We start from the raw sequence: 57,671 nt of genomic DNA on the forward strand, positions 1-57,671 counted from the left end.
GGATCAAGTGGAATTCTTGGGGGGAAATTTAAATAATTCTTAGTTTAGCGTTATTAAAGAATATATACCTTGCAAGACGCCGAACGTAAACTTTTGACTTTATTAATGCCCGAGGGGCTATTAGATTATTTCGATATCATGGAAGTAGTCCAGAAGGACAAAGGGCTCCAGATCCACCTTGATGAAAAGAATATCGCCCCATCTGGATATGAAAGTGTCCAATTGGAATCAAAAGGCTTTATGCCACCTTCGGAGATCAAAGACTTTCCTATTCGCGGTCAGAAAGTTACCCTTCATATTAGACGAAGACGCTGGCTGGTTCTGGAAAGCGGGAAAATCATTACCAGAGACTGGAACCTGGTTCGCCAGGGCGCTCGAATGACTACGGAATTCGGGCTTTTTTTAAAGGGGATATTTGGATAACTATCCCATCAGTGCCCATCTTTTAGGGCTTTTCTTCCAGTTGGATGGCAAACAGCTTCAGGAACAATATAAGAACCATCTTAGCGACTTTCATGACTGGGACCAGAAACCCCATGCTGAACACTGGACCGTGTTCCCGGGGAATATATCAGAAAAGCTGAGTATCGATGAGACCAGTTTCAGCAATGGCGAACTCTATACCATTGTAAGCAGCAAAGCCGCCAAAGGAAGAAAAGGAACCGTGCTGGCGACCATTAGGGGAACAAAGGCGGAAGATATCATCCATGCCCTGGAACGTATCCCTTTGAGAATGAGGAACAGGGTCAGGGAGGTTACTATGGATATGGCTCCCAATATGGCAAAGGCAATCCGTCGATGTTTCAGGAACGCCAGACGGGTGATAGACAGGTTTCATGTACAGAAACTTGCTTATGATGCCGTTCAGGAATTGCGCATCAGATACCGTTGGGAAGTGTTGGATGATGAAAGCAGGAAGATCGCAAAGGCACGTAAGGAGGGTGTTCCCTACGATCCTGAGCTGCTACCCAACGGGGATACGCTCAAACAGCTCCTGGCCAGGTCGAGACATCTGCTGTTCAGGCATCCTACAAGATGGACAGAAAGCCAGAAACATCGTGCAGAGCTGCTTTTCTTACGCTTTCCCCTACTTAAAAAGGCATATGATCTGGGGATAGCATTGGGAGATATCTTCAATAAATGCAAGAGTAAAGAGGGCGCTTTTACCAAACTCGGCCTATGGCACAATCAGGTGGAAAATTCCGGAATAGCATCTTTCCAAAGCGTGGCCAGATCTATTGCGGCACATCATCCCAATATCCTGCATTACTTTGATAACAAGAGTACCAATGCCTCTGCCGAATCTTTCAATGCTAAATTGAAAGCTTTCAGAAGCGTATTCCGAGGTGTCAGAGATACTAAATTCTTCCTATATCGGGTAATGAAATTGTATGCTTAAAGTATCCCCCCAAGAATTCGGTATGATCCTTGTTTCCCACCTTTGTTGAAGTAAAACTTCGCAAAGTCTTAAAACAACAAAACCCGGCTAATGCCGGGCTTCTTTTAGCTTGGTGGAGTCGGAGGGATTCGAACCCTCGTCCAAACATGGTACTGTATATGCTTTCTACATGCTTAGCTTCCGTTTGATTGTCGGGAAGTAGAAGGTCGGACGCTTACCTATACTAGTTTCCGTAGGCACTGAATTTCGCTGATTTATCATGCCTCTAAATCAACTAGCTTCGTAAATCGATGCTCCTGATGTTGCGTTACAAAGCAGACCACAACGGAACAAAAGCTATTCTAATTCTAAATTAGGCAGCTAAGGCGTAGTTATTTTCGCCATTTATAAAGTTGAAAGTTCAGATTAAAGTGCTAGACTAACAACGCACTGCATGCTTACATAACCGTCTCCATCCTGTCAATTCCGGTCGACCCCAATTATAAAAAGCTTACAAAAGTACATAATATTACTCTTTTTAGCAAGACAATTTTCCAACGGTCTTGTATATACCGCAGTTTAACAATGAATATTCCTTAACCTATTTGAGTTACGGTTTTAAATTTTTGCTTGCTGAATAATTTGGCAGAACAAATGTTTTTTGAAACCTTAACTTCTCTGTTTTGTTATTTATTATTATATTAGTTAGTTTTTTAAACTAAGATGCATATGTCAACATTTGCTGAATTAATAAAAGGTGATAAGCCTGTGTTAGTCGATTTCTATGCGGAGTGGTGCGGCCCCTGTAAAATAATGGCACCGATATTGAATGAAGTCAAATCCTCTATTGGAACGAAAACAACCATTATTAAGGTTGACGTCGATAAGAATCCGCAGGCTGCAGCGAGCTATCATATCCAAGGGGTTCCCACATTAATTCTTTTTAAAAATGGAGAAATTAAATGGAGGCAAAGCGGTGTAGTACAAAAGAACGTATTGGAACAGATAATTACAACACATTTATGATGACCAATCTTTCCTAAACAAAAATTAACACAGCTGAAAAAAAACCTATTTTTCCTCTAATTAAAAAAGTATTTTTGCAAAAGTACTTAACAGGTAGAGATAAAGCAATCAACAAAAAATATGCGTAATAAAATACTTATTCTGGATGATGACGAAGACATCCTCTATTTCTGTTCGGTAGTTTTCGAAAATCTCGGCTTTGACGTAATATCATCACCTCATAGTAAAGATATTATTGATCAGGTAGAACAGGCTGGTCCGGATATTATTTTGATTGATAACTGGATTCCTGGTTTAGGAGGCATCAAAGCCACTCAAACGTTAAAGGAATCCCAGCACTTAAAGGAAATACCTGTCATTTTATTTTCGGCAAACAGCAATTTACCTGCTTTAGCTGAAGAAGCTGGTGCAGATAGCTATTTAAAAAAGCCATTCGACCTGGATGAATTGGAAAGTCTGGCTTTATCGTTGTTAAACAAATAATTAATATGGGGGTGAAATGACCTTCCGAAAGATTATTCATGTCGACATGGATGCCTTTTATGCATCAATTGAACAGCGGGATAATCCACAATATAGAAATAGACCTATTGTAGTGGGTGGTCTGCCCGATCAAAGAGGAGTAGTTGCCGCTGCAAGTTATGAAGCGCGGGCATTTGGAATACATTCCGCCATGTCTTCCAGAAGGGCCCTTGAACTATGTCCGGAAATTATCTTTGTGAGACCTCGATTTGAGATTTATAAACAAGTTTCTAATGCTATCAGATCTATTTTTAGCAGGTATACCGATCTAATTGAACCGCTATCGCTGGATGAAGCCTATTTAGACGTTACGCAGGATAAATTAGCGATAGGTTCTGCGATAGATATTGCAATGGAAATAAAAAAAAGCATTCATTCAGAACTTAATTTAACCGCATCTGCTGGGATATCCACAAATAAATTTGTTGCAAAAATTGCTTCCGACATAAATAAACCGGATGGTTTAACCTTTATTGGTCCTTCTAAAATTGAGTCTTTTATTGAACATTTAGCTATTGAAAAATTCCATGGCGTAGGCAAGGTAACGGCTAGCAAGATGAAAGGGTTAAACATCTTTAATGGTGCGGATTTAAAAAGGTTATCAAGACAACAGCTTATTCAATATTTCGGTAAGGTTGGTAATTTTTACTATGACATTGTTAGAGGAATAGACAACAGACCTGTAGAACCTTATAGAGAATTAAAATCTATTGGGGCTGAAGACACATTTAAGGAGGACCTCTATGATGTTTCACTCATGCTTCACGAGCTCAATATAATTGTTTCAAAAGTGCAGAGACGGCTTGCATCAAAGCAAGTAAAGGGGCATACTGTCACATTGAAAATTAAGTTTTCAGACTTTAAGCAGATTACCCGAAATTATACGCATGTCGCGCCAATTCAATTAGAGGAAATTGAACAGTTTGCAATAGATCTCTTAAAACAAGCTCCTATTGACGGTAAAGGGATTAGATTGCTGGGTGTTACTATATCCAATTTCAATCCATATAAAAACAACTTATATCAATTATCTTTGTTCTAAAGAACATCATTTGTTCACATTTTCCCTCATAGTGTCTTAAAATGAGTACACTTATTAGCCTCCTGAATCAACCCGAAACATACTGACAATAAGAAAGTTATGGTTTTGGCTTATCTATTGCAATTTGTCAGACAATTAATTAACGAAAATTAAAATCATGAAAAAAGTATTATTATCGATTACAGCTTTACTATTTGCAACAGGGGTTTTTGCCCAACAAGAGATGGGTTTTGGTTTAAAAGCAGGTGTTAACTTTCCAAAATACAGTCTTTCGGAAGGTGATCTAAGTACAGGTTCAACAACCAATTTCCACATCACCGCGTTTCTGGATGCTCCTATTGCCACTGATAGGTTTTATGTACAACCGGGAGTATCTTTGCAGGGCAAAGGGGCAAAATTGTCTCAGAGCTCAGCAGGAACTGTTAAACAAAACACTATGTGGATTGAAGTTCCAGTAAACTTTGTCGCCAAATTTCCAGCGGCTGATGCAGGAAAATTTTTCATAGGTGCTGGACCGTATGTAGCTTTCGGTATTTCCGGTAAGAATAAATACGAGTCAGACTGGGCATCCGCTGAAGAAGATTTTGATTTTGGTAAGGATGGTAGCTTGAAAGGTACTGATTTCGGTCTGAATTTTATTGGTGGATTTGAGTTTAATAGCGGTTTAATGATCCATGGAGGTTATGGTCTTGGACTAAGTAATCTTGCACCTGACGGAAATAACGGAGATATTAAACAACGACTTTGGACTGTAGGATTAGGATTTAGAATATAATATCCTTAAACCATGTTGGAAAAGGGTGCAATTAGGCACCCTTTTTTTATTAATAATCTAATGCCATACGGAACATAAGTGCTCCAACGGTTAAGTTCGTTCTACTATCAATTAAGATCCCGGCACCGTTAGCCCTATTATCATCATATAAATCAAAAGGTAAAGTTTCAGCTGTTTTCAATCTTACCCGGCCTATATCATTTAGTTTAAAATCATGAACACTATGTTTTTCCAATGTATTTATATCGACATTATATACAATCTCTTGTATTTTACAGCGAGTTAATTTACTATTATGTTGCAGGAGATAGGTAATAGATAAATCCAACGGACGTGCATCCATCCAGCATAAATCTGCTTCAATTACTTGGCACTCATAAGGTAAATTTGAACTGTTTACGACAACATCTCCCCTACTGATATCAATATTGTCCTTTAAATGGATCGTAACAGATTGTCCTGCAATGGCCTCAGCTGGATGTTTATCGAACTGTTCAATTTTGGTAATAGTAGTTTTTTGACCGGAAGGAAGTACCGTCACTTCATCATTCAATCTAAATGTTCCACTTGCTACCTTACCTGCATAGCCTCTGTAATCATGTAAATCGTCCGTTTGTGGGCGTATTACCCACTGAACAGGAAATCTTGCATAAGCAACACTTGTTTCTGCGGAAATCTCTACACTTTCTAAATAAGTCAGTAAGCTTTCGCCTTGATACCAAAACATGCGCTCTGATTTCTGAACAACATTATCGCCTTTTAAGGCGCTTACGGGGATATAAGTAATTTCATCTAAATTTAATTGATGAGCTAAAGCCTTATATTTTTGAATAATTGCATTAAATACGGTTTCACTATAATCCACCATATCCATTTTATTGATGCATACAATGAGATGTTTGATTCCTAACAAAGAAGCTAAATAAGAGTGTCTTATTGTTTGCTCTACAACCCCGTTACGGGCATCAATCAAGATAATTGCTAGATCTGCGGTAGAAGCGCCCGTAACCATATTCCGGGTATATTGAATGTGCCCAGGTGTGTCTGCAATAATAAATTTTCGTTTTGCTGTTTGAAAGTACTTATAAGCTACATCAATGGTAATTCCCTGCTCCCTTTCTGCCCTCAATCCGTCAGTAAGTATGGCTAAGTCGACTGTTCCGTCATCATTTTTACGATTAGAATTCTGCAATGCTTCCAACTGATCGGCTAAAATGGAATCTGTATCGTAAAGCATTCTGCCAATCAATGTGCTCTTCCCATCATCTACACTACCCGCCGTAAAAAATTTTAATATGTTCATTCCCTTATTATGTATTAAAAATTAGGTTATTCCAGCAATTTCCAAAAATGGCAATTACCTTCATTTTATTATTCATGCTTATCGGCTAAACTAAAAATAACCGCCCTTTTTACGATCTTCCATAGCAGCTTCAGAAACCTTATCATCCATTCTTGCACCACGCTCACTGATCTTTGACAAACTTATTTCTGAAATAATGTCGTCTAGCAAAACAGCATCTGATTCTACCGCAGCAGTACAAGTCATGTCGCCAACAGTACGAAATCGAACTTTCTTACGAAAAACAACATCTTCTTCATCCATGTTTAAAAAAGGAGAAGCAGCCATTAACTGACCATTGCGAGTAATACAGTCACGCTCGTGAGCAAAATAAATAGACGGTAATGTGATATTCTCCCGTTTTATATAATTCCAAACATCGAGTTCCGTCCAGTTACTTATCGGAAAAACACGAACATTCTCTCCTTTATGTATTTTACCATTATAAATGTTCCATAGTTCAGGTCGCTGTCTCTTGGGATCCCATTGTCCAAACTCATCACGCACTGAAAAAATACGTTCTTTAGCCCGTGCCTTTTCTTCATCTCTACGCGCTCCGCCAATACATGCATCAAAACCATATTTGGAAATTGTATCGAGCAAAGTAACGGTTTGCAGTGTATTGCGACTTGCGTTCTTGCCTTTTTGTTCAATTACCTTACCTCCATCAATCGATTCCTGAACATATCCAACAATCAGTTTCTCGCCAATGCGGTCTATCATCTCATCACGGTAGCTAATTGTTTCATCGAAATTATGTCCTGTATCAATGTGGACAAGAGGAAAGGGGAATTTACCTGGCCGAAATGCTTTTTCCGCTAAACGTACCAAGGTAATTGAATCCTTGCCACCAGAAAACAATAATGCAGGTTTTTCAAATTGACCAGCAACCTCTCTTAATATATGGATGGCCTCTGCTTCTAGCTGATCTAAATAGTCCAAATTATTTTTGTTCATTTTTTTAATATTAAGACTTTACCGCGTGTAAACCGCACTCTTTCTTTGATTGATCTTCCCACCACCAACGTCCAGCCCGAAAGTCTTCACCTTCTCGAACCGCTCTGGTACATGGGGCACAACCAATACTAGGGAAGCCTTTATCATGTAAAGTGTTATATACTATATGGTTTTCTTTTATAAATGCTTTAACTTGATCCAATGTCCAATCAAAGATAGGATGATATTTGACAATATGATGTCCTTCATCCCATTCAAGATTTTCCATATCTTGCCTATTTAACGATTGTTCTGCTCTAATGCCCGTAATCCAACATTCATTACCGCTCAACGCTCTATTTAGCGGTTCTATTTTACGAATGTAGCAACATTCTTTTCTATTCTCCACCGATTCATAAAAACTACTGGGTCCTTTTTTTTCAACCATCTCTTCTAACAACACGTTGTTAGGATAGTATGCGTGAATCGGTTTTCCATAGTTTTCGAGCGTTCTATTCCAAACATAGTAAGTTTCTGGAAATAATCTCCCTGTTTCGAGTGTAAAAACTTTTATTGGGATATTATTACTGAATATTATGTGAGTCAATGCTTGATCTTCCCATCCAAAGCTGGTGGAAAAAACAATCTTACCGTCAAATTTTTGAGCTAAAAAGCGTAACGATTCGACGATCCCCTTACCTATTAAATCTTCTTTCAACGTCGCTAAATCCATTTCTTAATCTTGTTCGTTTATGTTAATATTTCTATACGGGATATTGATCGCTATGTAAGCTTAATAACAAACATTGCTACATTTCTAATGCTTACAATAAGTACAATAATCCCTACCAATACCATAATAGTTTTGGCGGATATTCTATTAGAAACTTTTGCAGCGATCGGAGCGGCTAAAGCACTTCCTAATATCAATCCCAAAACAGCTTCCCAGTGGGCACCGCCCAGCATTGAAAGAAAGGTCAATGAGCTTAGGATTGCAATAAAAAATCTAGTGATTTTTACTGTCCCCAATGAAAATAGTGGATGCCTCCCCCCTGCAATTAAATTTGACAATACAATAGAGCCCCAACCGCCCCCAAATGCAGCGTCAATAAACCCACCAAAAAAACCCAAAAGACCTATTTTTTCAATCTTCTTCTTTTTAGATTTTTTTTGAATGTTTAACGCTTTAAGTAAAATTACCACACCCAATATTCCAGTATAAACGGCAACCACAGGTTTCGTGTAGGCACTATAATGTTCTAACGAGGAAAGAAGATAAGCTCCTATTATCGCACCCAAAACACCTGGGATAAGAAGTAGCTTAAAAAGCTTCCAATTTACATTGCCCATTTTAAAGTGCATCCAGCCTGCGATACCATTACTTAAAACTTCCGATAAATGTATTCCCATACTTGCAGGTGCTGGGGGAATGCCCATAGCTAAAGAAAAGGATGAGGAAGTAACGCCGTAAGACATACCTATTGCTCCATCAACCATTGCAAAAATAAATCCTGCTATTAAGAAATAGTAAAATACTGGATTAATTTCTACAAGAAAAGACTGGAAATCCGGCTCTTTATGCCAAAACACCAATACACCTATTGTTATCGAAAATATGATAGCCAGCCAGATTAACCATTTAAAATTTACTTTAACCTTGTTATTCTCTGGAGCTGTCACCAACGACGCAGTCACCGCATTCAATTTTCTTACTTTTTCTGTAAAATCACCTTGCAACTTGTCTCGCAAAAGGCTCATTTGCTGAAGCGTTTGATCAAGCTCATTCGGTATGCTTTCGGCTAAAACTTCTTTAAATCTTTTAGCAATTGTTGGTGATTTGCCATTGGTAGAGATAGCAATTTTCAGATCTCCTTTTTGCACAATCGATCCAAGATAAAAGTCGCACAATTCTGGTTTATCGGCTATATTAACAAGCAAATTTCTTTCATGTGCTGCCTTTCTGATTAATTCATTTAACAAATTATCATTTGTTGCAGCTATTACTAATTGCATGCCTTCCATATCTTCTGGTTCAAAAGGCTTCTGTAAAAGTTCTATTTGAGGGAACTTTTTACACAAAACGGCTATTTCATCGCAGATATTTTTTGCTACAACTTTGATTTTAGCGTCTTGGCTATTATTGAGAATTGCATTTAATTTTTCTAAACCCACCTTCCCGCCACCGATAAGTAGCGTAGTAAGCTCATTTAATTTAATAAAAACGGGAAACAACTGATTCCCATTCCCCACCTTATTTGACGGGACTAAATTAACCTCATTCTCTAATAATTGGGACATAGTTTTCAACAACAGATTTATATGATGGGTGTAAGGAAACAACTTCACCAAACACTAACAATGCTGGTGCCCCTACCATCTCTTCTCTTGACCTTTGTATAATGTTGTCGACATTTCCCAATACTAGTTTTTCTTGTTCTGTTGAACCACTTTGAACAATAGCTACAGGTAATGTTGACTTGCCGGCATTTTTGAATATCTCTACAATTTCAGCGAGTTTTTTTAATCCCATTAAAACCACAATTGTGGCGTTGGATTGTGCAGCGCTATAAATATCACCTGAAACCTCACCAGAGGCAGTTGTACCGGTAACAACCCAAAAACTCTCACTTACTCCTCTATGTGTAACGGGGATATGCTGCAGTCCAGGAACTCCTATAGAACTGGAGATGCCTGGAATTACCGTCACAGGAATCTGGTGCTTAGTTGCAAATTCAAGTTCTTCATATCCTCTACCGAATACAAACGAGTCTCCGCCCTTTAATCGAACGACATGGCCAAAGTTGATGGCATAATCTATCATTAATCGGTTCACAACTTCTTGGGAATAAGAATGGTCACCGGAACGTTTGCCAACATACACTTTAGTGGCAGAAGGATTCACAAATTCAAGGATTTTATCTCCCACCAAGGCATCATACAACACTACGTTTGCATTTTGCAGGGCTTTATAGCCCTTTAAAGTCAGCAAGTCCGGATCACCTGGCCCCGCCCCTAATAACGTTATCTTTGGCTCTATATAGTTTTTGTTAGCTTTCATTAAATTATGATTGTAATATCTATCGCTTAGGATTGTAACAAAGCTTCTCTTCTAATTTTAATTCGTTTTAAAAATTCGGCAGCACTATTAAAATATTCCTGCGCAAATAAAGCTGATGGTTCCTGCTTGTTAATTTTTAAAACTAAATCTGCAAATGTTCCGTCTAAGGCAAAATCTCCACTTTCAATATAATTAGTATCAAAGTCCTTTATTGTACCTATCTGCGTACTGCTATTTATACCTTTATCTAATAGCATAGCCTTTGCACTACTAATGAATACACTATAGGTATGGTAAATTGCGTCTGCCCATGCTTCTCTTTCCAAGGCTTGTGTTGCCCAATTCAGCTTTTCTTCTGCTTCAAATACTAATGTTGCAACTAAATCAATTACAACACCAGCACACTCTCCTACTCCAATTGCTGTTTTAAAAGTTTCTTCATGACCCCAATCAACAAACTCGTCTTCTTTTAGTGTGCTAAGGTCCGCTAAAGGTTTCAACAACTGATAGAAGTAATCTTTTCCCTGCCTGTCATAATAATGATGAAAATTTTCATCTTGACTGCCATTTGTTTTAAAATCGTTTAATAGCGCTCTTAACACATCTGTAGCTCTTTTAGACGGTGTTTTAATTACTCTCTCTGCAACTCTTCCTACTCCATCGCCTACTGTTCCTCCACCAAGCATCACCTGAACCGCTGGTACTACTTTGCCAGCCGCTTTCAGTGAGCTTCCATGAAAACCAATCTCTGCTAAACCGTGCTGGCCACAGGAATTCATGCAACCACTGATTTTAATCTTTAGATCCTTATTGAATATAAAATCAGGATATTCTTGATAAATAACATCTTCTAACACAGAAGCCAAAGTCATGCTATTCGATATTCCCAGATTGCAGGTATCTGTACCAGGACAAGTAGTTACGTCAGCCAAGCTATCGAAACCCCGTTTAGTAAAGCCTATTTTATCTAAGGCATTGTACAATGCAGGAAGGTTCTCTTCAGGAACAAACTTTAAAAGAAGCCCTTGATTCTGTGTAATACGTATTTCGTCAGACACTAAAGGACGTATTAACTCGATAAATTTGCGGGCAACATCTGTTTTTATATCTCCAATTAACACTTTGATAAAAACGCCGAACTGACCTTTCTGCTTCTGTTCGAATACGTTTGTAGCTAGCCATTGCTCATAGTGTAATAAATTGGCCGTGTCAATTTCTTCCTTAACAGAACTTGATGGAAGATGAGGTAGCGCTAAACTATCCTTATTGATAGGATATATTTTTGTTTTCGTGGTTATCTTCTCTTCTTCAATCAGCCTTAAAACTTCTTCAAGTCCTAATTTTTGAATGAGATACTTCAGCCTGGCCTTGTTGCGGTTATTACGCTCACCATATCTATCAAATACACGAATTACAGCTTCAATAAACGGAATTAACTGATCTTCTTCCAAAAATTCATAAATAGGATAAGCCAGCATAGGCTGCGCTCCGAGTCCTCCACCAATCACTACCTTAAAACCTCTTTGACCAGCAGAATTTATCTTTGGTATCAAGCCGACGTCATGAACATAGCTATACGCAGTATCTTTCTCGCTTGAGGAGAACGCGATCTTGAATTTTCGACCCATTTCCTGGCAGATAGGATTTCTTAAGAAATACTCAAAAGCAGCATACGCATAAGGTGACACATCAAAGGGTTCATCCGGATCTATACCGGCTGTTGGAGAAGCCGTTACGTTTCTAACTGTATTACCACAGGCTTCACGTATCGTTACATCATCTTGTTCTAATTTAGCCCAAAGCTCCGGTGTCCGATCTAAACTAACAAAATGTATTTGGATATCTTGCCTAGTTGTTAAATGAAGATTGCCGCTACCATATTCGTCGGCAATATCTGCGATACGGAGAAATTGTTTAAAATTCACTTTTCCGAAGGGTAATTTGATGCGAATCATCTGCACACCCGGTTGCCTTTGGCCGTAAATACCCCTAGCTAAACGAAGGCTTCTGAACTTTTCTTCATGTATCGTACCTTCACGAAATGCGTGGATTTTCTTTTCAAGATCAATTATATCTTGCTCTACCACTGTATTTTCTAATTCCGTTCTAAAACTTTGCATCTTCTATTAGTCATTTTACTAGCCTCTACCGGATCTAAAGAATTCCTCTATTGCAGTCAGGCCAAAATTATCAAAATCAAAAAGAATTTTTCAATTTAATATAAATTTCATAAAATTTAAAGAAACAAACAATAAATCGAATAATCTTTAAATTAGGCAAATATATAAAGTATATAGTATTAGTAGCATTAAATATAGCTATTTTTTTTCTTTTTTTTACATTGTAAGAACATCATGTTGTTTTTAATCACAAATTTTCTCACCGTATAATACAGCAATGATTTTAAAAACTTGATACCTTCGGGATTTTTATTAGGTTTGGATATGAAATTCCTTTTATACATAGTCGCCATCTCTATATACTTTTTAGGTTCGTTTTCTATTACTTTTGCGTCAAAAAAGTACGCTCTCAACAATTTTATTGTAAAAGAAAATCTGATCAAAAATGGTAAACTTGCAATAATTGCCTGCGACTCTACCGAAAAACCTACCGATAATATTAACGGTACTTTTTCATTTATAATCAATGGTTTTAGGCAACCTCTTTCCTTTCGGGAAGGTGTTGCTATTTCACCGCTTGAAATAGAAAGGTCTTCCTTTGTATTTCTCAAACATGAAAATGAACAAGGCACACATAGCAAACTATATTATGTCTATAAAAATGATGACGGATTAAAACCCTTCAAAATTAACTGGATTGTACTTCTCATTATTCCAATTATAATCATCCTCATAGCATCGATATACAAACGGCTTATCTTTTTTGCAGTTCTGGCATTGGCGGCCCTCGCTTATTTCAACTATAATAAGGGCTTAAGCTTTGATGGAATATTTGAAACAGTTCTGCATGGCATAAAAGATATTTTTTAAGAATAAGCGATTAAAACCATATGCTACGGGGTAAAGAAGAGCTTAACAAGTTAGTTTAATTTAAAAATCGCCGCGAACAAACTGATAACAAATACCTAACCACCAATAACGAACAACCAGTAACGAATAACGAACAACCAGTAACTAAAAAGGCATTCCTATTCCAAAATTGTACTGAATAAAGTTATAAGGATCAGGAGCATTTGTAAGGCTATATTCTTCCTTAAATGCTTTACTATTAAACAATTCAGTTATCACCCATTGTTTATCACCGGTAAACTGAGGATCTTTTATTTTCAAGCCAGCATCAAATCGAAACACAAAGTACTGAAGGTCAAAACGTAACCCTGCGCCTGCGCCAATTGCTATCTGCCCCATAAATTTGTCAAATTTAAACTCCCCTCCTGGGTTTTCTACAGCCTCTCTCAATCGCCATACATTTCCGAAATCCGCAAACGTGGCTCCTTTTAGTTTAGCTCCAAAAAATCTGTTCAACACTTTAAATCGATATTCAACATTACCAACAATCTTAATTTCTCCCAATTGATCCAAATTCCGTAGTCGTAATCTTAATTCATCAGATAAAATGGCTCTATTATAATTTCCAGGACCGAGTGTTCTAGCTTGCCAAGCCCTTAGATCATTCATTCCACCACCAAAAAACTGTTTTTCAAATATTAAGAACTCTGAATTATTTCCAAAGGGCACACCAATTCCCGAATTAATTCGAGCAATGAATTGACGCTCGCCTCCTAAATAACGATATATCCTAAAATCAACCTCTGCTTTTACATATTGTAAATAAGGGACATTCAGAATAGTATTTTGTCCTAAATCATTCTTCTTAAAAGGAATAATTTTGCTAAGTAAATTTAACGTATTTCCGCTTAGATCCAGTGTTCCTCTAAAAAAGAGGAAATTATCATAGGTATTAAGTCGTAACGTATTAAAGGTATAGGCATATTGGCTTCCAATTCCAAAATAAGCCCTGTCGTTACTTTTAACATATAAATCGTATCCCTGATCCTCTAAAGTGTTTTTAAAGTCTTCATCTAACCTTCCCAGTCTATATTCTAAGGATAAGGGCGTTACGCTATGTAATTTATATTTGGTATCATACCAGTTATATGAAATAGAATTTATCACATACCTATTGCTGTAGGTATTTAATTGATCAAAAATCTGCCAATTAGTAGAAAATACGGTATGCGGCATTCCATTCTTGCCCATTAAGGGGATTTTAAATGGAACGATCAATCGAGGGATAGATAAATTAGCTCCAAACTGAAAGTCACGGTTCCAAACCCTGTTCCAGAGAGGTCCTCCTAATTGTGAATCGAAAAGCATACCGTAACGCGCTTTAACTTCTAATTGTTCAGAACCTCCAAATAGATTTCTATTTGTATAGGTATTGCCTAAATTAAAACCACTGCGTCCAGAAGAAAACACATATTCGCCTTCCACTCTATTTGCCATTCTTTTTGATGGTACCAGTTCATAATTAACAGTAAGAGAAGTAGAATCTCTCTTTTTATAGGTAGTTCGAATAGCCCTAAAGCTGTTTAATTCATATAAACGATCATAAGTTAAGTTTTCCCGTTCAGCATCAAATGCATCCCCTTTTTTTGGATATATATAACGTGCCAAGGGTTTGGGTTTAAATTTCTTTGAGTAATCTTGCACAACTAAAGCACCTGGTAAAATTGTTTTTACTGCCGAGCTATCACCAAACCCCTCCTCACTATTTTTAATAGTCACAAAACTACTATCAATTTTAAAAACTGTATGGGCACTCTTTCCTTCCGGATTATCGATAAATAGCCTTAGGTTGGCTTGGCCTTGATTGGTATTAGTATCCACCTCAAATCGCACGTACTGTCTGACATAGTCGTAATAACCACGCCTGCGCATCAAATTATATATAGATTCACGTTCCTTTGCCAAGGTATCCGCATCAAATCTCATCCCTGTTTTTAGTGAAGTATGCTGTGATGCATATTCTTGATAGATTCGTTCGACTTCCGAATCTGCAATTTCACTGTCGATATTTCTGACATTAAATGGCTCACCCTGTTTCGCATTAAAAACAATACGCGCTTTTTTCTTTCTTACGGATATGGCACTTGTAACCTGCGCATTAAAGTAGCCCTTTGCAGCTAAAAATTTTTGAATTTGATTTCTTGATATCTCTACCAATGAGCTATCTAAAATACTGGGAGCCTCACCTACATTTCTTATTTTATCGGTTCTGTATTTACCTTTTTTGCTATTAGCAAAATTGTAAATAAATAGGTTTATGGAAGAGTTTGGCTGAATTTCTCGTTGTATATATGCTGAAGCCTCATCTTTAAATTGCTTGTTTATTCCGTTTAATTTTACTTTCGTAACGAGTGCCTGATCATCATTTAATAATCTTGTTGACCTACATGATGTAATAAATAGCGACAAAAGCACTATAATTGCAAATAAAAAAAAATTAACTAGTCGTGATGCTCTCAAAGTCTCAGCTTCAATTTATAAAATCCTTACACCAAAAAAAGTTCAGAAAAGAACATGGCCTCTTTATTGTTGAAGGCATTAAATCTATAACGGAATTTCTTCATTCAGATTATACTGTACATAGCATTTTCTGCACATCAAAAGTAGAACCAAAAATCGGTAATTTTCCTAAAAAAATAAAACTTAATATCATTAGTGAGAGAGATCTCACGGCAATTACCACCTTAAAAACACCTCAAGGTATATTAGCATTGGTAAAAGCACCTGATAATAAACGCTTGGATACAAAAGAATTAAAAAATAGTTTTACGCTGGTACTGGATAATATACAAGATCCCGGCAACTTAGGAACTATAATCCGTACAGCTGACTGGTTTGGAATAAATAAAATCATTTGTTCGGAAGACACTGTTGAGGCATTTAATCCCAAAGTTGTTCAGGCAACTATGGGATCATTGGCGCGGATGTCCATCGTTTACACAGATTTACAACTCGTCTTTCAGGACAATTCAATCCCTGTTTTCGTAGCATTATTAGATGGAAAATCAATTTATGAAACTACTTTTGGAAATGAAGGGCTAATATTGTTAGGAAATGAGGGGAATGGGGTAAGTAAAAATCTTTTAAACGCTGCAATGACAACAGTAACCATTCCTCGCTTTGGAAATGCAGAATCGCTCAATGTGGCTGTATCTGCTGCTATTTTCTGCTCTGAAATAAGAAAAAAAAGATAAAATAGAAAAAAATTAGTAAAGCAATATTATTTTACTATTTTTGCATGCCTAAAATAAGGAAAGGGTCGGATGGCCGAGTGGCTAGGCTGAGCTCTGCAAAAGCTCCTACAGCGGTTCGAATCCGCTTCCGACCTCATTAAAGAATTATTAAAGTATAAAAGCAATGGGAGTTACACGCTTAAAAAGAAAAGATAGAAGAAATAAAACAGTATCACGTCTTGAGGTTCAGTTTTTGAAACTAGGCCGTAATATTGAAGTTGGCAGCAAATCAAAAGAGCCAAAACACAGTCAAGTAGCAAAAAATGATGCTGTTTTAGCAAAGCTGACTACAGATAAAAAATAATTATCCATAATAAGATATATTGTTAAAGACCTGGAAATTTCAGGTCTTTTTTTATTTATACATTTTAACCTATATGCGAAAATTAGCGATGAATGAACTTTCACGCATAAGCGTAGAAGAGTTTAAACAGCAAGAGAAGTTACCTGTCACCGTGGTACTTGATAGTGTGAGAAGTTTGCATAATGTTGGATCCATTTTTCGTACCTCAGACGGTTTTGCTGTAGAGCGCATTGTTTTATGTGGTATAACTGGTACCCCACCACACCGGGACATAGAAAAGACAGCGTTAGGTGCCACGCAATCCATTGAGTGGGTTTATGTGCATGATATTAAAGAAGCGATTAATCATTTAAAGGCCGAAGGTAAAAAAATCCTTGCTGTTGAGCAGGCAGAGGGGAGCACGATGCTTCATCAATTTAATCCGTTACCTAAAGAAAAGTATGCACTTGTTTTTGGCAATGAGGTAAATGGTGTTTCTGAAGAAGCTATGCAAATGATAGATGCCTGTATTGAAATACCTCAGTTTGGCACCAAACATTCTTTTAACATTGTTATTTCTGCAGGTATTGTACTGTGGGATTTTTTTTACAAACTAAAATTAAAAAGCGGCTAACCATAAGCTGGTAGCCGCTTTAACAATTAAAAATTAACTAAACTATTTTAAAAGTCTATAAAAACTATTCGGCAATACAGTAGGCTTACGCATATTCTGCTATAGCATCCTTGCTTTCAAGCACTGATTTCCCCATCAAATATTCATCTACTTTTCGTGCACATTCCCTACCTTCTGAAATGGCCCAAACCACTAATGATTGGCCACGTCTCATATCACCGGCAACAAAGACATTGTTTACAGAGGTTTGATAGCTGCTTTCAGAGGCATTTACATTGCCTCGCGCATCTAATCCTACACCCAACTGTTTCAACAGACCTTCATGCTGAGGGTGTAAAAATCCCATTGCTAGTAAAGCCAGTTCGCAGGGAATTTCACGTTCGGAACCTGGAACTTCCGCAAATTTAACCGGACGTCCCATCGCATCAGTTTCCCAAGCTAAATCAACAACAAGTGCCCCTTTCAGGTTACCCTGTTCATCACCTATAAAAGATTTTGTATTGATGCTCCAAAAACGTTGACATCCTTCTTCATGCGAGGTTGTTGTTTTTAGCACCATAGGATAAGTTGGCCATGGCATTGCCGCACTTCTAGATGCGGGCGGTTGCGGCATTAATTCAAACTGTGTAATGGTAGTAGCTCCATGTCTATTTGAAGTACCTACACAATCTGAACCGGTATCTCCTCCACCAATAACTAATACATTTTTCCCTGTAGCAAGTAGATCCGCTTCCTGAAAATCAGATTCACCAACCCTTTTGTTCTGCTGCTTTAGAAACTCCATAGCAAAATGAACGCCTTTTAATTCACGACCGGGGATGTTCAAATTTCTTGGAATGGTAGATCCACCAGCCAAAACAATAGCGTCATACGATTTAAGTTCAGCAGTTGGTACATTTCCGCCAACTTCAGCGTTGCACTTAAATACCACACCCTCTTGTTTCATAATGTCCACACGTCTATCAATCACCCATTTTTCCAATTTAAAATCAGGAATACCATATCTCAAGAGACCACCCGGTTTATCATCACGTTCATATACGGTAACTTCGTGGCCTGCCTTGCTTAATTGCGCAGCAGCAGCTAATCCTGCCGGACCGGACCCAATAACTGCAACTGTCTTACCCGTTTTTACGGATACAGGTTTAGCTTTGGCAAAACCTTTCTGATAGGCTATTTCAGCTATATGTTTTTCAATTTCTTCAATAGCTACAGGAGAACGGTTGATACCTAGCACGCAAGCAGACTCACATGGAGCAGGGCAGATGCGCCCCGTAAACTCTGGAAAGTTATTTGTTGATGATAATATTTCAAAGGCATCTTCCCATTTTCCGTCATATACCGCATCATTGAATTCAGGTATAACGTTTCCAAGCGGGCAACCCGAATGACAAAAAGGAATACCACAATTCATACATCGCGCGGCCTGTGTGTTCAACTCTTCTTCACTAAAACTGTGTACGAATTCTTTATAATTTTTAAGACGATCCTGCGGAGCATCTTTAGATGGAAGTTGTCTTTCAAACTCTTTGAACCCTGTTACTTTTCCCATTTCTCAATCTATATTTTTAAGCCTCAACTAATTTTGTCTGCAAAACCTTCTTGTACTCTTTAGGGAATACCTTCACAAACAAGCCGCGATCATTTTTCCAATTACTTAATATGTTTGAAGCCAATTTACTGTTAGTCAAATTTATATGCCGTTTAAGCAAATTAATAATCTGTGTCTCATCGTCAGCTTCTAATGGATCTAAATCAACCATTTCTAAATTACAGCGGTCTCTAAAAGTACCATTGATATCATAAACCCATGCAATACCACCACTCATTCCAGCAGCAAAGTTTCTACCGGTTTCTCCTAAGATTAAAGCTCTCCCTCCTGTCATGTATTCACAACCATGATCGCCTACACCTTCCACTACGGTAGTGGCCCCCGAGTTACGAACGGCAAATCGCTCTCCTGCTTGTCCACATACAAATAAGTGCCCAGATGTAGCACCATATAGAGCAACGTTGCCTATGATAATATTTTCATGGGGTATCAATTGGCTGTTATCAACTGGATAAATAGCTAATTGTGCTCCAGACAAACCCTTTCCGACATAATCGTTGGCTTCTCCTTCCAATTCAAAAGAAAGTCCTTTAGCGGCAAAAGCACCGAAGCTCTGCCCAGCCGAGCCGATAAACTTAAAGTTAATAGTATTATCAGGTAATCCCTCTGAGCCATAAATTTTAGAAACTTCATTAGATAATAATGTCCCTATTGTACGGTCGGTGTTCTTAACGTTAAAGGTACCAAATACAGGCGTTTTACTTTCAAGCGCCTTATCGGCTTGCTTGAGCATCCCCCAATCAAGAATCATATCCATGCCATGATCTTGTGATTCTGTTTGATAAAGGCTTTTCCCTACATAGTTTTGAGGGGCATAAAGTATTCCTGATAGATCTAATTTATTAACTTTCCAGTGATTTAAATCTTCGCGGACTTTAAGGAACTGTGCCTTACCTACCATTTCATTAATGGTCCTGAAACCTAAACTGGCCATTATTTCCCTTAACTCCTCGGCCAAAAATTTAAACAAGTGAACAATATCTTCCGGTTTACCTGTAAATAATTTACGCAATTCTGGATCTTGTGTAGCAACACCAACAGGACAAGTATTTAAGTGGCATTTACGCATCATAATACACCCACCTGCTACAAGAGCGGCTGTAGCTACGCCCCACTCTTCTGCACCCAATAATGTTGCGATTGCTAAATCTCTACCTGTTTTCAACTGACCATCCGTTTGTAGAACAACGCGACTACGCAGTTGATTTTTAACCAATGTTTGTTGTGCTTCTGCTAAACCAAGTTCCCATGGCAAGCCAGCATGTTTAATTGAACTGATAGGTGAAGCACCAGTACCGCCATCATAACCTGCAATTAGAATTACATCGGCATGTGCCTTTGCTACACCTGCAGCGATCGTACCAACTCCAGCCTTCGAAACTAATTTTACATTGATGCGTGCTGCACGATTAGCATTCTTTAAATCAAAAATTAATTGTTTTAGGTCTTCAATCGAATAAATGTCATGATGTGGCGGAGGAGAAATCAAACCAACACCAGGGGTAGCATGTCTTACTTTTGCAATCCATTCATCCACTTTATCTCCAGGTAATTGCCCTCCTTCACCAGGTTTCGCTCCTTGCGCCATTTTGATTTGTAATTCATCAGCCTGAGAAAGGTAGTGAGATGTTACACCGAATCTAGCTGATGCAATTTGTTTGATCGCTGAACGCATTGAATCGCCATTCGGTAAAGTTTGATACCTGATCTCATCTTCTCCACCTTCTCCAGTATTGCTTTTACCTCCTATACGGTTCATTGCAATTGCTAATGTACTATGCGCTTCATGCGAGATAGATCCAAATGACATTGCTCCAGTGGCGAAGCGCTTCATAATATTCTCTGCAGGCTCTACTTCGTCCAGCGCTATTGGCGTCCGGTGTTTTGCAAAATCAAACAATCCTCTTAACGTATACATCCGCTCCTTTTGATTGTTTATATGAGAGGCATATTGTTTATATATCTCATAATTACCTGTTCTACATGATTGTTGCAATAAGTGAACAGTTGTAGGATTAAAGAGGTGAGCTTCTCCTCTCCTTCTCCATTGGTAAATACCTCCTTCTGGCAGTAAGCTTACTTTTTTATCATTGTGAAAGCCCCTATTGTGTTTACTTAAAACCTCTTTAGCTATATCATCTAAATTTAAGCCACCAATACGCGAAACAGCTCCACAGAAGTATTTGTCAACAACTTCTCTGCTAATCCCTAGCACTTCAAAAATCTGCGCGCCCTGATAAGATTGTAATGTAGAAATACCCATCTTTGAGAAGATCTTTAGTAAACCATTACAAACTGCTTTCACATAATTTTTTGATAAGTCAGGCCATATTAAAGGCGTATCTATCACACCACTTTCTTTAAGCGTTCTAATAGAAGCTAAAGCCATATATGGATTAATAGCCGTTGCGCCAAAAGCTAATAAACATGCGAAGTGGTGAACTTCCCAAACATCACCTGCTTCCGCCACTAATCCTACCGCACCCCTATATCCAGTTTTTATTAGATGGTGATGCACAGCAGATACGGCCAATAACGATGGTATTGCAGCGTGTTGTGAATCTATTGCTCTATCAGAAAGTATTAAAACTTCAAATCCATCACGCACGGCATCTTCAGCATAACGGCATAAGCGAGCCAAGCCCTCTTCCAAAGCCCCTTCTTTACCATCAGCCTTAAAATATGTTTGAAGCGTTTTAGCCTGAAAAATACCAGTATCTATACTACGCAATTTCTCTAAATCCCTGCTGGTAACAATAGGGTGTTCAAGCGCTACGCAATGACAATGCATTTTATCTTCATCTAAGATATTACCGGAGTTGCCGATAAACGTAGACAAACTCATTACCAGCCTTTCTCTGATAGGATCGATGGGAGGATTGGTAACCTGAGCAAAGTATTGTTTAAAATAACTACTCAAGTGTTGAGGATGTTCAGACAATACTGCAAGAGGTACATCGGTTCCCATTGAGCCAATAGGCTCTTTGCCATCAACTGCCATGGGAACTAATATTCCTTCTACATCCTCTCTAGAATAACCAAAAATTTGTTGATATCTAAATACGGATTCTTTAGAAAGATAGGTAAAAGTAACCCTTGGTTCCGCTAAATCATTTATATTAATTTTGTATTTATCAAGCCAGTCTCCATAAGGCTGTTTACTTGCCAACTCAAATTTGATATCAGCATCGCTCAATATTTCGCCTTTTTCCATGTCAACCAGAAATATTTTCCCAGGTTGTTGACGACCTTTTTTAATAATCGTACTTTCTTCTATGGGCAGAGCACCTGCTTCAGACGCCACCACCACCCTGTCGTCATTTGTGACAGCGAATCGTAGTGGCCTTAAACCGTTACGGTCTAACATTGCTCCAATGGTGGATCCATTTGTAAAACAAAGAGCGGCAGGTCCATCCCATGGTTCCATAATGGTAGCATGGTATTCATAAAATGCTTTTCTTAGAGGATCCATTGCATTATTACCGTCCCAAGCTTCCGGTACTAACATGAGCATAACATGGGGTAAAGAACGTCCGCTGTGCAACAGCAATTCCACCACATTATCTAAAGAAGCTGAGTCTGATAATCCAGGATCTACTACCGGCAATAAAATCTCCAGTTCTTCATCGGAGAAATAAGGTGAAGAAATGGATCTAAGACCAGCATAAAAGCGATTGAGGTTACCTGTCAGCGTATTAATTTCACCATTATGTGATACAATACGGAAAGGTTGTGCCAATTTCCACGAAGGAAAAGTATTAGTTGAAAAGCGTGAATGTACTAAGCCAAAAGCAGAAACAACCCGTTCATCAGATAAATCATTATAATAAGAACGAACTTGATAGGTAGTAAGTTGTCCTTTGTAAATAATTGTTTTACTCGATAATGATGGCACATAAAATTGTTCTTTGACTTCCGGTAATTCTTCTTTGATCTTCTTAACAATCAGCCTTCGAAGTACAAATAACTTACGATCAAAGTCATCTGTATTTCGAACATCTTTAGGACGTCCAACAAAAAATTGTATAATAGATGGCTCGGCACTTAAAGCGGTTACCCCTACTCCCTCAGGTGTAACAGGAACTTCTCTTATCCCTAGAAAGTTTAGACCTAATTGAGATGCCGCACTTTTTATCAGGTCAACGCACTGTGTATTTAAAAGTGGTTCTTTCGGCAAAAAAGTCATACCAACACCATAATACCCTGGCTCGCCCAATCGAATATCTAGTTTACTACATTCTTCCCACAAAAACTCATGTGGTAACTGGATCATGATACCGGCACCGTCTCCGCTTTCTTCGTCACATCCGCATGCACCGCGATGTTCCATGTTCTCCAACATCGTCAAGGCGTCTTGAACCTGACGGTGACTTTTCAATCCTTTTAGATGAGCCACAAAGCCTACTCCGCACGCATCATGCTCAAACTCAGAACGATACAACCCCTGTTCTTCCATATCTTCAACTGTATTTTGTTATTGCTTAGTTTAAATAGATTGCTAAATTAACATTATTATTCGACAATATTAAATATTTGCTATTTTTTTAAATAAAAATTTGACGAAATACCTACAATAACACTATATACTTAACAATATCGCAAACAAACAATACAAGCTATTTAATACATACTTAATTAAAAAAAACAACCTGATTACCAAGTTAATACATTAAGTTAAAAAAAAGATCACAGTAATTTAACTTTTTTTTCTACTTTTGCGGTGGGTAAGTCTTTTACGACCAGCTCCCTTTGAACTCCCCCAGGGTGGGAACACAGCAAGGGTAAGAGGTTGAGCGGTGCGATAAAAGGGGCTTGCCCATTTTTTATTTCTAATCATTTCGTTTTCCCTATTTTAAATTCTAAATATTGGTTACTTTTGTGACATTCGTAATCCAAACTTTAACAGTAAATTTTTATGAAATTTTTTATCGATACAGCAAACCTTCAACAAATTAAGGAGGCTCAAGATTTAGGCGTATTAGACGGCGTAACTACCAATCCAAGCTTAATGGCTAAAGAAGGCATTAGCGGGGCTGAAAACGTAATCAACCATTATAAAGCGATCTGTGCGATAGTAGACGGTGATGTGAGCGCTGAGGTTATCAGTACAGATTTTGACAATATCATTAAAGAGGGACATGAACTTGCCAAATTGGATGATAAAATTGTTGTAAAAGTTCCAATGATTAAAGATGGCATAAAAGCTATTAAATATTTCAGCGGTGAGGGAATTAAAACGAATTGCACACTTGTATTCTCTGCAGGGCAGGCACTTTTAGCGGCTAAGGCTGGAGCAACATATGTTTCTCCTTTTATTGGAAGACTAGACGACATCTCTACAGACGGGTTGAGTTTAATTGAAGATATTCGTCTTATTTATGATAATTATGCCTATGAAACTCAAATTTTAGCGGCATCTGTTCGTCATTCCATACATATCATTGAATGTGCTAAAATAGGAGCTGATGTCATGACAGGACCTCTATCGGCTATCTTATCATTGCTTAAACACCCGCTTACTGATAGTGGTTTGGCTCAGTTTTTAGCAGACCACGCAAAAGCTGCTGGTAAATAAAAGATATCATGGTCAATAAGCAACCATAAACTTATTGACCATGTTTTTCTCCATTGCAAGAATTACGGCTATACAGCGGAATAAATGGAGCAACCCATTAGACATAGTAACAATTACTTGCAAACGATTTTCAAACAGCATTTAAGATTATCTTCACAAATGTTTTATTATGGATATATTAGACCTGGTCATTATTGGCGGTGGTCCTATCGGTTTAGCCTGTGGGATTGAGGCTAAGAAAGCAAATCTCAATTATATAATTCTTGAGAAAGGTTGCTTGGTTAATTCGTTGTTCAATTATCCTCAACATATGACCTTTTTCTCTACTTCTGAGAAACTAGAAATTGGTGAAATTCCTTTTGTTTCAATTAATCCTAAACCTAAAAGATTGGAGGCGCTGGAATATTATCGTCGCATCCAACAGTCGTTTGGCTTAAAAGTTAATTTATTTGAGGAGGTCACCGACGTAACGAAGGAGGAAGAAATATTTATAGTGCAATCAAAAAAAAATAAATATCATTCCAAACATGTTATCTTAGCTACTGGCTTTTATGACAAGCCTAATCTAATGAATATTCCGGGGGAACATCTTCCTAAAGTGAAACATTATTATAATGATCCTCATTATTATGCCAATCAAAATATTGTTGTTATAGGTAGCAGCAATTCGTCAGTAGATGCTGCACTCGAAACCTATCGTAAAGGAGCTCATGTTACAATGGTTATCAGAAAGGAACATATTAGTCCGAGGGTAAAATATTGGGTAAAACCAGATATCGAAAATCGCATAGCAGAAGGGTCTATCACAGCCTATTTCAATAGCTGTTTGTCTGCAATTGAAAATGATAAGGTTCATATACTTACACCCAATGGCCCGCTTACTCTTCCAAACGATTTCGTTCTTGCATTGACAGGTTACCAACCAAATTTTGATTTCCTAAGACAACTTAAGATTAACCTATCAGAGGACGATCTGCTTATTCCCGAACATGATAAATCCTCCATGGAAACAAACATTCCCAACCTTTATCTTGCAGGCGTCGTGTGTGGGGGTATGAATACACATCTTTGGTTTATTGAAAATTCACGTATCCATGCTAAACAAATAATTACACATATTTTAACAAAAGAAAAAGGCTAAGCCTAAGGAAATTACCTCTCCTGTTATTTCATAATGAATACAATACTTGATCGCATCTATAATTTTTTTACTAATTTTGGAACTTATGGAAGATGGTTCACAGATTACCGAATTCGGAAAGGTATTCATTTACCTAATAATAGGAACTTTAATGGTTCTTTTTACGCTCTTGTTAGGTAAAATTCTGTCGCCCCGCAAACCCACTGCAGCTAAACAAAGCACTTACGAATGTGGAGAAGAATCAATTGGTAGCGCTTGGGTTCAATTTAATTCTAAATTTTATGTAATTGCCCTTGTGTTCCTTCTGTTTGATGTTGAAATGGTGTTTATTTTTCCGTGGACAACGGTGTTTGGGTCGGCAGAATTTATTGCTGCAGATGGACGTTGGGGTTGGTATACGCTGATCGAAATGTTTCTCTTTATAGGAATATTGATTGTAGGATTGGTGTACGTATGGAGGAAGGGCGATTTGGAATGGATAAAGCCCTCTCCTATTAAACCAACCATAAACAATGTAGTTCCCCAACATATTTATGATAGTATAAATAAAGAGCTTTATCAAACAAAATCTTTTCAATTCGCACAGCCACTTAATGAGGAAGTGAACGATACAAAGGTAATTGCTAAACCTGCTTTTAAGCCGAAATTTATAAAAAAGGATCCTTAGGATGAGTACTGACACACAAGCTCCAGACAGCGGAATTATTGTAGCCAAATTAGATGATCTTCTAAATTGGGCTCGCTTATCATCTATGTGGCCTGTAAGTTTCGGTATTGCGTGCTGTGCTATAGAAATGATGGGGGCTATGGCTGCAACCTATGACCTAGACAGATACGGTGTGTTTCCAAGAGCCTCTCCCCGGCAAGCAGATGTGATTATTATTGCTGGTACGGTAACTTTTAAAATGGCCGATAGAATCCGTTTATTATACGAACAAATGCCCGAACCAAAGTATGTTATCTCAATGGGATCATGTGCTAACTGTGGCGGACCTTATTGGCAACATGGATATCACGTTGTGAAGGGCGTCGATAAGATTATACCGGTAGATGTATATGTGCAGGGGTGCCCGCCTCGGCCAGAAGCACTTATTGGAGCATTTCTGGAATTACAGAAGAAAATAAGTACAGAAAATACTATTAATAAAAATGTTAACACTTAAATATAATTTGTTGGTTAAGTAAATACTTGACTAGGATAATATGGAAAAAGATTTTTATGGTGATTTACGATTAGGCATTCTTGGTGGAGGTCAGCTTGGACGTATGCTTATACAGGAAGCCATTAATTTAAATGTAAGTATATCTATTTTAGATCCTGATGCTGATGCACCTTGCAAAAAATTGTGCGACAAATTTGAAGTAGGATCTTTGAGCGATTTTGAGACCGTCTATAAATTTGGTAAGCAGGTAGACATGCTTACCATTGAAATCGAAAAAGTGAACGTCGACGCACTGGAAAAGTTAGAGGAAGAAGGTGTCATCGTTTTTCCACAAGCCCGTGTAATACGCTTAATACAAGATAAAGGCTTGCAAAAACAATTCTTTAAACAAAATGACATTCCGACAGCACCTTTTCAGCTTTTCTCTTCAAGAGATAACTTAAAAGAATGTTTAATACCGTTTCCTTATATTCAGAAATTAAGAAAAGATGGCTACGACGGTAAAGGTGTGTATAAAGTGGTTAGTGAAACCGATCTCGCAGATGCTTTTGATGCTCCATCTTTAACAGAGCAATGGATAGATTTTGAAAAAGAAATTGCTGTGATTGTTGCTAGAAATGATAATGGAGAAGTTTCTGCATTTCCACTAGTTGAAATGGAATTTAATCCGGCGGCAAATTTGGTTGAATTTTTAATCTCACCATCAACGCTGCCTTTTGAAATTCAGCAACGAGCTGAACAATTAGCTATTAAAATTGCTGAAGACCTGCAGATAGTAGGATTACTCGCTGTGGAGATGTTTTTAACCAAGGAGAATGAAATTTTAGTAAATGAGCTTGCTCCACGTCCTCACAACAGTGGTCATCATACCATAGAAGGAAATCTCACATCACAGTTTAGTCAACATTTAAGGGCTATTTTTAACCTACCACTTGGTAACAGTAGTGCACGCAGCAATGCTGTAATGATTAATCTACTAGGCGATAAATCCTATGAAGGACTTGCAGTTTATGAAGGCCTTGAAGAAATAATGGCTGAGGAAGGTGTATATGTACATTTGTACGGAAAGAAATTCACAAAACCTTTTCGTAAAATGGGACATGTAACGGTAATCAATGAGGATCGCGAAAAGGCTATTGAATTGGCAAGGAAAGTTCAAAACACTATTAAGGTAATTGCATAAATAAGATAAACATCATGACACAAACTGGTCAACATCCTTCGGTAGGCATTATAATGGGAAGTAAATCGGATCTTCCGATTATGGAAGATGCAATCAAAATTTTGAAAGAGCTGGGGGTGAATACCGAAGTTTCCATCGTTTCTGCCCACAGAACTCCTGAACGTATGTTTGATTATGCAAAAAATGCAGCTTCCCGAGGTCTTAAAGTCATTATTGCTGGTGCGGGAGGGGCAGCCCACTTACCTGGTATGGTGGCATCTATTACGCACTTACCAGTAATTGGAGTACCGGTAAAATCCTCTAATTCTATTGACGGTTGGGATTCTATTTTGTCTATTCTTCAAATGCCCAATGGGATACCTGTAGCTACTGTAGCTTTAAATGCTGCAAAAAACGCAGGTTTGCTAGCTGCTCAAATATTAGCTACTGCAGATGAGCAGTTAGCCCAAAATGTACTGAATTTTAAACAAGAATTAAAGATAAAAATTGAAGAGACTGCCGCTGAAGTTGAAAAAATGACCTTCTAGCTAGCTAATTTAGCTCTTTATCTAACAAATCTATTTTTCTATTGTTCCAAGATTATAAGGAAAATAGTTTTATGAACAAACTCAAAGATAAAGTAGCACTTATTACAGGTTCCGATTCAGGAATTGGAAGAGCGATTGCGGAAGCGTTTGCCAAAGAAGGGGCGCATGTAATTATCACGTATCATTCAGATAAAGAAAGTGCACAAAAAGCAGAAAAAAGGCTTAAAAAAGAAAATATAAAAACGGCTGTTTATCAATTAGATGTTAGCGATGAGGACAGTGTTCACAACGTTTTCAGCAGTGCTTATAAACATTTTGGAAAAATCGACATATTGGTAAGCAATGCAGGTGTAAATGGAAGTAACATCCCCGTGATGGAAATGGAAACCGCTACTTTTGATAAATGTATCAAAACAAATTTATATGGTGCATTTTATTGCTGTCGGCAATTTATTCAGCTACGAAAGAATAAATTAGCTGGAGCAAAGATTATTATCGTTAGTTCTATTCATGAAGAGGTATGCAATCCGGGCAATGCAGATTATAACGCGTCGAAAGGCGGAGTTAAAAATTTCAGTAAAAGCTTGGCCCTAGAGCTTGCTGCTAGGGGTGTATGCGTCAACAATATTGCTCCCGGAATGATTCTTACACCGATGAATCAGGAAGCCGTGAACAGTGAAAAAATACGGAAGGATAAAGAAAAGCACATTCCGTTAAAGCGCGCAGGTAAACCTGAAGAACTTGGGCCTTTGGCTGTTTATCTCGCTTCCGGTGATAGTGATTACGTGACTGGAACAACGTTCACCATTGATGGCGGATTAAGTATAAACTTAGGTCAAGGGGCCTAATTAACTCCATATTACATTGTATTGACTTCCGGTTAACATGCATTCTAAAAAATAGACGTATCTTTGCGCTTTATTTTAGCAAATATGAGCAAGCACGGTCGAATTTTAGTTGCAATGAGTGGCGGGGTGGATAGTTCCGTTGCTGCAGTTATGCTTCACGAGCAAGGATACGAAGTTATTGGTTTAACCATGAAAACATGGGATTACGCTTCTTCCGGTGGTTCATCAAAAGAAACAGGCTGCTGTAGCTTAGATAGCATTAACGATGCGCGCGCTTTGGCTGTAGGTTACGGATTCCCGCATTATATACTTGATATCAGAAATGAATTTGGAGATTTTGTAATAGACAACTTCGTTGATGAGTATTTAGCCGGTCGTACACCCAATCCCTGTGTGTTATGTAATACCCATATTAAATGGGAAGCACTATTAAAGCGTGCGGATAAATTAGATTGTGAATTCATCGCGACAGGTCATTATGCAAATATACGTTTGGAAGAAAACGGCAGACATGTCATTTCTAAAGGAAAAGATGAGCATAAAGATCAATCTTACGTTCTGTGGGGAGTATCTCAAAAAAATCTTGCTAGAACGAGATTCCCACTAGGAAGTTTTACGAAAGCCGAAATCAGACAGATGGCATTTGATATGGGGCAAATGGAACTCGCCAACAAATCTGAGAGTTATGAGATTTGTTTTGTTCCTGACAATGATTACCGCTCTTTCTTGAGACATAAAGTGGAAGACATCGATGAACGGATTGGCCCTGGAAATTTTATTTTGACAGATGGAACTGTGGTTGGCAAACATGCAGGCTATCCTTATTATACCATAGGCCAGCGTAAAGGGCTAGGTATCGCATTAGGAAGACCTGTTTTTGTGACCAGGATCTTAGCAGAGAGCAACACTGTTATATTGGGTTCGGAAGAAGAATTGGAAAAAGATACAGCGTATGTTAAAAATTACAATTTGGTTAAATATGAAAGCTTAGAACATTCCATTGAAGCTGTTACCAAAATACGATACAAAGATGCAGGCATGATAAGTAATATAATCGAGGAAAACAACCTTATTAAAGTAGACTTTCATCACCATGTTAAAGGTATCGCACCTGGTCAGTCGGCCGTCTTCTATGAAGGCAGTGATTTACTTGGTGGAGGCTTCCTAATGTAAATTTTAATGAAATTCTAATATCGAATGTAAAAAAGATAAAGTTTCAATACTTACATTTGAAATACTAAAATGGTAGCCGAAGACGTATGCTTCGGCTTATTTTTTATCAAAAAAGACTTGGGGTTTGCTAAAACATGAATAAATCCCTTTATTTGCAGAAATCAAAGATACTGAATGGCAAAGAACTTATTAATTGTAGAATCACCGGCAAAGGCAAAAACAATAGAAGGATATTTAGGAAAGGATTTTTTAGTAAAATCAAGTTACGGACATATCCGAGATTTAGTTAAAACTGATGACGCTATTGATACCACAAACAATTTTAAACAAAAGTATGAGGTGCCAGCAGATAAAAAAGCAGTTGTAAGCGAACTAAAAAAACTTGCAAAAGCTGCAGAGACAGTATGGTTAGCATCTGATGAGGACCGGGAAGGAGAAGCTATATCCTGGCATTTATATGAGACTTTAAATTTGAGTGACCAAAGCACCAAACGTATTGTTTTTCATGAGATTACTAAGCCTGCCATATTAAAAGCCATTGAACAGCCTCGTAAAATTGATTTTAATTTGGTAAATGCACAGCAAGCTAGGCGTGTACTCGATAGGCTTGTTGGTTTTGAGTTATCGCCAGTTCTATGGAAAAAAGTAAAACCTTCTTTGTCTGCCGGACGCGTGCAGTCAGTCGCCGTAAGACTACTGGTAGACAGGGAGCGTGAAATAATTAAATTTGCCCCTGAAGCAGCCTTTCGTCTAGTAGCCATATTTTATACCGGCGAAAAAAAAGAGTTATTTAAAGCAGAACTATCACAACGTTTTGCAAATATAGCAGATGCTGAGAGGTTCTTAAACGATTGTATAAGTGCAACTTACGAAGTAAAAAGTTTAGAGACAAAACCAAGTAAACGTAATCCGGCTGCACCTTTTACAACTTCTACGCTCCAACAGGAAGCAAGTCGGAAACTGGGTTTTTCTGTAGCACGTACTATGACAATAGCACAACGTTTATATGAATCGGGAAAGATTACTTATATGCGTACGGATTCTGTAAATCTAAGCGAAACTGCTCTGGTTACTGCCGAAAAAGAGATAAATACTGCTTATGGCCAAAAATACTACAAGAAAAGACAATATAAAACAAAGTCGGCAGGAGCTCAGGAAGCACACGAAGCCATTCGTCCTACGTATTTTGATCAGCATTCGATAGAAGGCGATTCTTCGGAACGCCGTTTATATGAACTGATCTGGAAACGTGCCATCGCCTCCCAGATGAGCGAAGCTGAATTTGAAAAAACCACGGCGAAAATCAATATTTCCACGCGCACCGAAGAATTCGTCGCAAATGGAGAGGTTATGAAATTTGACGGTTTTTTAAAAGTATATTTCGAATCAACCGATGAAGAACAAGATATAAATATTGACGAATCTGGTGACAACTCTTTACTTCCACCCCTTCAAAGCGGTCAAAAATTGGGACTTAAAGAAATGGTTGCAACCGAACGTTATAGCAGGCCGCCTGCCAGATATACAGAAGCTAGTTTGGTTAAAAAACTTGAAGAGTTAGGGATTGGGCGACCATCAACTTATGCCCCAACTATTTCAACCATACAAAATAGAGGGTACGTTGTAAAGGAGGATAGAGATGGTAAACAACGTACATACCGCGTACTGAAGTTAAATGCAGGAAATGTTACTACTGAAAAGAAAACTGAAATTACAGGCGCTGAAAAGTCCAAACTCTTCCCTACAGATATAGGTATTTTAGTAAATGACTTTCTTGTAGAACATTTTAAAGATATCGTTGACTTTAACTTTACAGCTATTGTTGAAAAAGAATTTGATGAGATAGCTAATGGGTTAAAAGAATGGACGGCAATGCTTCATAACTTTTATGGCCCGTTCCATACAGAGGTTACAAATACAATTGAAAATGCTGACAGGGCAAGTAGCGAACGTTTACTAGGAAAGGACCCACAAACCGGGAAGCAAATAAGTGTTAGGATTGGCCGCTTTGGTCCGCTTGTTCAAATTGGATCGTCTGACGATGAGGAGAAACCTCAATTTGCTAGTCTTCGGGCGGGGCAAATGATAGAAACCATTACTTTAGAAGAAGCGCTAGAATTATTTAAACTACCAAAAAAAGTAGGTAGTTATGAGGATAAAGACATGAGTGTTGCTATTGGTAGATTTGGACCATATATTAGACATAATAATGATTTCTATTCACTTCCGAAAGGTTTGGATCCTATGGATGTTAATGAAGAGCAAGCTGTTGAAATTATAGAGCTAAAAAGGAAGAAGGATATCGAAAAAATAATTAAAACTTTTGACGAGAATCCTGATGCTCGAATTGAGCAGGGTCGCTGGGGTCCGTTCATCCGTTTTGGCAAACAGAATATTAAGATCCCAAAAAATAAAGAGGCGGGAACTATTACCTATGAAGAAGTTTTAGCACTAGCAGAAGCCGATAGTAAAACTTCCGGCGCTACTAAAAAGAAGAATACAGCAAGGGGTAAAACAACCAAAACAAAAAAGAGTTAATATATCGGAAAAATAATTTTCTATGAAAAAAGACCTTCCGCCAAATATTGTAGAGGATATTTACATTGCAATTGTGCTGGAAAGTGCCTCACCTGACAGCAAACAATGGAATGTTTATCTTATCAATCAGAAAGACGAACAAATAGAAAATGTATTGATAAGTAGCAAAGGTTATGGAATAAAAAATGATAAGGAGGTTAAGACTTCTGTTTTGAGGCATTTTCTTGGCAATGTACTTGCAAAGGGATTTACCGTAGTGGAAGCTATAGATGAACAGGTTTTTGGTTTGACAAACGAATATCTTTTAAGCTATTATATCGGCAAAACAATTTACGACAAAAAGTACATTTTCCTTCCCGAAAGTATAGTTGACTCCAATCTTATAAGAGTACCCATTCTTAATAAGCCTGGGATATTGATTGGAATATAGTTAAAAAAAGAGAGGAGCACTAATCTATACTCCTCTCTTTTTAATTCAATTGAATAAAATCACTGTATCTCATCATTATATACATAGCGAATTTCATCTCTTAGGTTATATTTTGAAGCCATAACTTCGCCATAGGCTCCGGCCGTACGTATAGCTATCATATCTCCCCGATGCGACACAGGTAGTTCAACTTCTTTCCCAAAGCAATCCGTGCTTTCACAAATAGGCCCCACCACGTCATAATGTACCAGCTCCTTCTCATGCATTTCAATTTCGCTTCCACTTAGGTGTTCGATTTTATGATACGCTTGATATAGAGCCGGCCGCATGAGTTCAGTCATTCCTGCGTCCAGGATAAGAAAATTTTTCTTTATACCATTTTTAACATACAATACACGGCTTATTAAACTTCCACATTGTGACACCAATGCCCTTCCAAGTTCAAAATGCACTTCTTGATCACCCTTTCTTTCCAAGAATTTATTAAATATTTCAAAATAGCGCCTGAAGTCAACTATTGGTTCTCCATCTGGATTTGTGTAGTCTACCCCCAAACCACCACCAACGTTTAGCACCTTTAAGCGATATCCACGTTCATCAAACCAATTATTGAATTCATTTACCTTCACACATAAACTTTTGAAAACATTCATGTCCACGATCTGAGATCCAACATGAAAATGAAGCCCTATTAACTCTAAAGAAGGGTATTTTTTTATCAGCTCCAAGCAATCGTTCAACTCCCAGGTTTTTATACCAAATTTATTTTCATCCAGACCTGTTGTTATATATTTATGCGTTTGAGCGTCAACATTTGGATTGATCCGCAAAGCCACTTTAGCAATCTTGTTCTTTTTTTGTGCAAGGCCGCCAATTATTTCAAGTTCTTGTACAGACTCTACATTAAAAGCAAAAATATCGTGTTCAAGTGCACTTAATATCTCCTTATCTGACTTCCCTACCCCTGCAAAAACAATCATGTTCCGGTCAAATCCTATTTCGATCGCTTTAAGAACTTCATTACCACTTACACAATCCGCTCCAATGCCTGATTGTTGAATAGTTTTTAGTACTCTATCATTAAAATTTGCCTTTAAAGCATAATGTACATGAAAACCATGTACCTGGGCCTCTTTTAGAGCTTCATTTAACGTAGCCCTGAGCAAATCTAAATCATAATAATAAAAAGGTGTTTCCTTCTGCTCGAAAGCAGCTATAATATTTTTATTGAACATTTGAAATAGTTAAAATAAGCGGTTATGCAATGAACGTAATACTTCAACCTTGTCTACAGCCTTTATTAAAAGCGAAATATTAAAATTACTTCCACCGTAAGAAATCATTCGCACAGGAATGTGTTTCACTGCATCCAGCACTCGTGATGCATAACCATGGGTATTTAAGCTAAAATCACCGACTACACAGACAATTGTTTGATCAACATCAATCTCTACCGAACCAAAATCTTTCAATTCCCGTTCAATATCACCCAAAAACCGAGTATCGTCTATTGTTACCGAAACAGCCACCTCCGATGTAGTTATCATATCAATAGGCGTTTTATAGCGTTCAAAGACCTCAAAGACTCTTCTGAGAAACCCGAATGCAAGCAACATCCGAGAAGAGTGAATGCGAATTGCTGTGATACCATCCTTTGCAGCGATCGATCTTACTTCACCTTTTGCCGCACCGTTCTCGCTGATAAGCGTGCCAGCAGCTTCTGGATCCATCGTGTTCAATAGCCGTACTGGAATATTATATCTCTGCGCAGGAAATACACTTTGCGGATGTAATATTTTAGCGCCAAAGTAGGCTAATTCGGCCGCTTCATCAAAGGTTAAATGTGCTATAGGTTTAGTTCCTTTTACAATTCGGGGATCATTATTGTGCATGCCATCAATATCTGTCCAAATCTGAACTTCCTCTGCACGTATGGCAGCACCTATCAATGAAGCAGTATAATCGCTCCCTCCTCGTCTTAAATTATCAATTTCACCGAAAGCATTCCTACAAATATATCCTTGCGTAATAAATAAATTGTTGTCCGTTGCGGTCTTTAATAATCCGGTTAAATGCTCTCCTATATAATCTATTACCGGTTCATTGTCTTCATCTATTTTCATGAAATCCAATGCAGGCAACAGCTTAGATCTTACACCAATTTCGGTAAGATAAAAATGATATAAAGTTGTTGAAAGGAGCTCCCCTTGAGCAAGAATAATTTTCTCTTCAATAGGTGTAAACAACTCTTGAGCAAATGATTGTATAAAATTGAAATGGTATTCAATTAGCTCTTTACCATTGTTTTTTCCTTCAACCGTGGCAAAAAGATCATCAATAAACGCGTCGTATTTTAAACGCAACCCCTTTATCAACGCTTCGGCCTTTTGTTTATCTCCTATAATAAAAGCTTGAGATATTTCAACTAATGCATTAGTTGTACCCGCAACTGCAGATAGAACCACGATTTGTTTTTCATCACCAGGTTGAATAATACTGAGCAAATTTTTGATACGTTCAGGATTTCCAACCGATGTTCCACCGAATTTTAAGATTTTCATTAGAATAATTTGTTTTTTAATGGCAATGAAGCTATCATGAGCAATAATCACGATATTTGCAAGCGTTTACTCATGATGGTTTCATTAGAATAATTTGTTTTTTAATGGCAATGAAGCTATCATGAGCAATAATCACGATATTTGCAGGCGTTTGCTCATGATGGTTTCATTAGAATAATTTGTTTTTTAATGGCAAGAAGATATCTTAAGTATCTTTAATCTGCCGACATTCATTTAAGCTCAAAGCTGCACTATATTACTTCTTATTTCTCTGCGTATTATACTTTATTGAAAAGTGAACCAAACATGCAAAAATAAAAAACAAAAGCCCGTATAAAAATTCATTTTACACGGGCGCCAAATATAGTTAAAAATTACTATATTGTTAATATTGTTTTGTAAACATTAAAAATAAGACACCTCAACCTGACATTATTTTAAATTATTTCACCAATACAAATATTTTTTTAACTTTTCTAACGTTTAGATAGCTTTTGATCGATAAGCGTTTGGATAATGCCGTCCACTAAACCAACTCTAGGCACTACAATTGTTTTTACGCCTCCCCACTTCATTACGTTAAGAAATATATCACAAGCGGGAATAATAACATCCGCACGATCATTATTTAGGCCCAAGACATTAATACGCTCTTTTAATGAGAAAGAATTTAAATAATCATACACCGATTTAAGTTTATTAAATGACAGTGGTTTTGTTGCCTTCTCGTCCGCTAATCTATAAAGCTTATTAATATTTCCCCCAGTTCCTATCCCTATAATCCCCTTATAATTCTTTGTATGATTTTTAACCCATTCCTTCATATCTAACCAAGTTTCATCACTATCCTGATTATCAAGTATTCTAATGGTCCCGATATTAAACGACCTAGAACCGATTAAATCACCATTATTAAATATTGATAATTCCGTACTTCCCCCACCTACATCTATATATAAATAACTTTTCTTCCGTTCAAGTTGTTGCTCAATATGACTATTGTATATTATGCTGGCCTCTCTAACACCATCTATAATTTCTAAATTCAGCCCTACTTTTTTAATCTGCCTCACTAATTCTTCCCCATTGCTTGCTTCTCGCATAGCAGAAGTAGCGCAAGCCATATATTCACTTACTTTATATACATCCATTAAGGCTTTGAAAGCTTCCATTGCTTTAATTAAATCTTCAGCTTTCCTTTTAGAAATTTTTTTATCTATAAAAGCATCATCTCCCAAACGCAAAGGCACGCGAATTAATGTGTTTTTTTTAAAAGAAACCACAGCCCCATTCTCTATAATGTCTGCAATTAGTAATCTTATAGCATTTGATCCAATGTCTATAGCGGCATATCTCATATTAACTATCCTTATGTTTTAAATAATTGTAGGTGTCCAGTTGTGCACGATAAGAATCATCGTTCTTTCTTCTTCTAACATATTTATTATCGTTTGTTGGACTTATTACTCTCGCTTTGGAGTTATCTCGTAATTGAATATTAATAATATCCCATATTTCACTTTTAAGTGCGGGATCTAATATAGGAAAGCTCACTTCTACTCTTCTATCAATATTTCGTGTCATCCAATCTGCAGATGAAAGAAATATTTTCTCCTCACCGTCATTACCAAATATCCACACCCTTGCATGCTCTAAAAAGCGATCTATAATACTAATAACTTTTATATTTTCACTGTATCCTTTAACATTAGGCACTAAACAGCACATACCACGGATAATCAATTGTATTTTTACGCCAGCGTTGCTCGCTTCATAAAGTTTAGTTATAACATCCTCGTCGGATAAGCTGTTCATTTTTAGAATCATGTAAGCATTTTTACCTGATTCAGCATATTTTATTTCCTGATTAATTAATTCATAGATAGATGCACGCATCTCTAGAGGTGAAGTAACAATAAATTTATAGTCTTTATAAAAAGTTTTTTTATCTAGGCCCCTAAATAACTGCTTTAAATCTGTCGTTATTCCCTTATGGACCGTGAAGATACTGTGGTCACAGTAAGATCCGGCACTTTTCTCATTATAGTTTCCTGTAGCGAGGTTAGCATAATAGGCTAATCGTCCACGTTCTTTTCTACTAACCAAGCAAATTTTCGAATGTACCTTATAAGCAAGCATACCGAAGTTTACATTTACTCCTCCTTCTTCTAGTTTGCTGCTCCAGAAAATATTTGCTTCTTCATCAAATCTGGCTTTAAGTTCTATTAAGCAATTGACTCTTTTGCCATTTTTTGCTGCATTTATCAATGCATTGATAATCTTGGAATTTTCAGCCAATCGATATAGCGTAATACTTATTTCGACTACTTTAGGATCTATTGCAGCCTCCCTTAGAAAATGAATAATATAATCAAACGACTGGTAAGGTAAGCTAATCAAGTAATCTCTTTTAGCGATTTGATTAAAGATACTTACACCTAAATCTAAGCCGCTAACAGTTAACGGAGTGAGTGATTGATATTCTAAAGATGCTCCTCCAACATTGGGGAATCCAATAAAGTCTTTAAAATTATGGTATCGATTTCCTGGTATTAAAACGCTATTATTAAGGCTCATACTCGACACTAAATACGTTAACATGTCAAAAGGGATTTCGCTATCGTATAAAAGTCGCATAGGTTTTCCCTTAGACCTTTTTTGTAAACTTTTACTCAAATTTTCAATAAATTTTTCACTTACATTAGTGTCTATGTCAATTTCAGCATCGCGCGTTACCTGTATCGTATAGGCTTCAATCGAATCATACTTAAAGATAAAAAACAGCTCGTCTAAACAATACCGAATAATATCGTCTAAAAGGATAACAAATTTTAAATTATTACTATCAGGTAACACTAAAAATCTGTTTAAACGTTTTGTAGGAACTTCTAATAGTGCATACCTTACCTTTTTCTTATCACTTAGTTTTATCAAAAAATAGATACGCCTGTCTTTTAACTCAGGAAACGGTTTACCGTGTACTCCGGCATCTAGCATGATTGGAACCAAATTTGGCAATACTTTATCATGAAAATATTGTCGGACAAAGTGGCCACGATTTACATTGAGTTGCTTTTCATTAATGATAAATATTTTCTGTTCAGCAAGTTCTTTAATGATTTCATGTTCATAAAGATATTCGAACCTTTTTTCGAGCTTTACAACAATATTCTTTATTTCTTGTAATACTTTTCGTGGATTAAATCCTAACAGTTCTTTTGCCTTTGTATTGACATTTGCTAGACGATTCAAGGTGGCAACTCTTACTCTATAAAATTCATCTAGATTGGAAGAAAAGATAGCCAAAAATCGAAGACGCTCCACTAAAGGCACTGACTTATCAGCGGCCTCTTGCAAAACGCGCTCATTAAAATACAACCAACTTATTTCTCTATTTATTAAAGGTGCTTTACTCTTAAAAGATGCCGACATTGATTAGAATATCTTATTTATTAAGAAACAAAGGTTGTATAAATATGTTAAGTTTTTGTTATGTAAATATTACCTTTTATCAAGAAAATATTTGTACTGGCCAAAAACTTAACATAAAAACCGGAAATAGACAATTAAGCCTTTTCGTTATTAGCAGAAGCCGTATCTTTTGTTTGAATAGGTTTTGCCGCTACAGCGGGCTTTGTGTTCGTAGTAGCTGGTTTTGTATTCGTAGTCGCAGGCTTTGCATTTGTAGCCGCTGGTTTTGCTGCTACAGCTGGTTTTGTATTCGTAGCAACTGGCTTTGTATTCGTAGCCGCAGGCTTTGCTGCCACAGCTGGTTTTGTATTCGTAGCAACTGGCTTTGTATTCGTAGCAGCTGGTTTTGCTGCCACAGCTGGTTTTGTATTCGTAGTCGCAGGCTTTGTGTTCGTAGCCGCTGGTTTTGCTGCCACAGCTGGTTTTGTGTTCGTAGTCGTTGATTTACTTGCCGGTACCGGAGTCGCTTTTTTTACACTGGCAGTAGCGGCAGTTTTCGACTGTGTAGTAGTTTTGGGTTTTGTCGTTGTTGTATTTGTCGATGATTGTGCTGCAGTTTGTGGCTTGGCAGTATTCGCTTTAACTACCGGTTTTACAATTTCCTTCTTAACCGCAGTTGTGGTTTTAGGAACCTCTACTTTTGCCTGTGCAACAGATTGTGTTTTACCGGTAATTGCAGATATGCTGGCCTTATCTTGTTGAGCCGCCGTCTTTGTTGGCTGCACTACTGCCTTGCTACTTATTGCTTTACTTTTCTTTGTATCATTAACCTTTTCTTTTTGTCCTTTTTTCTTTTTTCCCGTAGCCTTTTTATCTTCTTTACCGCCTTTTACTTTCTTTACCTTTGAAGTAAGCTCTTTCTTTACCTCCCCAATTTTATCAGCCAATTTTTCTGCTAACTTCTTACTAGCCTGTTTAATATCTTTGCTAAGTCCTTTTGTATCATGACCTAGTTCACTTATTAAATTTGTGAAACGTTCGTTTAAAGAATTAGCAACTTTTTTTTTACTAACCTTTTTAGGTTTCTTTGTGGTTTTCTTTGCCATAACTTTTTTTTTATGTATATAAAGTTAAGCAAATAAAGTACCATTATCCATTCCAATCTTCTTTTTCCAGCAATTCCATTTGCCACATAATTTGTTCGGCTGTTATAGGATATGGCTTATCTTTTCTCAATTGCTCATAAACCGCATTAAAAAGTCCTTTATAATTTCCTTTTAATGCTTCCTTATAAGAAATATGTTTTTGATTATTTTTATTTATAACGGTTAATAGTCCCTCCTCTCCTGTACGCTCTATACCAAATGCTTCGTCTGTTGGCCACATTTCGTTATTTAACTGCTCTTCTTGAATATCTGCCCTTGATTTTTGGAATGACCCTTTTGTACCATGTACTACATAGGCTGGTAAAGGCTGAGCAACCAATAAATTAGCATGAGCGAACACTGTTAAACCATTGGCATAACTTAAAACAAAGGTGAAGCAATCGTCTACCTCAGAATCTTTTCTGTGCGTAGATGTTAATTTTAAACTTTTTTCAGGCTTTCCAAATAAAGAGATTACTTGGTCTAACAAATGAGGGCCTAAATCATAAGTTAACCCACTGGCAGGCTGCTTAATTTCTTTAAACATTTTCACGCTTTTCTCCTTTCTATAGCGGTCAAAACGAACGTGAAATTCTATGATATCACCTAAACTCCCACTCTCAATGATGCGTTTAACAAGTTTAAAATCGCTGTCCCATCGCCTATTTTGGAAAACCATTACATGCTTCCCTTCTTTCTTTCCTAATTCAAACAGCTCTTTCACTTCTTCACTAGTGGCGGCACAGGGTTTTTCAATCAGCACATGTTTGCCTTTTAGCAGCGCTTTTTTTGCAAATTCATAATGTGTCTGATTTGGTGTATTTACAATGACTAATTCGATTTCCTCGTCATTTAATAGTTCGTCTACAGCATCGTAACTAATAATACTTGGATATCTTTGTTGTGCGTCTTTCTTACTCCTTTCCACTACTGCCTTTAATTTGAATCGAGTATTTGTTTCAAGAAAAGGAGCATGGAACAATCTGCCTGACATCCCATAAGATAAAATGCCGGTTACAACTGGGTATTTTGACATAATAAGATAGTTATTTATGTTTATTTGAAATAAACAATTGGCCAATTAAAATAGTTTCACTGTATAAAAACAATTGGAACCATTTAATAGAAAGAAATCTAAGAGATCCGGAAATCTCTTAGATTATTAAGTTTTATAATAGCGCTTTCGTTTCTTCTGCAGTTTTCTCTAAGGCAGGAAGAATTTCTGAAGCATAACGGTTTGTAGCAACTTTAGTATTGTGTTCTACACTTTCAAATTGATGGATAATACGTTCTTGATTATGTAGTGAATGCTTTAAAAATTCCTTTTCAAGAACGCTTGACTGTGCTGAATCTAACCCACCTTTTAATTCAAATTTAGATGCTGCTGAAAATGGAATCAATACATTGGCATTTTTTGCTAATTCATCTATCTTAGTCAAAACACCACCATATTGATTTGTTAGATTTGCCGCTAATGACTTAATACTAGCAGATCCACCTTTTTGCGAAATGATTTTCGCAAATTCAACTTCATCACTTGCCAATTGATAAACTGTTCTCAGAAACTTATATTCTTCTGAGTCGGCATGTGTACTATTCGTATAATATAATTCAGAACTCGACTTATGTTCTCCAACACTTGTGCAAGAGCTCATTGATAAAACACAAGCAAAAGTTGATAAGCTTAGTAAAGCTATTTTCTTGTTCATCTCTTAACTTAATTTATATTTTTGTAAAAGTTTTTTGTGAAGCAAACCTACCATAAAATTTCGCTAATATCAATGCCTACAATAAATAAACGATAAAAACCCAGCTATACAAGGTTTCTCCCTGCATTCACAATACCATATACTGTTCTAGTAAGCAATTTTCCGTAAATTTCATAATTGGGATCATTCTGTTTGATCTCATGCAGTCTCTTAATAGCATAATGCTGGATAATAACCAATGGCAATACAATTTTTTCCCTCGTGGCTATGGACTCTCTCTCTACCGGATATCTTTCCATTAGCGTCTGCGTGCCTGTCAATTTAAAAAAATACTTCTTTGTTACATCAAATTCTTCTTTTAACATCCGCCAAAAGGCACCAAATTTCTCGTCATCCTTTAAATAAGCTGTGATATCAAAGTTAGATTTCGACATCGACATAATACTATTATCGATAATGGTCTTGAACATTCCGGAAGTATTATACAATTCCTCCACTTCTTTCCATTTGCCTGCTTTATCCGCATTTTTTAAAGCTGTACCCACGCCGTAACATCCAGGTACACTTTGCTTTAATTGGCTCCAAGCGGTAACAAAACTAATGGCTCTCAAATCTTCCAATTTTAACTCCGAAGATGAATTTCTTTTCACTGGTCTCGAACTTATATTCAAGGACGATAAAAATTTTAAGGGACTAAGTTCTTCTAAATATTTCAGAAACAATGGATGACGTCTTAATTCCATAAATTTGTCATAACTATCCGCAGCCATCGCATCTATCAAAGATTTTTTATTCTCATTAAGCGTATCACCGGGCTTGCTTTCAATGCCAGAAGTCATTCCAGCATTTAACAGTTGTTCTATATTATAATGTGCTGTATCAAAAGACCCGTATTGGCTACTGATTGTTTGACCTTGAATAGTTAACTGAATATGATCATTTGCAATCTCTTCTCCCATAGAGGCATAAAAACGCTGCGTTTTGCCACCACCGCGTGCAGGAGGGCCTCCTCTGCCATCAAAAAATGTCAAATCGATTTCATGTTCACGTGCAATGGCAGTGAGCTCAATTTTAGCTTTATAAATAGACCAATTAGCCATCAAATAGCCACCGTCTTTTGTGCTATCAGAAAAACCGAGCATAATAATTTGTTTATTTCCCCTCCGTTTTATATGTTCTTGATAGGTGGTATTCTTGTAAAGAACGCCCATCACCTGAGCTGCACGCTTCAAGTCGTCTACCGTTTCAAATAATGGTACAAAGTCGATTGTGAGGGTGTCTTGTTTCCAGCCATTCCATAAAAATAATTCCATTAAACATAAAATATCGGACGCTTGCTGACAATTACTTATAATAAAACGATGACACGCCTTCTCCCCGCCAGCATTTTGGATCTGGTGAACATACTTAATGGTTTCCAAAGTATCTAAAATAAGGTCATCTGGCACTTCATTTACATCCAAATCAGCTTCTTTAAAGCTAATGCTATCAACTTTTCCATTTTCATCAAGGTTTTCAAATTCAATTGGAATGCCCGTTTCTTTCGGAAACTTTTCGTATAGAAATTTATATGTTTTGCGGAGAACACTACTATCTTGACGAATATCCAAACTTGAGAAATATGTCCCGAAGATTTTCACTTTTCTCAGTAGATCCTCTACAAGGTTAACAAATAGCCCGTCATGATAATCCACAAGTACCCGCTTCACCTCATTCAAATTAAAAATTATCGGATCTTTATCATTAGAAGGGTGTTCTGCAGGATTGAAACTGTTCTCATAAAATAAATCTTGAAGAGCAGCCATATATTTCTCTACCCCCTTAAAGGTAATGCGTCTTTTTATATTCCTAAAATCACGGTAATAACACCTAAATAAAACCGTTCGGAGCAGTGAAGATACTTCCTTCGTACTTTCAACAGTCACATTCGGATTTCCATCGCGATCTCCTCCGGGCCAAAATCCCAGTTCAACAATTTGTTGTTCTTTTTCAGGTAATATATCAAAATTGTTATCTACCATGTATTGTATATCGGAAACGACCGGATAAAAGACATGTTCCAAAAACCACGCTAAACTTCTTGCTTCATCTACTGGTGTAGGCTTCTCCTTTTGAAGAAAGGGAGTCTTACCTAGCTGTTGCAATAACAAGTGAATATCATTGATATCGTTGCCCTTTAGTGCTTGTGTTAAGTCGGTAATAATACCTAAAACTTCACCAGGATAAAATTGAGTTGGGTGAGCAGTCAAAACCAAACGAAGAGAAAAATCTTTTAGACGATGAATTATCTTTTCCCTCAAGGTACCATTGTTTTCTGCCCTTTTAAAAAGTTCATCTAAGGATCCTGCATCGTCGGCTTTTCCGGTTTTAGAAAAAGCGGCATCCTCCACCGCATCAAAAAGTACTACCTGACGTTCTATATACTGTATTATTCGAAACAATAAATCAAATCTATCAGCCTTGTGTATGTATTGCTCATATTGCCCAAAAAAACTCTCTATAATATTTTCTGGATCCAATTTTTCCGCTACACCCTTTTCAATATGCGTTGAAAAAAAAGGTAAAAGTGTACCGGTATGCTTCACTTGATAAAACGGTAATGTTAAAAAAAGACTATTATACAATTCAAAACGCGTAAGTACTTCGTTCTGGTAGACAGCTTCTTTTTGACTTAATTTCATAAAATATAGATAAATTTAATAAGTACAAATAACTTATTTTGAGTTGAAAATATTTTATTTTTTTCAATAAAACGGCACAAAATACAAATAATCATTAATAGCCGCTCATTTACTTTGGTATTTTTTCATAAAATATTTCAAGTTTACATCATGATTACACTGTACAATTCTCTGTGAAAAGTAAAAACGTCTTTTCAGCATAAATAAAACGCACAAGATATAACATCGCAATTAAACGTACACATTTAATTGATAAATAAGTCGGCCTAATTTTTGTATATTCGTCAATAAATTCTATATAATAGGATTGTATTCGCATCACATTATATTTACTGATTTTTTCTCATGTCCTTACTTGTTGACCTATGCAAGTGAGTACAAAAAGTTTCTAGTACTATGAGTTCAAAGAATCAATGATTTACTGATGAAACAAACACAAGAGATTAAAACATTCATATATAGTCAATACTTTGCCGATGGCTTGCGCATCGCTTTTGGTGCGCTTGTTCCTGCTGTCGCTTTTTCATACTTCGATAACATACAAACGGGTATTGTTGTTTCCTTAGGGGCCGTAATTACAAGTATTGTTGATACACCAGGACCAACTAAAGATAGAAGAAATGCGATGTGCGTGTTGGTCGGTATTATATTTTTAGTATCATTTTTAACTAAAACAATTAATCAATATGATTTCGCCATAGTTGCAATGCTTTCTATTCTGTCATTTTCAATGTGCATGATTGCCGTTTACGGAACGCGCGCTGCTTCTTTGGGTACAGCCTCTATATTAGTAATGATACTCAATATTGACGATTTAAGAATGACGGCTGATAGCTCAATAGAACATGCATTCTATGCAACATTGGGGGGTGCTTGGTATACATTGTTGAGTCTTACCTTAACACAATTTAGGCCATTCCGTTTATCGCAACAGGCACTTGCTGAATCTATACAGAATACAGCTTCCTATTTACGATTAAAAGCCAATTTTTATGACTCTAAAACTGATAGCGACAAAAATTATCAAAAACTGATAGATCAACAGGTAGTTATACATCAACATCAAGATACTGTACGTGAATTACTCTTCAAGAGTAAAGCAATAGTAAAAGACACCACCAGACTGGGCAGGCTTTTAGTGATAATATTCACAGACATGGTCGATATTTTTGAAAAAACCATGGCTACTCACTATGATTATCAGGCCATAAGGAAAAATTTTGAAAACACCAATGCGCTAAGAGCCATTAAGCTAACATTGAATAGATTAGCTAACGAAATGGATAATTTGGCTTATCACATCAACGCAAACAATCGGCCAAGGAAACTTTATGATTTTAAATCTGATCTAGAAAACATAAAAATAGCTATTGATAAAATTGAAGCTGAGGGAAAAAATGTCGTTGTATTGAGAAAAATCATGGTTAATGTACGGGATTTAACTACTAAAGTAACTAACATATATCAGTACTTTGATACACAGGGTGCTGAGTTAAAGAACAGCGACGAAACAGATCTTAATAAATTTCTTTCGCATCAATCTTTCAACCCGAAAATCTTCAAAGATAATCTTACACTCAACTCTACAACATTCAGACATGCCTTGAGGATGGTCATTGTCATGTTAATAGCTTTCATTGTTTCAAAGTTAATCCCATTCGGCAATCATAGCTACTGGATCTTAATGACTGTTTTAGTTATTTTAAAACCAGGTTGGAGTTTAACTAAACAACGAAATTACCAGCGGATGACAGGGACTGTTATAGGGGGCTTGGCTGGCGTTGGAATATTGTTGGTGGCCGATCAGGAAATAATAAGATTTTCCTTTCTTATGATTTTTATGGTGCTCGCCTATAGCTTTATTCGAATAAATTATATTCTCGGCGTAATGTTTTTAACTCCTTATCTATTAATGTTATATAGCTTTTTAGGTGTTAGCACTATTGAGATACTAAAGGAACGTGTGGTTGACACCATTATCGGAAGTTTATTAGCTTTTTCATCGAGTTATATTATTTTCCCAAGCTGGGAAAGCAAAAATGTCCAGAGCAGTATGCGCAAATTACTAATAGCTAATTATAACTATTTAGCGAAAGCATTAGCCTATATTACCGGTATAGAAGTAAGTGCAACAGACTATAAACTGGTTAGAAAAGATGTGTATGTAAATATGGCAAATATGACATCCATTTTTCAGCGCATGATTACGGAACCAAAAAGCAAACAGAAAAACGCAAAAGATTTAAACAAATTTTTAATCTACAATCATATACTTTCTTCCTACTCTGTAGCTTTAGTAAATGTCGTAACCAATGCAGATAACGAATCGCTTACAACGGAACATGTAAAACTTATAAGGAAGTCTTTGGTACAATTGGCACAAACAATAAAACAGTTTAAAGCGACAAATGAAGAAGAACCATTTACTGAGGCAGAAATAAAGACACCGGTTTTTATGAACAACTCTTCTGAAAACGAAGAAGCTAAACTTATCGCGGAACAGATATCATTTGTAAACAAGATAACGAATGATCTCAACAAAATTTGCGAAAAAATGGACCTATTGAATAATAACAACATAGAAAAGACAAACGAAAATATTCAGATGTTAGCTTAGCTCCAGTTTTCACCTATTTTTATCAAAAACGGTAGCAACTTTATCTGCTACAGTCGTAATATCCGTTTTCAACCCGACGTAAAAAGCTAAGATATTTATAGGTGTTTGTTGGATTTCCGCAAAAGAATGCATCAAAGAAGCGTCTACATATACGAAAAACCCTTTAAATTTATAATCTGCTCCTGCGCTTGCTCTTGCTCCTACCATCAACTTACTATCAAAATCATTTCTAATGACATTATTTTTTGACAAAGTAGCTCTTGGCTCAAAAAACATTCCGATAGATGGACCTATAGTTACATAGGAATTTAACTTGTGAAATTGCCTACGCGTTCCGAGCGCAATATTCACATTATAAAAGGTAGCTCTACCATTTTCAACTAAGTAAGCAGATTTTTCTGTAAGCTCTTTCTGATTATAACCAAAAGACCAAAAGTCTATTGATGGATAAAGGACATAATGACGATTTGGAAGGGAAATGTCCATCCCCCAACTACCTGCTAGCCGAGCATGTAGAATTTCTTTTGTTTTTCCCATCGGAAATCCGAATCCTAGACTTCCACTTACTATGTAAACTTTACTATTATGAATAGTATCGGTATATCGGTCTACATCATCAACTCTCCCATTTTTAGTTGATAATCTAAACTTTTGTTCTTGCGCCTCGACCGTATTAAGCAAAAAAACAAAGACGAAAAATAATGCAAGCAACTTACTCATATCAAGTTCTTCAACTTTAACATGAACAGTTAATACAACAGGATTGTTTTACTTATTGTAAATAATTTAAACTATTAGGACCTTGATTAAACAACAAATCAACAATACTTAGATTTGGGAAGAAACCATGTTTCGGTTCAAACACCTGAAAATAAGTCTTAGTCATAGATTTTTCAGGCACCTTTTTAGGGTGGATAGACGCTCTCAAATCAACAGCATTGATATACTCTTCTTTATATGAATCAGTTAACGTCACTTCTTTTCTTACTTTAAGTAATTGCAGTACTAATTGTAATAGCTCTAAATTAAAGTCAAACAAGAAATCATACTTTTTCGAGTAAAAAGGAGCAAAATAATCTTCGTAGAATTCAAAATAAGCAGATCGTCTATAAGAAGTTTGTAAACTCAACCAATGCAATCGCTGCCAATTATTTTCATAACTGATACGAACATCTTTAATTACAGTATGCACTTTAGATCCTTTAACAACAGGAATTATCAAATCCAACTTTCCATTTGGCGAATAAATAACGGCTCTGTTTCTATAGGTTTGCTTTGGGAAGTGTTCAAATTTTTCGATCATTAAATTACCGTTATTGGCAAGTATTGCTGAAACAGCATTAATAGGTGGTAAATAAAAATTTGGAAGTACTAAATCAGTGTCCATTTTCATTGCTAATAAATAAAAAAGCGAAAATACATATTACAAGACGATAAGTGGTAAATTGATTTCAAAAAGAGAAGCACCGCAACATTTTATATTGTTAAAATAATTCGGGATGTTATTCTAGCAAAAAATTCTGTTTCACAATAAAGAAATCAGATATTTGCAAATTGTTTAAATGACTGAAATATAAATTGAGTAAAAAAGAGCATAATATAATAGAACCTTACCGTACATGAATTTAAGTAACCGTATAGTATCTTTTTCCATATTACTTATCTCCTTGCTACCTTTTTGGTGTTTATATTTTTTGAGTAACATACTCTTTGTAACACTCTACTATATTATTGGCTATCGAAAACAGGTTGTTAGAGAAAATCTGCTTGCCGCTTTTCCAAACAAACAAAAAAAAGAACGGGAATTAATTGCTAAAAAATTCTATATATTTTTAGCAGACATGATTTTGGAAACGATAAAGATGAAGAGTATCAGCGCCGAGGAAGTAAAAAAGAGAATTAAACTAAACAATCCGGAAGAAGTATATATCCATTTGAATGCTAACCGACCAGTTATGGGTATCACGGGTCATTATGGCAATTGGGAACTCGGCATTCATCGCCTATCCTTAATGACCGATAACCCAGTCCTCATTATCTATAAACCTTTAACTAATAAAGGGTTTGAAAAAATATTTAATGAGATACGTACACGATTTGGAGCGTTTATGGTACCTATGAAACAAACCTTTCGACAGATATTATCTTACAGAGACAAACCGCACATCAGCATGTTTCTTTCAGATCAAACACCGGCAAGATCTGAATCCAATTACTTTACCCCTTTTCTAGGGCAGGAAACTCTGATGTTTCAAGGAGTGGAGAAAATTGCCCAAAGTACAAATTTTCCTGTGGTATATTGTCATATTGATAGAATACGAAGAGGTTACTACGAATGCACCTTTACTACATTGTTTGACAACTCTAAAGCCACTGCAACACATGAGATAACAAGTTCTCATGTTAAATTTTTAGAAAATATAATTTACCAGAAACCTGAACTATGGTTATGGTCTCATCGCCGTTGGAAACACAAGCCTATTACATGATCAAAAAAATTGCTATCGTTATTTTAAACTGGAACGGGAGAAAGTATTTAGAAAGTTTTTTGCCGTCTGTATGTTCAAACACGTATCCAAATCTTGAAATTGTTATTGGAGACAATGGCTCTACTGACGATTCCATATCTTTTCTTCAAGAAAAATACCCTTTTATTAAGGTGATCGAAACTGGTACGAATTTGGGTTTTGCCGGTGGATATAATGAGGTGCTTAAAAATCTGGAAGCGGATTATTTTATTTTATTAAATTCTGATGTTGAAGTGACGGATAATTGGGTAGAACCGCTAATAACATTAATGGAAAAAAACCCATCAATAGCTGCCTGTCAACCGAAAATATGCGCTTATCATCAAAAAAGTGAATTTGAACATGCAGGTGCTGCGGGGGGATTTATAGATAAGCTAGGATACCCGTTCTGTGCAGGAAGGATTTTAGACACTATAGAAACAGACCACGGTCAGTATAACAATTCAAGAGAGATTTTCTGGGCAAGTGGTGCCGCATTATGTATAAAAGCCGAAGCATGGAAAAAAGTGCAAGGATTTGATAAAGATTTTTTCGCTCATATGGAGGAGATTGATTTATGCTGGAGGTTAAAGGCCATAGGTTATAAAATATGGTACTGTGGCCAATCAGTTGTTTATCATGTCGGAGGAGGCACATTAAATAAGGAAAACCCTTTTAAAACATATTTAAATTTTAGGAACAACTTATTTATGCTCCAAAAAAATCTCCCATTTTGGCGTTCCTTATTCACAATTTTTATCCGCTTTTGGTTAGATTTTTTGGCTCTTCTACATTTCTTATTTCAAGGTAAAAGAAAAGATGCAATAGCAATCAGTAAAGCACATATCCATTTTTTCAGGAATTTTAATAAAACTGTCCGTAAACGCAAACAAATTAAAAAAATAAAATCTATTTCTAATATCTATCAGGGAAGCATCATCTGGTTTTATTTTGTTAAAGGAAAAAAGAAATTTAGTCAGCTAGCCGCTAACCGCTTCTCTTAGCAATATTGCCAAACAAAACTATCCGATAATTGTTAATGCTATATTCAGGCAGAAATGTTTCAACAACAATACTGCCGAATGTTACATACTAGTTATCAATAAGCATTGCCGATAAAACCAAAATAAACATCAATCAAATAACAGATTAGTAACATGAAAACTATAACCCTATTCCTCTGTCTAATTGCTTTTTTTCATCAATCATCTTTGGCGCAAACCAAACAAGAAATTGAAGGTGCATGGCTTTTTGAAGAAGGAGATATACAACATACACTCGTTTTAGTAGACAGTTACTTATCATATTCGACATTTGACATAAAAAATAAAAAATTTATCAATACATGGGGCGGTCCGTATAAAATTCAAGCAGATAAATTAATAATTAGCGTTGAATTTAATGCAAATGACAGCTCAGATGTCCAGTCGGAACACATATTTAATATCAAAATAAGTGGTAATAAACTATTTGCAAAAATCGGCAGCAAAGAACAGACCTGGAAAAAAACGGATGATAATAACAACCCTCTTTCGGGTGTTTGGCGTATTACTTCCAGAAAGGTGGAAGGAAAAATGAATGAAATGCCCCTAAGAGATCGGAGAACGCTCAAAATATTAACTGGTAACCGATTTCAATGGATAGCCATAAATATTAAAACAGGAGAATTCTCTGGAACTGGAGGCGGGACATACACTTTTGTTGACGATACCTATACGGAGCATATTAAATTTTTTTCCCGCGATAATCAACGTGTTGGCGCAAGTTTGGCTTTTAAAGGTAAGCTAGTAAATGGCCAATGGCAACATAGTGGTTTAAGCTCTAAAGGCGAACCCATTTACGAAATATGGAGTAAGATGTACCTTAAGAAATAAAGCTCTGAATAGCCAGTCGATAACTATCAAAACCAAAACCGCAAATAACTCCTTTACAATTCTTGGCTAAGAATGAATGATGCCTAAAGCTCTCCCTCGCGTATACATTCGAAATATGCACTTCAACAACTGGCGTATTTATAGCCGAAATGGCATCTCCAATTGCTACCGAAGTATGTGTATATGCTCCTGCATTTAATACGATACCGTCACAAGAAAAGCCAACTTCATGGAGCTTATCAATAAGTTCTCCTTCATGATTACTTTGAAAATAATTAAGCTCAATGGAAGGAAACGATTTTATTAACTCTTCAAAGTAATCGCTAAATCCTTTACTACCATAAATGGATGGCTCTCGTATCCCTAATAAATTTAAATTAGGACCATTAAGAATGAATATCTTCATTAAGTAAATATTTTATACTAACTTGTAATTGTAATCACAAAGATAGTATTTTCACGGTCAATAAAAACATTAACTAAGCAAGCTGCGTGATAGACTAAGATCTAAAACGATTGACAAATAGTTTAACAAGATGAAATCATCTTGATCTTTGCCTCTCACAGAGGAACGCGAATATAGATCGATAGCTTCATCAGCGACAAAAATAAATTATATACGGATGAAAAATGTATTCATTGCTATTTCGTTACTAGTACTCATCGGAATAGTTATTACAGGTTTTTGGTGGCCGCCAATATATTGGTCGCTACCGGTTATTCTTGCGCTCATAATTCTCGGCCTCTATGATATATTCCAGTCTAAACGTGCCATTCGAAGAAATTTCCCCGTTTTTGGAAGACTACGATACGTTATGGAGGGATTACGGCCGAAAATACAGCAATATTTTATTGAAAGTGATACAGACGGAAGGCCATTTAATCGAATCCATCGCAATGTTATCTACCAACGTGCAAAACAAGAAATGGATACTACTCCATTCGGCACTCAATTGAATGTGTATGACAACAACTACGAATGGTTAAATCATAGTATCAATGCTTTACACTTCAATGCTGCAAATGAGGCACCTCGAGTAATTGTTGGGGGTCCTTACTGCACACAACCCTATTCTGCCAGTGCTTTTAATATTTCTGCCATGAGTTACGGTGCGTTAAGCAAAAACGCTATTATGGCATTGAATATGGGAGCCAAACTAGGAAATTTCGCTCACAACACAGGTGAGGGTGGCTTAAGTGACTATCACCTTATGGGTGGTGGAGATATTATTTGGCAAATAGGCACCGGCTACTTCGGTTGTCGGCACCCTGATGGTAATTTTAATCCAGAAGCATTTCAGGAAAAAGTTAAACTGCCACAAGTGAAAATGGTTGAGATCAAACTATCTCAGGGTGCAAAACCTGGGCACGGTGGTATATTACCAGCAGCAAAAGTTACTGAAGAAATTGCGAGAATCCGTTTAGTTGAACTGGGAAAAGATGTAGAGTCGCCGCCTTATCATCGAGCTTTCGCTACGCCGATAGAGCTTTTAACTTTTGTAGATCAATTGCGTCAATTATCAAATGGCAAGCCTATTGGATTTAAACTATGTATAGGCCATCGAAGTGAATTTGTGGCCATATGTAAAGCCATGGTTTTAACCAAAATCTATCCGGACTTTGTAACGGTTGATGGTGGAGAAGGCGGCACTGGAGCAGCTCCTTTAGAATTCTCAAACCATGTTGGCATGCCACTAAGAGATGCCTTGGCTTTTGTGTACGATACACTCACAGGTTTTGATTTAAAAAGGCACATCAAAATCATTGCTTCAGGTAAAATTGTGACCGGCTTTGATCTGGTAAAGAATTTCGCTCTTGGGGCCGACATTTGTAATAGTGCCAGGGGCATGATGATGGCACTTGGTTGTATACAGGCATTGGAGTGTAATACGAATAAATGCCCTACAGGAGTAGCCACGCAAAACCCCCATCTAGTACGAGGCTTGGTAGCCGAAGACAAAAAGACAAGAGTTGCAAACTTTCACAAACAAACGATAAAAAGTGCAGCAGAATTAATGGCGGCAGCAGGAATCAAACATCCTGACGATATTCATAGAGCGTATATTCATAGGAGAATATCGGCAGATAAAATTCTTACTTATTTAGATAGTTATCCATACATCCCCAAAGGTTGTTTATTACAGAAACCTTATGCAAAACAATTTGAGTTGCTCATGACAATTAGTGACCCTAATTCATTTACACCCAACTTTAATAATTTGAATTGGGAAGAGCTTGAATGGGCAAGAAAGCCTATGACAAACTAATTTTGAAAGGCTTACAAAAATTATCAATCAATTGTATAATAAGGGCAATTTATATAAGTTTGCGCAACAATAAATATGGGACCTATAGGTATTTTCGACTCGGGATATGGCGGATTAACCGTTTTTAAGGAGATAGTAAAAGTTTTACCGCAATACGATTATATTTATCTAGGTGATAATGCCCGGGTACCATACGGCACAAGGTCTTATGAAACTGTTTATAAGTATACGTTACAATGTGTGAATAAACTATTTGACATGGGGTGTCATCTGGTTATTCTTGCCTGTAATACAGCATCTGCAAAAGCACTGCGAACGATTCAGCAAATTGATCTTCCAAAGTACGGGAATACAAGAAAAGTACTTGGAGTTATTAGACCAACTACCGAAATTATAGGCCAATATACCAAAACCAGAAGTGTAGGCATTATGGCAACGTCCGGAACAGTGAATTCTGAATCTTATGTTATAGAGATTAATAAATTCTTTCCAGATATACGTGTATATCAAGAAGCGTGTCCTATGTGGGTTCCTCTCGTAGAAAACAATGAAATAGCGTCGGACGGCGCTCGATACTTTGTTCAACAAAGTATTCACAAGCTTTTAAGAAAAGTCCCTGATATCGACACCATTATTTTAGCCTGTACACATTATCCCTTGTTACTCCCGCTCATTAACGATTTTGTATCAAAGGATATACAAGTGCTTGCGCAAGGAAAAATTGTAGCTAATAGCCTAACAGACTACCTAACAAGGCATCATGAAATCGAAGTACGCTGTAAAAAAAACGGAACTAGACGTTTCTTTACTACCGAAAATCCTGAAAATTTCAATGGAAAAGCTGCTCTCTTCTATGGATCTAATATTGTAGCGGAGCATGTTGACTTAGCTTCATGCTAAATCTAGAAAAATTTCTTATCAAAGTTTAATAGAAACAATTCCTTTGTAGCTCGCGTGCAAGCGGTATATAACCACCGAAGGAATTCGAGGTTCAACATCTCGTCCGTTAGATATCCTTGATCAACAAAGACAGCATCCCACTGTCCACCTTGCGCTTTATGGCAGGTCACAGCCATTGAAAATTTAATTTGAAGTGCATTGTAATAAGCATCAAGCTTAATGGCTGCCAATTTATCTTTCCTATTTAAAATATGTTCATAATCGACCATAACGGACTCGAAAAGCTTTTTTTGATCTACTAAAGATAGATTCGGAGCGTCTGTATATAATACATCTAACAAAACCCGGCAGGACAATGGTTCGGCATCTTCATTATCAACAAAATTCAACATTACATCAGCGAAACGGAAACCATGCTGTTCATGCACATTTCTAACTCTTCTTACAACTGCCATATCTCCATTAGCGATAAAACTCTGTGATTGCTCCCCCCCTTCTGCTGCCCAAAAGTAATTATTCCGGACAACCATCACATGGTCACCACCAGTTAGTTCTTCGTCTCGAAACAGTATACGATTTCTTATGTTTTGATTGTATAAATTAGCATTTTTATTTGATCTACAAATTACCAATGTGTTTTCTATACCATATTTATCATAGGCATAATGAAGACCTTCTATCAATCGCTCACCCGTCATACTATACACGTCGTTAAAGCCGTCGACCTTTAATTTTGGAAACTTTATTGTTAATGGCTTTTTATCAGATCTGATTTGCTTTCTAATGAAAGTGGCATTAGAAAGTATTCCCGAATCTTTTTCCTGCCTAACAACATCTGTCAATTCATAACTTAACACGTCATATCCAAAAGAATCCCCTAGGTAATCTGCATTTAATGCAGGGCTCTCGTTCAGACCCACGGGAGGCAGCTGCGCAACGTCGCCCACGAACATTAACCTGCAGTTTTCACCAGCCTGCACATAAGATATCAAGTCGTCTAACAAACCTTTTTTATCGAATGTAATACTTTCATTAGATATCATAGACGCCTCATCTACAACAAATAAAGAATCTTTATGCAAATTATCTGCAAGTACAAACGATAGATCTGGGGTTCCAGCAACTCGTTTTCTGTATATTTTTTTATGTATCGTAACAGCCTTTCGACCTGAATAACCACTGATAACTTTTGCAGCCCTACCGGTCGGGGCTAGCAAAACAGAACGTAGATTTAACATGGGCAAAACTTTTACAAGTGTGCTTATGATAGTCGTTTTACCCGTACCCGCATATCCCTTTAAAATAAAAAAGGTATCCGGACGAGGCCGACTTAAAAAATCTGCTAATACGCTAAAAACGTCTATTTGTTGATCGGTAGGAATTCCTGGAAAATATTGGGCGAGCGTATTCTTAATATCCACATTCAAACCTACGCAAAAAATTGCTTTTTGCAATATCGTTTCTAAAGGCTACTTTTGCTACGATGAGTGAATTATTACGAATTGAATTTATAGACGATAACTTCACGATTGAGAAAAGTGAGGCGTACCAGTTACTGATTCATTGGGGTAAAGCGTGGAATCAACTATCCGTTCTTGATGAGGATAATTGTCTACTTCTTTTGCTGTCATGGCAGAAAAACCAAGAAGAAGATCGTGTTACACAACTTTTAAGCCTAAACTACAAAACAGTTAAAATTGTTTATGACAACCACAATATCTTACTAGTTCCAAACAATTTATACAGCCCTTCTCAAGACATTCATTACCTAAATATGTTATGTTTAGATCGGGAACATCATAAGTTATATTCGCATAGCTTAAACTACTGGTCTATACAGTGCTTATTTACAATTCCGGATGAGGAAATAAATAGCTTAAAGCGATATTTTCAGATAGATAATATCAGGTCGAAGTCGGCAATATTAATCGATACATTCAGCAAACTTCTTGACGACAAAGACAGTTTTTTGTCGATTAATTTTAATGACGGATCTGCCGAGTATACTTATTTCAAAGACAAAAAATTAGTCTATCATAACCTGCAGCCTACTACAAATGCGGATGAGTTTAATTATTTTTTATTAGCTATCAGCCAGCAGTTGGAAATAGATTTATTTCATACAATTATCTATATTTCGGGAAAAATCGGTAAAACACATGAGTATTATCAAAGAATGGCAAAATACAGTACCAACATAATCTTCTTTGATGCGTCTCAATTGTTAGATCAAAGTCTTTATACCAATGCGGAGGTTTTGGTAAATAATCCAATATTAATGGGCTTATTATGCGAATAATTGGCGGGACATTAAAGGGCACTAAACTCACACCTCCTTCCAATCTGCCGGTAAGGCCTACCACTGATTTAGCCAAAGAAGCCCTATTTAATATTTTGCAATATAAGCTTGATTGGACCGAGATTGTAGCACTTGATTTATTTAGTGGAACGGGCAATATAACACTTGAATTAGCTTCGCGACAGGTAAAGAATATTACAGCGATAGATAGTTTTGGTAAATGCTGCGCTTATATTGACTCTCAAAAGAAAA

49 protein-coding genes, 1 tRNA gene and 2 other RNA genes (1 of these 52 running past the window's edge) are annotated in these 57,671 nt (G+C 36.8%); 30 read left to right on the forward strand and 22 right to left on the reverse strand.

Annotated elements, in window-relative coordinates:
• The first annotated feature begins 138 nt into the window (after nucleotides 1-138).
• Nucleotides 139-423 (forward strand): ISAon1 family transposase N-terminal region protein, encoded by a 285-nt coding sequence (locus BMY50_RS10675; RefSeq protein WP_238383730.1) that lies wholly within the window; start codon nucleotides 139-141, stop codon nucleotides 421-423.
• A complete protein-coding gene (locus tag BMY50_RS10680; RefSeq protein WP_202907815.1) occupies nucleotides 416-1,399 on the forward strand; it encodes an ISAon1 family transposase in 984 nt (327 codons plus the stop codon). Before BMY50_RS10675 ends, BMY50_RS10680 begins: the two co-directional genes overlap by 8 nt.
• 110 nt (nucleotides 1,400-1,509) lie before the next feature.
• Here the strand turns inward: BMY50_RS10680 and ssrA are convergent.
• Nucleotides 1,510-1,876, reverse strand: a transfer-messenger RNA (tmRNA) gene (gene ssrA / locus BMY50_RS10685).
• A gap of 231 nt (nucleotides 1,877-2,107) precedes the next feature.
• Between ssrA and trxA the strand changes: the two genes are divergently transcribed.
• The 4 genes from trxA (at nucleotide 2,108) to BMY50_RS10705 (ending at nucleotide 4,743) form a co-directional block, all read left to right on the forward strand.
• Nucleotides 2,108-2,404: a thioredoxin gene (gene trxA / locus BMY50_RS10690; protein WP_093325684.1), complete on the forward strand. Its 297-nt coding sequence runs from the start codon at nucleotides 2,108-2,110 to the stop codon at nucleotides 2,402-2,404.
• Nucleotides 2,405-2,524: 120 nt separating this feature from the next.
• Nucleotides 2,525-2,887 carry a response regulator gene (locus tag BMY50_RS10695; RefSeq protein ID WP_093323850.1) on the forward strand — a complete coding sequence of 121 codons (363 nt, stop codon included), beginning with the start codon at nucleotides 2,525-2,527 and terminating at the stop codon, nucleotides 2,885-2,887.
• Between the two features lie 16 nt (nucleotides 2,888-2,903).
• Nucleotides 2,904-3,968 (forward strand): DNA polymerase IV, encoded by a 1,065-nt coding sequence (gene dinB / locus BMY50_RS10700; protein ID WP_093323853.1) that lies wholly within the window; start codon nucleotides 2,904-2,906, stop codon nucleotides 3,966-3,968.
• A gap of 157 nt (nucleotides 3,969-4,125) precedes the next feature.
• The gene (locus tag BMY50_RS10705) at nucleotides 4,126-4,743 is read left to right on the forward strand and encodes a porin family protein (protein ID WP_093323855.1); all 618 of its coding nucleotides are present in this window, start codon (nucleotides 4,126-4,128) and stop codon (nucleotides 4,741-4,743) included.
• Nucleotides 4,744-4,792: 49 nt separating this feature from the next.
• On the opposite strand, the gene BMY50_RS10710 is transcribed toward BMY50_RS10705, so the two are convergent.
• The 6 genes from BMY50_RS10710 to BMY50_RS10735 all read right to left on the reverse strand — a co-directional run bounded on the left by BMY50_RS10710 (nucleotide 4,793) and on the right by BMY50_RS10735 (nucleotide 12,199).
• Complete coding sequence (locus BMY50_RS10710; protein ID WP_093323857.1) at nucleotides 4,793-6,046, reverse strand: sulfate adenylyltransferase subunit 1; 1,254 nt, start codon at nucleotides 6,044-6,046, stop codon at nucleotides 4,793-4,795.
• Between the two features lie 90 nt (nucleotides 6,047-6,136).
• On the reverse strand, nucleotides 6,137-7,042 hold the full coding sequence (gene cysD / locus BMY50_RS10715; RefSeq protein ID WP_202907816.1) for a sulfate adenylyltransferase subunit CysD: 906 nt from the start codon (nucleotides 7,040-7,042) through the stop codon (nucleotides 6,137-6,139).
• Nucleotides 7,043-7,052: 10 nt separating this feature from the next.
• On the reverse strand, nucleotides 7,053-7,754 hold the full coding sequence (locus tag BMY50_RS10720; protein ID WP_093323859.1) for a phosphoadenylyl-sulfate reductase: 702 nt from the start codon (nucleotides 7,752-7,754) through the stop codon (nucleotides 7,053-7,055).
• A gap of 50 nt (nucleotides 7,755-7,804) precedes the next feature.
• Nucleotides 7,805-9,319, reverse strand: coding sequence for a TSUP family transporter (locus tag BMY50_RS10725; protein ID WP_093323862.1), 1,515 nt, complete (start codon nucleotides 9,317-9,319; stop codon nucleotides 7,805-7,807).
• Entirely contained in the window at nucleotides 9,297-10,079 is a 783-nt protein-coding gene (gene cobA, locus BMY50_RS10730; RefSeq protein ID WP_093323864.1) for a uroporphyrinogen-III C-methyltransferase, read from the reverse strand. Before cobA ends, BMY50_RS10725 begins: the two co-directional genes overlap by 23 nt.
• Nucleotides 10,080-10,105: 26 nt before the next feature.
• Nucleotides 10,106-12,199 (reverse strand): HEPN domain-containing protein, encoded by a 2,094-nt coding sequence (locus BMY50_RS10735; RefSeq protein ID WP_093323867.1) that lies wholly within the window; start codon nucleotides 12,197-12,199, stop codon nucleotides 10,106-10,108.
• 324 nt (nucleotides 12,200-12,523) lie between these two features.
• On the opposite strand from BMY50_RS10735, the gene BMY50_RS10740 reads away from it, so the two are divergent.
• Nucleotides 12,524-13,069, forward strand: coding sequence for a hypothetical protein (locus BMY50_RS10740; protein WP_093323869.1), 546 nt, complete (start codon nucleotides 12,524-12,526; stop codon nucleotides 13,067-13,069).
• 144 nt (nucleotides 13,070-13,213) lie between these two features.
• Here BMY50_RS10740 and tamL read toward each other — a convergent pair whose 3' ends face one another.
• On the reverse strand, nucleotides 13,214-15,523 hold the full coding sequence (gene tamL, locus BMY50_RS10745) for a translocation and assembly module lipoprotein TamL (RefSeq protein ID WP_238383770.1): 2,310 nt from the start codon (nucleotides 15,521-15,523) through the stop codon (nucleotides 13,214-13,216).
• A gap of 35 nt (nucleotides 15,524-15,558) precedes the next feature.
• On the opposite strand from tamL, the gene BMY50_RS10750 reads away from it, so the two are divergent.
• From BMY50_RS10750 to BMY50_RS10765, 4 genes are all read left to right on the forward strand, one after another.
• Nucleotides 15,559-16,302: a TrmH family RNA methyltransferase gene (locus BMY50_RS10750; protein WP_093323871.1), complete on the forward strand. Its 744-nt coding sequence runs from the start codon at nucleotides 15,559-15,561 to the stop codon at nucleotides 16,300-16,302.
• Between the two features lie 63 nt (nucleotides 16,303-16,365).
• Nucleotides 16,366-16,436: transfer RNA gene (locus tag BMY50_RS10755), tRNA-Cys, on the forward strand.
• 29 nt (nucleotides 16,437-16,465) lie between these two features.
• Nucleotides 16,466-16,645 (forward strand): spore protein, encoded by a 180-nt coding sequence (locus BMY50_RS10760; protein ID WP_093323873.1) that lies wholly within the window; start codon nucleotides 16,466-16,468, stop codon nucleotides 16,643-16,645.
• 73 nt (nucleotides 16,646-16,718) lie between these two features.
• On the forward strand, nucleotides 16,719-17,258 hold the full coding sequence (locus BMY50_RS10765; protein ID WP_093323875.1) for an RNA methyltransferase: 540 nt from the start codon (nucleotides 16,719-16,721) through the stop codon (nucleotides 17,256-17,258).
• 85 nt (nucleotides 17,259-17,343) lie between these two features.
• Here the strand turns inward: BMY50_RS10765 and BMY50_RS10770 are convergent, their stop codons facing one another.
• Together BMY50_RS10770 and gltB are read right to left on the reverse strand one after the other, a co-directional pair.
• Complete coding sequence (locus BMY50_RS10770) at nucleotides 17,344-18,810, reverse strand: glutamate synthase subunit beta (protein ID WP_093323878.1); 1,467 nt, start codon at nucleotides 18,808-18,810, stop codon at nucleotides 17,344-17,346.
• Between the two features lie 16 nt (nucleotides 18,811-18,826).
• Nucleotides 18,827-23,326, reverse strand: a complete 4,500-nt coding sequence (gene gltB, locus BMY50_RS10775; protein ID WP_093323882.1) for a glutamate synthase large subunit — start codon at nucleotides 23,324-23,326, stop codon at nucleotides 18,827-18,829.
• A 266-nt stretch (nucleotides 23,327-23,592) separates the two neighbouring features.
• On the opposite strand from gltB, the gene ffs reads away from it, so the two are divergent.
• The 11 genes from ffs (at nucleotide 23,593) to BMY50_RS10830 (ending at nucleotide 33,448) form a co-directional block, all read left to right on the forward strand.
• Nucleotides 23,593-23,691, forward strand: an RNA gene (gene ffs, locus BMY50_RS10780) — signal recognition particle sRNA small type.
• 94 nt (nucleotides 23,692-23,785) lie between these two features.
• Entirely contained in the window at nucleotides 23,786-24,445 is a 660-nt protein-coding gene (fsa, locus tag BMY50_RS10785) for a fructose-6-phosphate aldolase (RefSeq protein WP_093323886.1), read from the forward strand.
• A 169-nt stretch (nucleotides 24,446-24,614) separates the two neighbouring features.
• On the forward strand, nucleotides 24,615-25,586 hold the full coding sequence (locus tag BMY50_RS10790; RefSeq protein ID WP_093323889.1) for a YpdA family putative bacillithiol disulfide reductase: 972 nt from the start codon (nucleotides 24,615-24,617) through the stop codon (nucleotides 25,584-25,586).
• An 85-nt stretch (nucleotides 25,587-25,671) separates the two neighbouring features.
• Nucleotides 25,672-26,253: an NADH-quinone oxidoreductase subunit A gene (locus BMY50_RS10795; RefSeq protein WP_093323892.1), complete on the forward strand. Its 582-nt coding sequence runs from the start codon at nucleotides 25,672-25,674 to the stop codon at nucleotides 26,251-26,253.
• 1 nt (nucleotide 26,254) lies between these two features.
• Nucleotides 26,255-26,749 carry an NADH-quinone oxidoreductase subunit B gene (locus BMY50_RS10800; protein WP_093323895.1) on the forward strand — a complete coding sequence of 165 codons (495 nt, stop codon included), beginning with the start codon at nucleotides 26,255-26,257 and terminating at the stop codon, nucleotides 26,747-26,749.
• A 40-nt stretch (nucleotides 26,750-26,789) separates the two neighbouring features.
• The gene (locus BMY50_RS10805) at nucleotides 26,790-27,932 is read left to right on the forward strand and encodes a 5-(carboxyamino)imidazole ribonucleotide synthase (RefSeq protein WP_093323897.1); all 1,143 of its coding nucleotides are present in this window, start codon (nucleotides 26,790-26,792) and stop codon (nucleotides 27,930-27,932) included.
• Nucleotides 27,933-27,946: 14 nt separating this feature from the next.
• Nucleotides 27,947-28,459 carry a 5-(carboxyamino)imidazole ribonucleotide mutase gene (purE, locus tag BMY50_RS10810; protein WP_093323899.1) on the forward strand — a complete coding sequence of 171 codons (513 nt, stop codon included), beginning with the start codon at nucleotides 27,947-27,949 and terminating at the stop codon, nucleotides 28,457-28,459.
• A 71-nt stretch (nucleotides 28,460-28,530) separates the two neighbouring features.
• Complete coding sequence (locus tag BMY50_RS10815) at nucleotides 28,531-29,307, forward strand: SDR family NAD(P)-dependent oxidoreductase (protein WP_093323901.1); 777 nt, start codon at nucleotides 28,531-28,533, stop codon at nucleotides 29,305-29,307.
• Between the two features lie 84 nt (nucleotides 29,308-29,391).
• Nucleotides 29,392-30,480, forward strand: a complete 1,089-nt coding sequence (gene mnmA / locus BMY50_RS10820; RefSeq protein WP_093323903.1) for a tRNA 2-thiouridine(34) synthase MnmA — start codon at nucleotides 29,392-29,394, stop codon at nucleotides 30,478-30,480.
• A gap of 174 nt (nucleotides 30,481-30,654) precedes the next feature.
• On the forward strand, nucleotides 30,655-33,018 hold the full coding sequence (gene topA / locus BMY50_RS10825) for a type I DNA topoisomerase (RefSeq protein WP_093323906.1): 2,364 nt from the start codon (nucleotides 30,655-30,657) through the stop codon (nucleotides 33,016-33,018).
• A gap of 22 nt (nucleotides 33,019-33,040) precedes the next feature.
• Nucleotides 33,041-33,448, forward strand: coding sequence for a hypothetical protein (locus BMY50_RS10830; RefSeq protein WP_093323909.1), 408 nt, complete (start codon nucleotides 33,041-33,043; stop codon nucleotides 33,446-33,448).
• A gap of 59 nt (nucleotides 33,449-33,507) precedes the next feature.
• Here BMY50_RS10830 and lysA read toward each other — a convergent pair whose 3' ends face one another.
• The 8 genes from lysA to BMY50_RS10870 form a co-directional block, all read right to left on the reverse strand.
• Complete coding sequence (gene lysA, locus BMY50_RS10835; RefSeq protein ID WP_093323911.1) at nucleotides 33,508-34,683, reverse strand: diaminopimelate decarboxylase; 1,176 nt, start codon at nucleotides 34,681-34,683, stop codon at nucleotides 33,508-33,510.
• 9 nt (nucleotides 34,684-34,692) lie between these two features.
• Nucleotides 34,693-36,009 (reverse strand): aspartate kinase, encoded by a 1,317-nt coding sequence (locus tag BMY50_RS10840; RefSeq protein WP_093323913.1) that lies wholly within the window; start codon nucleotides 36,007-36,009, stop codon nucleotides 34,693-34,695.
• 476 nt (nucleotides 36,010-36,485) lie between these two features.
• Nucleotides 36,486-37,367: a Ppx/GppA phosphatase family protein gene (locus BMY50_RS10845; RefSeq protein WP_093323915.1), complete on the reverse strand. Its 882-nt coding sequence runs from the start codon at nucleotides 37,365-37,367 to the stop codon at nucleotides 36,486-36,488.
• A gap of 1 nt (nucleotide 37,368) precedes the next feature.
• Nucleotides 37,369-39,441 (reverse strand): polyphosphate kinase 1, encoded by a 2,073-nt coding sequence (ppk1, locus tag BMY50_RS10850; protein ID WP_093323917.1) that lies wholly within the window; start codon nucleotides 39,439-39,441, stop codon nucleotides 37,369-37,371.
• A 134-nt stretch (nucleotides 39,442-39,575) separates the two neighbouring features.
• Nucleotides 39,576-40,526 (reverse strand): hypothetical protein, encoded by a 951-nt coding sequence (locus BMY50_RS28600; protein ID WP_093323920.1) that lies wholly within the window; start codon nucleotides 40,524-40,526, stop codon nucleotides 39,576-39,578.
• A 43-nt stretch (nucleotides 40,527-40,569) separates the two neighbouring features.
• The gene (locus BMY50_RS10860; protein WP_093323923.1) at nucleotides 40,570-41,601 is read right to left on the reverse strand and encodes a Gfo/Idh/MocA family oxidoreductase; all 1,032 of its coding nucleotides are present in this window, start codon (nucleotides 41,599-41,601) and stop codon (nucleotides 40,570-40,572) included.
• Nucleotides 41,602-41,734: 133 nt separating this feature from the next.
• Nucleotides 41,735-42,274: a DUF4142 domain-containing protein gene (locus BMY50_RS10865; RefSeq protein ID WP_093323926.1), complete on the reverse strand. Its 540-nt coding sequence runs from the start codon at nucleotides 42,272-42,274 to the stop codon at nucleotides 41,735-41,737.
• A gap of 104 nt (nucleotides 42,275-42,378) precedes the next feature.
• Nucleotides 42,379-44,955: a phosphoenolpyruvate carboxylase gene (locus tag BMY50_RS10870; protein ID WP_093323929.1), complete on the reverse strand. Its 2,577-nt coding sequence runs from the start codon at nucleotides 44,953-44,955 to the stop codon at nucleotides 42,379-42,381.
• Nucleotides 44,956-45,379: 424 nt separating this feature from the next.
• On the opposite strand from BMY50_RS10870, the gene BMY50_RS10875 reads away from it, so the two are divergent.
• A complete protein-coding gene (locus tag BMY50_RS10875) occupies nucleotides 45,380-47,572 on the forward strand; it encodes an FUSC family protein (RefSeq protein ID WP_093323932.1) in 2,193 nt (730 codons plus the stop codon).
• A gap of 9 nt (nucleotides 47,573-47,581) precedes the next feature.
• Here the strand turns inward: BMY50_RS10875 and BMY50_RS10880 are convergent, their stop codons facing one another.
• Both BMY50_RS10880 and BMY50_RS10885 read right to left on the reverse strand, forming a co-directional pair.
• On the reverse strand, nucleotides 47,582-48,292 hold the full coding sequence (locus BMY50_RS10880; RefSeq protein ID WP_093323935.1) for a hypothetical protein: 711 nt from the start codon (nucleotides 48,290-48,292) through the stop codon (nucleotides 47,582-47,584).
• Nucleotides 48,293-48,344: 52 nt separating this feature from the next.
• Nucleotides 48,345-48,959 carry a WbqC family protein gene (locus BMY50_RS10885; RefSeq protein ID WP_093325692.1) on the reverse strand — a complete coding sequence of 205 codons (615 nt, stop codon included), beginning with the start codon at nucleotides 48,957-48,959 and terminating at the stop codon, nucleotides 48,345-48,347.
• A gap of 232 nt (nucleotides 48,960-49,191) precedes the next feature.
• Between BMY50_RS10885 and BMY50_RS10890 the strand changes: the two genes are divergently transcribed.
• From BMY50_RS10890 to BMY50_RS10900, 3 genes are all read left to right on the forward strand, one after another.
• A complete protein-coding gene (locus BMY50_RS10890; protein WP_093323938.1) occupies nucleotides 49,192-50,061 on the forward strand; it encodes a lysophospholipid acyltransferase family protein in 870 nt (289 codons plus the stop codon).
• Complete coding sequence (locus tag BMY50_RS10895; RefSeq protein WP_093325695.1) at nucleotides 50,058-51,083, forward strand: glycosyltransferase family 2 protein; 1,026 nt, start codon at nucleotides 50,058-50,060, stop codon at nucleotides 51,081-51,083. The genes BMY50_RS10890 and BMY50_RS10895 overlap by 4 nt, the downstream gene beginning before the upstream one ends.
• Nucleotides 51,084-51,236: 153 nt before the next feature.
• Entirely contained in the window at nucleotides 51,237-51,953 is a 717-nt protein-coding gene (locus BMY50_RS10900) for a hypothetical protein (RefSeq protein ID WP_093323941.1), read from the forward strand.
• Here the strand turns inward: BMY50_RS10900 and aroQ are convergent.
• On the reverse strand, nucleotides 51,943-52,359 hold the full coding sequence (gene aroQ, locus BMY50_RS10905; RefSeq protein ID WP_093323943.1) for a type II 3-dehydroquinate dehydratase: 417 nt from the start codon (nucleotides 52,357-52,359) through the stop codon (nucleotides 51,943-51,945). The two genes, BMY50_RS10900 and aroQ, sit on opposite strands and share 11 nt — an antisense overlap.
• A gap of 217 nt (nucleotides 52,360-52,576) precedes the next feature.
• On the opposite strand from aroQ, the gene BMY50_RS10910 reads away from it, so the two are divergent.
• Nucleotides 52,577-54,220, forward strand: a complete 1,644-nt coding sequence (locus BMY50_RS10910) for an FMN-binding glutamate synthase family protein (protein ID WP_093323945.1) — start codon at nucleotides 52,577-52,579, stop codon at nucleotides 54,218-54,220.
• Nucleotides 54,221-54,295: 75 nt separating this feature from the next.
• Nucleotides 54,296-55,120 carry a glutamate racemase gene (gene murI / locus BMY50_RS10915; protein ID WP_093323947.1) on the forward strand — a complete coding sequence of 275 codons (825 nt, stop codon included), beginning with the start codon at nucleotides 54,296-54,298 and terminating at the stop codon, nucleotides 55,118-55,120.
• A 2-nt stretch (nucleotides 55,121-55,122) separates the two neighbouring features.
• Here murI and BMY50_RS10920 read toward each other — a convergent pair whose 3' ends face one another.
• A complete protein-coding gene (locus tag BMY50_RS10920) occupies nucleotides 55,123-56,541 on the reverse strand; it encodes an ATP-dependent DNA helicase (protein ID WP_093325698.1) in 1,419 nt (472 codons plus the stop codon).
• Nucleotides 56,542-56,603: 62 nt separating this feature from the next.
• Here BMY50_RS10920 and BMY50_RS10925 point away from each other — a divergent pair, with 62 nt between their 5' ends.
• Together BMY50_RS10925 and BMY50_RS10930 are read left to right on the forward strand one after the other, a co-directional pair.
• Entirely contained in the window at nucleotides 56,604-57,419 is an 816-nt protein-coding gene (locus tag BMY50_RS10925; protein WP_093323949.1) for a DUF3822 family protein, read from the forward strand.
• On the forward strand, nucleotides 57,410-57,671 hold the beginning of the coding sequence (locus BMY50_RS10930) for an RsmD family RNA methyltransferase (protein WP_093323951.1). The gene runs 275 nt beyond the window's last position; 262 of the gene's 537 nt are visible here — the first part of the coding sequence; it begins with the start codon at nucleotides 57,410-57,412; its stop codon lies off the right edge, out of view. Before BMY50_RS10925 ends, BMY50_RS10930 begins: the two co-directional genes overlap by 10 nt.

The organism is Olivibacter domesticus, from assembly GCF_900109575.1.
Lineage (GTDB): Bacteria > Bacteroidota > Bacteroidia > Sphingobacteriales > Sphingobacteriaceae > Olivibacter > Olivibacter domesticus.

What these genes read in the sequence shown, in the direction of transcription:
- BMY50_RS10675 (WP_238383730.1), top strand. Translation starts at nt 139, where the DNA reads ATGGAAGTAGTCCAGAAGGACAAAGGGCTCCAGATCCACCTTGATGAA.
- trxA (WP_093325684.1), top strand. Translation starts at nt 2,108, where the DNA reads ATGTCAACATTTGCTGAATTAATAAAAGGTGATAAGCCTGTGTTAGTC.
- BMY50_RS10695 (WP_093323850.1), top strand. Translation starts at nt 2,525, where the DNA reads ATGCGTAATAAAATACTTATTCTGGATGATGACGAAGACATCCTCTAT.
- dinB (WP_093323853.1), top strand. Translation starts at nt 2,904, where the DNA reads ATGACCTTCCGAAAGATTATTCATGTCGACATGGATGCCTTTTATGCA.
- BMY50_RS10705 (WP_093323855.1), top strand. Translation starts at nt 4,126, where the DNA reads ATGAAAAAAGTATTATTATCGATTACAGCTTTACTATTTGCAACAGGG.
- BMY50_RS10710 (WP_093323857.1), bottom strand. Translation starts at nt 6,046, where the DNA reads ATGAACATATTAAAATTTTTTACGGCGGGTAGTGTAGATGATGGGAAG.
- cysD (WP_202907816.1), bottom strand. Translation starts at nt 7,042, where the DNA reads ATGAACAAAAATAATTTGGACTATTTAGATCAGCTAGAAGCAGAGGCC.
- BMY50_RS10720 (WP_093323859.1), bottom strand. Translation starts at nt 7,754, where the DNA reads ATGGATTTAGCGACGTTGAAAGAAGATTTAATAGGTAAGGGGATCGTC.
- BMY50_RS10725 (WP_093323862.1), bottom strand. Translation starts at nt 9,319, where the DNA reads ATGTCCCAATTATTAGAGAATGAGGTTAATTTAGTCCCGTCAAATAAG.
- cobA (WP_093323864.1), bottom strand. Translation starts at nt 10,079, where the DNA reads ATGAAAGCTAACAAAAACTATATAGAGCCAAAGATAACGTTATTAGGG.
- BMY50_RS10735 (WP_093323867.1), bottom strand. Translation starts at nt 12,199, where the DNA reads ATGCAAAGTTTTAGAACGGAATTAGAAAATACAGTGGTAGAGCAAGAT.
- BMY50_RS10740 (WP_093323869.1), top strand. Translation starts at nt 12,524, where the DNA reads ATGAAATTCCTTTTATACATAGTCGCCATCTCTATATACTTTTTAGGT.
- BMY50_RS10750 (WP_093323871.1), top strand. Translation starts at nt 15,559, where the DNA reads ATGCTCTCAAAGTCTCAGCTTCAATTTATAAAATCCTTACACCAAAAA.
- BMY50_RS10760 (WP_093323873.1), top strand. Translation starts at nt 16,466, where the DNA reads ATGGGAGTTACACGCTTAAAAAGAAAAGATAGAAGAAATAAAACAGTA.
- BMY50_RS10765 (WP_093323875.1), top strand. Translation starts at nt 16,719, where the DNA reads ATGCGAAAATTAGCGATGAATGAACTTTCACGCATAAGCGTAGAAGAG.
- BMY50_RS10770 (WP_093323878.1), bottom strand. Translation starts at nt 18,810, where the DNA reads ATGGGAAAAGTAACAGGGTTCAAAGAGTTTGAAAGACAACTTCCATCT.
- gltB (WP_093323882.1), bottom strand. Translation starts at nt 23,326, where the DNA reads ATGGAAGAACAGGGGTTGTATCGTTCTGAGTTTGAGCATGATGCGTGC.
- fsa (WP_093323886.1), top strand. Translation starts at nt 23,786, where the DNA reads ATGAAATTTTTTATCGATACAGCAAACCTTCAACAAATTAAGGAGGCT.
- BMY50_RS10790 (WP_093323889.1), top strand. Translation starts at nt 24,615, where the DNA reads ATGGATATATTAGACCTGGTCATTATTGGCGGTGGTCCTATCGGTTTA.
- BMY50_RS10795 (WP_093323892.1), top strand. Translation starts at nt 25,672, where the DNA reads ATGGAAGATGGTTCACAGATTACCGAATTCGGAAAGGTATTCATTTAC.
- BMY50_RS10800 (WP_093323895.1), top strand. Translation starts at nt 26,255, where the DNA reads ATGAGTACTGACACACAAGCTCCAGACAGCGGAATTATTGTAGCCAAA.
- BMY50_RS10805 (WP_093323897.1), top strand. Translation starts at nt 26,790, where the DNA reads ATGGAAAAAGATTTTTATGGTGATTTACGATTAGGCATTCTTGGTGGA.
- purE (WP_093323899.1), top strand. Translation starts at nt 27,947, where the DNA reads ATGACACAAACTGGTCAACATCCTTCGGTAGGCATTATAATGGGAAGT.
- BMY50_RS10815 (WP_093323901.1), top strand. Translation starts at nt 28,531, where the DNA reads ATGAACAAACTCAAAGATAAAGTAGCACTTATTACAGGTTCCGATTCA.
- mnmA (WP_093323903.1), top strand. Translation starts at nt 29,392, where the DNA reads ATGAGCAAGCACGGTCGAATTTTAGTTGCAATGAGTGGCGGGGTGGAT.
- topA (WP_093323906.1), top strand. Translation starts at nt 30,655, where the DNA reads ATGGCAAAGAACTTATTAATTGTAGAATCACCGGCAAAGGCAAAAACA.
- BMY50_RS10830 (WP_093323909.1), top strand. Translation starts at nt 33,041, where the DNA reads ATGAAAAAAGACCTTCCGCCAAATATTGTAGAGGATATTTACATTGCA.
- lysA (WP_093323911.1), bottom strand. Translation starts at nt 34,683, where the DNA reads ATGTTCAATAAAAATATTATAGCTGCTTTCGAGCAGAAGGAAACACCT.
- BMY50_RS10840 (WP_093323913.1), bottom strand. Translation starts at nt 36,009, where the DNA reads ATGAAAATCTTAAAATTCGGTGGAACATCGGTTGGAAATCCTGAACGT.
- BMY50_RS10845 (WP_093323915.1), bottom strand. Translation starts at nt 37,367, where the DNA reads ATGAGATATGCCGCTATAGACATTGGATCAAATGCTATAAGATTACTA.
- ppk1 (WP_093323917.1), bottom strand. Translation starts at nt 39,441, where the DNA reads ATGTCGGCATCTTTTAAGAGTAAAGCACCTTTAATAAATAGAGAAATA.
- BMY50_RS28600 (WP_093323920.1), bottom strand. Translation starts at nt 40,526, where the DNA reads ATGGCAAAGAAAACCACAAAGAAACCTAAAAAGGTTAGTAAAAAAAAA.
- BMY50_RS10860 (WP_093323923.1), bottom strand. Translation starts at nt 41,601, where the DNA reads ATGTCAAAATACCCAGTTGTAACCGGCATTTTATCTTATGGGATGTCA.
- BMY50_RS10865 (WP_093323926.1), bottom strand. Translation starts at nt 42,274, where the DNA reads ATGAACAAGAAAATAGCTTTACTAAGCTTATCAACTTTTGCTTGTGTT.
- BMY50_RS10870 (WP_093323929.1), bottom strand. Translation starts at nt 44,955, where the DNA reads ATGAAATTAAGTCAAAAAGAAGCTGTCTACCAGAACGAAGTACTTACG.
- BMY50_RS10875 (WP_093323932.1), top strand. Translation starts at nt 45,380, where the DNA reads ATGAAACAAACACAAGAGATTAAAACATTCATATATAGTCAATACTTT.
- BMY50_RS10880 (WP_093323935.1), bottom strand. Translation starts at nt 48,292, where the DNA reads ATGAGTAAGTTGCTTGCATTATTTTTCGTCTTTGTTTTTTTGCTTAAT.
- BMY50_RS10885 (WP_093325692.1), bottom strand. Translation starts at nt 48,959, where the DNA reads ATGGACACTGATTTAGTACTTCCAAATTTTTATTTACCACCTATTAAT.
- BMY50_RS10890 (WP_093323938.1), top strand. Translation starts at nt 49,192, where the DNA reads ATGAATTTAAGTAACCGTATAGTATCTTTTTCCATATTACTTATCTCC.
- BMY50_RS10895 (WP_093325695.1), top strand. Translation starts at nt 50,058, where the DNA reads ATGATCAAAAAAATTGCTATCGTTATTTTAAACTGGAACGGGAGAAAG.
- BMY50_RS10900 (WP_093323941.1), top strand. Translation starts at nt 51,237, where the DNA reads ATGAAAACTATAACCCTATTCCTCTGTCTAATTGCTTTTTTTCATCAA.
- aroQ (WP_093323943.1), bottom strand. Translation starts at nt 52,359, where the DNA reads ATGAAGATATTCATTCTTAATGGTCCTAATTTAAATTTATTAGGGATA.
- BMY50_RS10910 (WP_093323945.1), top strand. Translation starts at nt 52,577, where the DNA reads ATGAAAAATGTATTCATTGCTATTTCGTTACTAGTACTCATCGGAATA.
- murI (WP_093323947.1), top strand. Translation starts at nt 54,296, where the DNA reads ATGGGACCTATAGGTATTTTCGACTCGGGATATGGCGGATTAACCGTT.
- BMY50_RS10925 (WP_093323949.1), top strand. Translation starts at nt 56,604, where the DNA reads ATGAGTGAATTATTACGAATTGAATTTATAGACGATAACTTCACGATT.